Here is a 44747-nt window from a genome sequence, read left to right on the forward strand (position 1 = left end):
GTAGGGATTTACAGTCGATTAAGCTGGCATTTAGTACTTCCTACAGTAACGGAGTTGTGGAAGGCCATGTTCACCGATTGAAGCTGATGAAACGAATCATGTATGGCCGGGCAAAGCTGGATTTACTCTGTTTTTGGCAATTAAAAAATGCATGAAATGGCAATTAAATTTATTCGATATCTTGAATAATTATTCGTATCTATAATCGCTTGACATGGAGCCTCTGCGGGCATGATTTCTTGCAAAGGGAGCAAGCCATAATTATATTTGGACTTTGCAAGGCAAAGTAGCCTATCATGCCCGCCACTCCATGTAAAGCGTCAAATATGCAAAAATTTATGCATAACCTTAATTGCCAAACACTACAAAAATTAATTACCATCAACATCCTTCATAGGTAAGATCAAAACTCACACGCTTTTTACTATCTCTTCTGACTTTTCGAAATTTCAATCCCTCATAGGTAAGATCAAAACCACTCATTTCAGTTTCATAATCTGTAACATTCCGGGATTTCAATCCCTCATAGGTAAGATCAAAACACCAACACCGCCGTCAGTTGTCACGTCCGGAACGAAATTTCAATCCCTCATAGGTAAGATCAAAACACCAACACCGCCGTCAGTTGTCACGTCCGGAACGAAATTTCAATCCCTCATAGGTAAGATCAAAACACAGCTTTTTTGTTTAGATATTTTAATGCATGTTCTTTATTTCAATCCCTCATAGGTAAGATCAAAACAATTTATTGTCATTTGTCAATCGTGCGATTTTACTCATATTTCAATCCCTCATAGGTAAGATCAAAACGTATCAAATCCCATGATAAGCAACGTACCATCAATAATTTCAATCCCTCATAGGTAAGATCAAAACGGCGTTGATGTTCTTCTCGATACCTTCTGCGAGCCCATTTCAATCCCTCATAGGTAAGATCAAAACACAGCTTACTGGAAAACGAATAGCGGAGTTATCCAATTTCAATCCCTCATAGGTAAGATCAAAACAACTTTTGGCAAATAAAAAGAACTATACATTTTAGAATTTCAATCCCTCATAGGTAAGATCAAAACAGAGATACTTTATCTAAATCGTAGCCTTCAAACTCTTATTTCAATCCCTCATAGGTAAGATCAAAACTGTGTGCCGAGGTTGACTATATTAACTTGATTTTAGTATTTCAATCCCTCATAGGTAAGATCAAAACGATAAGAGATTTGCCAATACAACAGCGCGCTATGGTATTTCAATCCCTCATAGGTAAGATCAAAACAAAGTCAATCCAGAATTTTTTCAGAAGAAAGTATCGGATTTCAATCCCTCATAGGTAAGATCAAAACTTTTAATTCCGGGAAATCATATCCTTCTAACTCGTATTTCAATCCCTCATAGGTAAGATCAAAACAAGGAAATCGCTGCGAGATTACTGGCGAAAGCCATATTTCAATCCCTCATAGGTAAGATCAAAACGAGCCGCGTAGTCATATGCTTCAAATTCATTTTCAAATTTCAATCCCTCATAGGTAAGATCAAAACAAAATTGTTCTCTGATATTTCGTTCATCCCGTCTTTAATTTCAATCCCTCATAGGTAAGATCAAAACTGTTGATTGCTAATTGCTCTAACTGCTTTTTACAGATTTCAATCCCTCATAGGTAAGATCAAAACCAAGTCACGTGTAATCGCTTCTTGGATTTCTTTAGAATTTCAATCCCTCATAGGTAAGATCAAAACATGCAATTATCAAAGGTGCCGACCATTTTGTTGGTCAATTTCAATCCCTCATAGGTAAGATCAAAACTCTGATAGCCCATCCGTTTGCCCGATTTCCACCAGAATTTCAATCCCTCATAGGTAAGATCAAAACCCCTCACCTAGGCCGGCAACATACGCCACATTTTTAATTTCAATCCCTCATAGGTAAGATCAAAACTTCAACCATCAAAAACACTCCTTTTATATATTTATATTTCAATCCCTCATAGGTAAGATCAAAACGGATGTGGCGTATTTGGAGCGCCGTCAATAACATCTGAATTTCAATCCCTCATAGGTAAGATCAAAACGATTTGTCCATTTTCTTTTTTTAGTTTTACATAATAATTTCAATCCCTCATAGGTAAGATCAAAACGCAAATGTTTTACGCTTTACAAACAGACTATTTTTATAATTTCAATCCCTCATAGGTAAGATCAAAACAATACCAGCATTGATAACATCCGTCTTATTGGTACCTGATTTCAATCCCTCATAGGTAAGATCAAAACAAATAGCATTGAAATAAAACAGTATTTCACAAAGGAATTTCAATCCCTCATAGGTAAGATCAAAACGAGATGGCTATGAATGTTTGAACTGCAAGCGGTACGGATTTCAATCCCTCATAGGTAAGATCAAAACTCGAACTGCAACAACAGTACATCATTGCCATCCGTATTTCAATCCCTCATAGGTAAGATCAAAACGCTCGATTTTCTTTTCGGTGTCATACAAGCCACGAATAATTTCAATCCCTCATAGGTAAGATCAAAACAAAAGGTACAAGGTAGAAAAACCTTTTCTGTCCTCTATTTCAATCCCTCATAGGTAAGATCAAAACGCTGGTTGGGATGAAACTGCGATTTTACAATTTGGATTTCAATCCCTCATAGGTAAGATCAAAACTTGTACTCATCATCTGTCAAATGCTTTGCGACTGGATTTCAATCCCTCATAGGTAAGATCAAAACTTCGTGATGGATACAACAATGAAGATGAAATTGAGAATTTCAATCCCTCATAGGTAAGATCAAAACTTCGTGATGGATACAACAATGAAGATGAAATTGAGAATTTCAATCCCTCATAGGTAAGATCAAAACGATGGTTCCGGTGTTTGTGGTGGTGTCGGGTCCGGATTTCAATCCCTCATAGGTAAGATCAAAACGCCGAATCAATAACGCCGCCATCGTCGTTCACTTCTATTTCAATCCCTCATAGGTAAGATCAAAACTAATATTGATATACCATTGAAAACGCTTGGATGGATATTTCAATCCCTCATAGGTAAGATCAAAACCCCTTTACTATTCTTAAAGATTACTTTTTCTGCTCTCATATTTCAATCCCTCATAGGTAAGATCAAAACATGTATTGCCGGTCAATACTTTTTTAATGTGCCTATCTGATTTCAATCCCTCATAGGTAAGATCAAAACGATTCTAAATTTTCAATCGCTTCTTTAATATCTCTATTTCAATCCCTCATAGGTAAGATCAAAACAAAGATGGTCAAAAATATTCTAGACAAAATACAGATTTCAATCCCTCATAGGTAAGATCAAAACAATCTCGTTCGAATGGAACAATTTCTTTCAAACGTTCATTTCAATCCCTCATAGGTAAGATCAAAACGTTTTGCTTCAAGGTATTTTAAACCTACACCGACAGCAAATTTCAATCCCTCATAGGTAAGATCAAAACTTTACCTTCTGTTTCCGCTGTTGCGTTATTTCAGTCAAATTTCAATCCCTCATAGGTAAGATCAAAACGCCACTATCTTCAATTATTTTATCACCAACATATTTAATTTCAATCCCTCATAGGTAAGATCAAAACTTGGAACGGGATAAACGTTTGGTTTAGCGGGAGGTATTTCAATCCCTCATAGGTAAGATCAAAACCTCGCCATCGTACACGTTTGTCAATGTGATTTCTTGATTTCAATCCCTCATAGGTAAGATCAAAACCTAAAACGTTTCGGTAATATCAACGATGCATCAGTATTTCAATCCCTCATAGGTAAGATCAAAACGAAAAGGCAGGTACAACAACAACAAAAACAGCAACAAAATTTCAATCCCTCATAGGTAAGATCAAAACTTATCAATCAATTTATCGAAGAGGTACAAGGCGAATATTTCAATCCCTCATAGGTAAGATCAAAACGAAGAAGCTGTAGATGAAGGAGTACCAGAAGAAACAATTTCAATCCCTCATAGGTAAGATCAAAACCATACACTTCCAAAAACAACTTGTACTCATCATCAGTATTTCAATCCCTCATAGGTAAGATCAAAACGTGGATACGAAGGAAATGAATATTTCCTTTATTCCAATTTCAATCCCTCATAGGTAAGATCAAAACCCCTTTTCACCACGGACAGGCTCGTTCGTTTCAGGGTATTTCAATCCCTCATAGGTAAGATCAAAACAAATATCGAACTGCCACGCTTTTTCTAGCTTCATCGGGATTTCAATCCCTCATAGGTAAGATCAAAACTGAACGGCAACGACTTCGTTTTTGGCATTGAGGCACAATTTCAATCCCTCATAGGTAAGATCAAAACAATTCGGCTTTCTTCATAACAGCTTCGTATTTGGTATTTCAATCCCTCATAGGTAAGATCAAAACTCTGCTTTGTAGTTGATGACTAGGTGATCGAGAACTTATTTCAATCCCTCATAGGTAAGATCAAAACGCAAAATTCATGGGTTTTTTCAAAGAAGTCACACTGATTTCAATCCCTCATAGGTAAGATCAAAACCTATATTCGATTCGTCAAAGAAGATCCTGCTGAAACAATTTCAATCCCTCATAGGTAAGATCAAAACGTTGAGTTATTTTTTCTTCTGTGATTCCGGAAGCGTATTTCAATCCCTCATAGGTAAGATCAAAACGCATCCCGAATCTTTGAAATGGCTGAGGATTATACGGATTTCAATCCCTCATAGGTAAGATCAAAACGAAAGCTTCATGGCGACAGATGGATTGAAATTCCAGATTTCAATCCCTCATAGGTAAGATCAAAACCCTAATAAAATCAACATTTGTTAGCTATATAGTAACTTTTTATTAAAAAATAGTCAATTTGAAATTTTCGTGAAAATAATGAAATTCATTGATTTTATTGGGATTTCTATAAATTATACAAAAATAATTTGTCGTCGATCCCTCGGGGTTGCTGTCGTGAGACCGATCGACGACAAATTATTTAATCCTTTATTTTAATTGCAATTCTTCTTATCATTTTTGTTTAGTCATTACTTTTTCTGTGACATCTTTTACTTCATTAAAAAAACCGTATCCAGATGAAGTTTTTGCTCCTAGTCCTAACTCTACTAAAGCACTTTTTGTCCAATCGGCGACGATTTTTCCGATTATTTCTTTCGGATATCTACTGTTTTTTCCACCTCTTACAATAAACAATATCTCGATTTCAGGTGCTTCAACTTCAACGGTATAAAAATAAATTGGCACAGGTCCTAATGTATCAGTTGCAGCTTTTTTACCATCATAGTAATCACTAAAATGTGGCGTCATAATATCATTAGAAATTTTTACATTATTAAACATGTAAATATCTAAAAACTGTAATACACCTTGTTGATCTTGAATCCCAAATATTTCTCTTCCAACTTCCGCCAATTGTCGATCGGATTTAACTAATTGAGATTCATCGCCTTCTAAAAAAGCCTCAATAAACCAGCGTCTAACTAATCCCTTAATGCTAGAACCAGGTATATATGGAAAACCATATATTGGATGAATAGATAAGGAAGTTTCTCTAACATGTTCATATCCTAGACCCTGAACAATTGATTTTGTTAATTTTCCCTTTAAAATTCTTAAATGTGCATTCGATAATTCCATTAAGGCAGATAAACGATTTTTGTTAACCCGCTCACCTAACTTTTGAATATCTTGGTGAAAGTAAATCCTTTTTATATCTTTTTTAATATCCTTTAAAATATATTTTTTTTCACCTAAATCAATCACATTTTTTTGTTTTTTTTCACCTTTTTTCAATTGTCTATATTGGTCATAATGTATTTGATACCATAGATGAGCAGCAGGATGTTTTTTGTTTTTGTATTCTTTGAAAATTTTTCTTGTATCAATTGGATGGAATTCCATTTTTATGATTCACCTTCTTTAACTTCAACCATACCATCGACAAACTTTCGCATCCAGTTTAACAATGCCATCACTTCTATTGTGAACATTCGGTAATCGCTGCTATCGAGATTAATCACAACTTCTACTAATGTTTGTTCTTTTGTAAAAAATTGAGGAAATTCTTTTTTCAACCAACTTGTTATTGTTTGATAAATTTCGTAATAAGCTTTTTTGTTCTTTTTTGAATAATAAAAAGCAAGTGTTTGGCCTAATCCATTCACTTGTATCATCGCTGGCATTTTTTTAACGTATGAACGATAGTCTTTTGCATGTTCTCGATGTGTTTCTACAAATTTTTTAACTTCGGAAAATGCAAAAGAAGCTCGTCCACCTTCAATTGTCGATATTGGGCGGTTACTCATCATTATCTCCCCTATCCAGCCAAATGGTTCTCATAATTCCTTTACCAATTGTATAATTTCCACCTAACTGAAACACAGAAGGCATATGATTTTTCATAAATTGCTGAACTTGTTCAGACGTGGATAAATCTTTTGTACCGTTTCCTCTAACATTGCCAATAAATAAGTAACTATAAAACATCGTTTCTGGCGGGACATTTTCTTCATACCATAACGCTCCGCTATCAACCGTGCCTGTTTCACCAATTTTTACTCTTGCATTTACCTCTGTGGAAAAAGTTACAAAATTAGCAAAGTCGTTATCGCTTAATACCACTATACGTGAAGCTAAATCAACTGTTAAAGCATCTCCAATCAGTTTTTCAAGTTGTTTAGCTAATTTTTGTGTTTTTTCATCAATCGTTACTGAAAATGTATACTCTTCCAATACAATTTTATTACCTCCAACCATCATCAGGTCTGAAGAAACCGTGTTTTCTTTTGGAACTTCTAATTTTTCTATCGATAAATCCTGTGTAAAAGCTGTTAAATCATCATTAAAACGATTTATTACCTGTGGACATGTTATCCAGACAAAAACTCCTTTCAATGAACGGATAGGAAACAGCAATAAACGCGCATCGCTAAAAGCAATTGCGCTCGCTTGAGTATTGTTTTCGTTATCAGTATTCTCTTTGTTTTTATCCGGTTTAGACCCGAAAACCAGTTCTAACTTGCTTTCGTCAACTTCAGGATCCATTTCAAAATGTGAACGCAACGCACCTTTTAATGAAGATGATTCAATTTTAGGGTAATTCGTATGTTTTTCTCTTTGAATTGGCAAATCAACGATTCCAATTTCACTTCCGCTTCCAGCATGAACAGATGTAATTGCATGTAGTAAAAAAGGTTTTGCAATTGAATACATTTTTATCCCCCTTTAACGACTCCAGAAATAATTGAAAATCCGAATCCTTCTTGTATTAAATCATCCGAAAAGTGAAACCCGTTCGCTAAATTCATTAATTTTGAAATTTTTTCTTCATCAATGCGTACATATACCACCGTCCCAGCTGGTACCATCCACTGCCTTTGTTTTGGACGATTGCGAACAATATCCCATCCACCAAATACTTCAGGACGGCCAACTGCCCAAGCAATCGGTTCCACTGTAATATCATTAGGAAGTACTAATTTGCCAGTCACTTCATCAAAACTTCCTGGTCTGCTTCCTTGTTTCCAAATCGAAGGCGTTAATAGAATAATTCGAGCTATACAGTTTTCTCGCAATTGATTTTCAATTTCCTGAAGTTCTTTACTGTTCCAAAAAAATGGATGCTCATATGAATTCTGTTTCACAATCCAAGGTCGGCTCTCGCCGCCAAGCCTCGCAAATCGTACATTTGTAAAATCAGGAGTGCGATCAATTAATACTTCAAGACTGCAATCCGGTTTCATCGATAGCATGTTCATTCGATACAGATATTCATTCTTTGCTTTTTTGTTTACATAGTCTACATGTATACCGACCTTTGCATATTCATCAACAAAATCATGTGTAATTAACAATCGATGAATAGGTGTTTGATTTAACACCGATTGTTTCCACTGATCAAAATAAGCAAATTTACCCTGAGCATTTTTTGATTTTTTATTTTTTACTGTTGCATACAATGCCCAATCTGTTGAATTTGACGACTGAAAAAAATCATTTTGTTTTATACGAAGCGGATATCCTGTCAAACTTTCATCATCTTCTACAACTTGATAATCGAGAGGTAACGGTAATACAAGTTGATTTTTCTTACTTATAAATAATCCCTTAATACGAAAATCTCCGTGAGTATCAGGACTTCCCATCCAGCGCTTTAGTTCTTCGTTTTCTTCTTTAGTAAAGCTTTCAAATGATGAATTTGTATAAATATAAGCACTTCTTAGTGCGTTATAAATCGTGTTTGGTCTAGGAGGAAAAAAGCCAGTCATCGTTGTATCGCTGCCAGCATCAGCGTAAGCATGGCCTCTGAAAAAAAAGGAATCGACCGGTTTAAGCGTTATCGTCTTCATGGTTATTACCGCCTTTATCTTGTTTTTCCATTCTTTTGAAAAAGGTTAGCATTCTTAATAACATAACAAACGATTTAACAGATTCCATGCTTTTATATAGTGCCATTAACTTTTCCAGTATATTAGTTAATTCTTTTTCTTCTTTTTTTACTTTCATTGAGCGTCTAAGCAGCCGACGTAGTTCAAATTCAACCATTAAATGTTTGTCTTTACTATCATAATCATTCAATGGTAAAAAAACTTCAGAAAATCGATAGATAAAAGTATCGGATAAATCATTGGTCAATAATTCAATGATTTCGTTTAATAGATCCGAAGTTTGCATTCCGTCGATTTGCCAAGGAACGACAGTTTCATGTTTTTCCGAGCGAGTATGTATACCGATTGCCAAAGCATTTTTTTGTTGATTTTGTTCTTGATGAACGTAACTTTTTGCGCGATTTTCTAATTTTTTTGCTTCTTGCAACAACAACTGCAACGGCGCTTTTTTATGACCTATTACCAATCCTACCGAAGCTGTTGCTCCTTGTAATCCGCTTCCTTTCATACCGAATTTTTGTCTTAGTTCATTCGCAACCTGTAATGCTTTATCTACAGGCAAAAAAGCTAGAACGTCATCGCCGCCTGCGTAAACCAAATACCCTTCTTCTTTCCGTACTACTTCGGGTACGACGCGTCTAGAAAAAGTTGCTAATGCGTCACTAACCTTACCTGCTTCTTCAGCAGTGTTGCTATTAAACCACGAACCCATATTGTCTCCGTCCATCGAAAGAATTGCAAAATACGTGTATTTTCCAGCTATCTCAATGACCGATGGATAAAACTTGAAAGAGGAGGCATTTCGATATACTTCTTTAAAATAATCCCGTGCAACCCGTTTTCCTAAACAAATGCTGCATAAATACTCGTTATCGCGGATTCTACCGTCATCTTTTCCTTCATCGGTTCCTTTAAACTTTTCATTTCTATGCTTCCAAGTATTTTTTACTTTATTTTTCAGTTCATAAATTGTTTCATATTGATCAAATGGCTCCATACATAAAGCATCGCGCTGGGCACAAACTGTGCAAGTAAATCCACTTTCTATGAGTTGATGATAAATTTTGTCATTTTTAACCGCACTTAATCGCGCTTCAAGTGTTGATTTTTCTTCACGATAATGGCCGTTATATGGTTGAACAACCCAATATACTTCTAGCAATTGCTCAATTTGATGATTGGCCTGTTTCAACAATTGATCAGTTTGGATATGTTTTGGAAATACTTCATTGATTGCATAATGGCAAATTTTGTTAAACTCCCGTCTAACAACTGAATCAACTTTTTTTAATACATTCGTCGTTTCATCCAAAGAACCATTTACAAATGCCGTGAATCGGTTAGGCCAAGAAGCAACATTTGCGTTGTACCCCGTTTTTTTCATTGGATTTAAATCATCTTCCGATGCTTTGGGATAGATAAACTCAACCTTCAAACCTTGACTGCATAGAGTTTCCATTGCTCTTTCAATTAAAAAAGAAAGAATAAAACTGCCGCTCCATAAATCTTCAGTTTTGCGAGCGGAAGCAATAAAACTTTGAACAGGCCCGATCGAAAAAACTACCATTTGTTTTTCACTCATATGCTCACTCCTAGTACTTCTAAAAACTCATTGCGTTCATTCTCGTATTTTTTCATATTTGTTATTGATTGCGATTGAAGTTCTGTTATAACAGGATAATATTTTCCACCTATTTCTTTTACTGAACCCCAGAGAGGAGAAGCAAATCTTTTTTTATTACGTTTTTTATCTGATACTTGTCCTAACATACCTGTCTGATTTTTACTGGATGCTTTAGCATAAGCTATAACAACATCCCAAGCCGATGTATATGGTCTCCCGAACCATATAGATGCAATCGTCGGATGAGATAACTTTTCATAGTTTCTAACCTTCAATGAATGGCTTGAATTAAACATTACATCAATCCCAAAATAGTTTAATGTCCTCATTAGTTCATTTATAAAATCATCAATATCTTCATATTCCGAAAGTTGAATCGAGCCAAATCCGCGTCTTGCTCTTTGTCCCATACTTCCTAACATTGAAAACAAATGAAATACATTTTCATAAAAAGCTACATCTTCATTACGTTTTACCAACATTTTTACAGGAATTTCTTTTTGTTCTGGCAAACATGTCATTGGAGAACTATTCTTATGAGGTAATACAAATTTTTTATAGTTTCTAACAATCCAAGGTTTTTCAACAACAAAAGCAACTGGAGATTTTTGCGCATTAACAGATGTTCCGCCAAATTTTTTTGTTTCAAGTTGTAAAAGTTCTTTTGGTTCATCCATGTGTTGAACAGCACGCCACCAATACCGAATTACGCCACGCAATGAAGGAATCCGAAATTCTGCTTCAAACTGACTTCCAGAGGCTCCATGTACTCCTAAAGGGGTTATCGTTTTCAATTGATACGTTTTTGATTGCAGTGCAGTTTTATTTAATGCCAGCTCTAGCAACTGGGAATGATTCATTTATGTCACCTCAGTTCGGCTATTTAATGATTTTGACATTTCTTCGAAAAACGGCCGCAAATTATCTAATGATTCTTTTAATGCTCCTTGAAAACTTTTTGCTTGAAATTGTCTTTCTTTGTTCATTTCAGCGTGGTTAATGTTGTTTCTATACTCTCTTAATTTTTGAAAAGGTTTTAGCATTTCTCTATAAGGTTTTATTTTTTTAACAACTTTTTTCATGAATTCAATGTCGCCTTGCCACTCTTCTTCAGGCTTTTTGTCTAAATATACATTCAATGAAGAGGAGACCACATCTCTCATATCTTTATTAAACTCATCTACTTTTACTAATTTACACAATACAGTTATTACCGATTCAACTAAAATAGTAAGCCCTTGTTGAATTAATCCATGATCATAACACCATTTTGACATGTAATAATAATTCATGATTTCATCATCAGAAAAATTTTCAACTTTCTTTTCAATTGTATCAATTAGTGGAATTAATTGACGGAAATGTTGGTTTTCAGAGTGTTTTATTTCTTCAGTTTTTTCCTTCCATTTATTTATTTCTGTTTGTAAGCTATTAGCTCTAGCTGTTTCAAAACATAAACCAACTGTATTTAACTGATTAATCAAGTACTTAACATTAATCAATTCACTTTTTTTATCATCTTTTTTATGTTTGAGTTCCTGATTTACAATCTCTAATAAAACAGAAGCATTTCCAGTACGAATAAATTGGTCAGCACCATTTGTCCAAGTTAGTAAATTAGTCATACCTGTCAAATCTACAATGGGAGCAATTCTTTCTTCTACATTTATTTTTTCTATTTCTGGAATTCTACCTAATTTTTCAATCCAGCCATACATTAGCCCACCAAATTTTGCGCCTTTCACAACTTTTGCATAATTGAGAACAATTAATGCGACGATTGGATTAGTACGAAAGCTATGAGTCACGTCAAAAAAAATTCTATCTCCATATTGAATTTCATCCATAATTTTCTCAAACAATGTCCAAGTTGCATCTTCATCTTGTTCACTTGGAATCGGAACATTTTTTACTTTTGCTTGAGGTGCTATTTCATTAAATGTTTCTTGTAAACCAGACCAATTAGCTTCTTCTGCTTCTTTTGTACAAAAAATAATAACTTCAAGGTTATCGACATAAGAACTAATGTGCTCATAAATAGCCGTTTGTATATAACGAGTTAATTTAGAACGTTTATCGTTATACTCATAGTAGCATGGTATGTATTTCCCCGTACCTAAAAAAGACATCAGTAGATTTCGGGTCATAATAACTCCCTCCGATCTATAAATATTTCCCCACAATTTCTTCCGTTACATCGCGAAAATCGGCTTCATCGTCATAAATCCCTATTCCTTTTGCAGCCTCTCTTTCGTAACAATCGTGATTTAACCATAAGTAATTGGCATATAACCGTTGATTTGATGAATCATACCGATAAGCCAACCGAAATACATGCCTTCCATTACTAGCACCTTTGTATAAATGATATTTCATTTTTGAACGGTCGAGCTTATCAAAATCTTTTTCATGCATCAATTCTAAATCAGGATGTTCGTGCAGTTTAATTTTTTTCACTAATTCCTGCATTTGTTGAGCAACAAAAATAGATTGATCCTGCTGATTTTTTATCAAATTTCGAACTTGATCAGACAAATAATACTGTGTATTGAAAATGTGGCTCCGGTCGCTTTGTTCTAGTAAAAATTGACCAAATGGAGTTAAGCCAACAAGACCTTCTTCAATCTCAAAAACATAGGGATGAGATGAGACGATTTCTTTTTCTTGATGATGCAGCTTTTCAAATTCAATAAAATCATTTAAACATTTGCGAAGAAGTGTTGCATTCCCCTCGATAAACTTTTCCACATCGATAGGAACCCACGGAATTTGAATCAGTTGTTGCGCATGTTCATTTACGTAAACCGTCGGATATTTCAAAATAGAGCCGACAATATAACCATAAGAAGTCATAAACTTATATCCACCCAATGGAACAAAGCAAGTAGTATTGGGTTCCCCTTGACGTAATGCATGCGTTAATTTAGACATATATTCTCCAATTTGTCGATTCAAGATACTGGCATTCGAAACATCAAATGTGACATAAGTAACCATTATATTCGCATTAAAATCTTGTCTAAATAAATAGCTTAATAATCGTTCAGCCATATAACCGCCAATACTGTTCGTCACAATAAGAACAACGGTTGGTTTTTTATGTAGCTTCCCTAATTTTTTTAAAGAATACATTGTTGAATATTCTGCGCTAACCTGATTTGGCTCTAGTTTGTTTTGCTTATGTTTCCTTATACATAAATGAAGCCACTTATTGATAACATTTTCAGTTTCTTCTGATATCTCTGTATCAAATAAATTAAGTGATTTTTCCTTAAATTTATCAAAATTATTAAAACAAAAAAAATTACTTGAATTATTAAAAGACGTTCCGCACGTAATAACTACAGTATGATACATTACAACAATTCCTCCAAAATTCTTACACAATTTCCACTTTATTGCTAATTATATAATAACTTTGACACATTTTTTCGGAATCCTTCATTAATTTAATAATTTTGTAAAAATTCAACAAAAATATGGGGAAAATTGAAATTTTACAAAAAAAGTGAGGAAAAAATGAGGGAAAAAAGCATAAAAAATTTAAAAGGTAAATGAATGGAATTTTATTTGGCCTTTTGTAAAGTTGACTAAGAAACAAAACAAAGAATCAAGCCTTTAGCCAACAATTCCTCATAGGTAAGATCTAAACATCGTACACGTCTATATGACGTGTAAACTCATTATGTTGTTTCAATCCCTCATAGGTAAGATCTGAACAACAGTTATTAGACAACCTGGATCGCATTGAGCGTGGTTTCAATCCCTCATAGGTAAGATCTGAACCCCGAATCACTTGTCTTTGTCATTCAATTTGCTCGGTTTCAATCCCTCATAGGTAAGATCAAAACCAGGAAATAACTGTAAATAAGCAGTTAGATACTGGAATCTAAATTTCAATCCCTCATAGGTAAGATCAAAACACAAAGGCGATTATGCAAAACAGGTAGCAGATGAAAAATTTCAATCCCTCATAGGTAAGATCAAAACGTGAGTATCTCGAAAGCGAAGCGATTGGCAAAGTGCTTCAATTTCAATCCCTCATAGGTAAGATCAAAACGAGAGGGGACACGTTAGGAGGTACGGCGGAGTTAGTCTAATTTCAATCCCTCATAGGTAAGATTAAAACAAACTTGAAGGGCTTGAAGGCGCTGCGGAGAGAAGCGAAATTTCAATCCCTCATAGGTAAGATCAAAACGATATGAAGAAAATTGTATTGTAATTTCATTTAGCTATTTCAATCCCTCATAGGTAAGATCAAAACAAGAGAACGCAAGGAATTATTAAGACTCAAAGCCTAATTTCAATCCCTCATAGGTAAGATCAAAACTCTAAAAATGGAAAAAGTTCAATTTGTAGTAGAAGCATTTCAATCCCTCATAGGTAAGATCAAAACCCGAAGAAATCATGAGAAAAGTGTACGGTGAGCCGAATTTCAATCCCTCATAGGTAAGATCAAAACGTTGATACTACATACACAGTATCTGTTTTTGGGGATGGATTTCAATCCCTCATAGGTAAGATCAAAACCCATACAATCGACCGTAGTATGCAGTGCGGAATACGGATTTCAATCCCTCATAGGTAAGATCAAAACAGTCAGGCGAAAAGTTTCTGATCGGTGAGCGTGGCTATTTCAATCCCTCATAGGTAAGATCAAAACCGGTTGATTGTCGAATTAGCGAGTGCTTTAATTCGGGTTTCAATCCCTCATAGGTAAGATCAAAACGATGGAATGAAGTGCCCTAAGTGTAACGGTCTTGTCAGTTTCAATCCCTCATAGGTAAGATCAAAACATTAATTAATTATGTTATTGCGAGGAGATGTTGTTTCAATCCCTCATAGGTAAGATCAAAACTCGACTTCACCATTTGAATGAAGCTGGACCACGGAAGTTTCAATCCCTCATAGGTAAGATCAAAACTGGGATGAGTTTTTGAAGATTGGGAAAGTGTTGGAGTTTCAATCCCTCATAGGTAAGATCAAAACCATAACCTGTCACAGCTTGACGTGAACTTGACACGAGTTTCAATCCCTCATAGGTAAGATCAAAACCCATTGGTAAAAATGATTTCTCGATTGTATTTTTCTTGTTTCAATCCCTCATAGGTAAGATCAAAACAACTGGTATTTTATTCATAAATTTTTCCTCCTTATTGGTTTCAATCCCTCATAGGTAAGATCAAAACAAATATTAGATGGTCATATCGCTCAATATTGAGCATGTTTCAATCCCTCATAGGTAAGATCAAAACACAAACACTTTCGAAAACATTGAATATCGATTTTGGAGTTTCAATCCCTCATAGGTAAGATCAAAACTGAACGCGAATGCTCCTGTTATTAATCCGACAGCGCGTTTCAATCCCTCATAGGTAAGATCAAAACAAACAAACGAATTGCCGAACTTGAATCACAACTCGGATGTTTCAATCCCTCATAGGTAAGATCAAAACATTGGACGGACGCTTTCAATGCCACCGTTCCTGCTAGTTTCAATCCCTCATAGGTAAGATCAAAACGAAGACGAAATTGATCGTTGGTTGAAATTAGATGTGTTTCAATCCCTCATAGGTAAGATCAAAACATCGCTCCAGCTTGACATAGACAAATGCTCGTGTTTAGTTTCAATCCCTCATAGGTAAGATCAAAACGTTAATAGAAATAAAAGAAGCGAGAAAAAGAATTTGTTTCAATCCCTCATAGGTAAGATCAAAACTAAAGCATTGCTCACGTAGTGGCTTCGCTACTCTCGGTTTCAATCCCTCATAGGTAAGATCAAAACTCTGGAAGTGTTATAGTTGGTATCATATTCATAAAGTTTCAATCCCTCATAGGTAAGATCAAAACCTATACAAGTGTAGCACAAAACGAGATAAAAGATAGTTTCAATCCCTCATAGGTAAGATCAAAACAATGCTACGATTACGACAGATTACTACGGTACCCGGGTTTCAATCCCTCATAGGTAAGATCAAAACGATTTAAATGAATGGAGAAACGAAGCTCTTCGATGGCTGTTTCAATCCCTCATAGGTAAGATCAAAACATTGTTTGAGCGCTTGCAAAGTATTTATTTGCAAAAGTTTCAATCCCTCATAGGTAAGATCAAAACTTTGAAGGCGAACCAAAACGCTTTGCACGACTTGTGTTTCAATCCCTCATAGGTAAGATCAAAACTATCACCGCCTGTCAAGATAACGGTGAGGTGAACGGGTTTCAATCCCTCATAGGTAAGATCAAAACCCCGCTCAATGCCAGCGTTGATAACATCCGTTTTGTGTTTCAATCCCTCATAGGTAAGATCAAAACAGTTTTTTGTTTTTCAATTTCTTCAATTTTACCTTGGTTTCAATCCCTCATAGGTAAGATCAAAACGCTTGCACTTCATCTTGTCGATTGGGTTGGAGTTAGAAAGTTTCAATCCCTCATAGGTAAGATCAAAACATGCACAATACTTTCGAACCGTGCTTTCTTGAACGCCGTTTCAATCCCTCATAGGTAAGATCAAAACAAAAAGCATACAAAATCGGTATCAGAGATGGCAAGCGATGTTTCAATCCCTCATAGGTAAGATCAAAACTTAAAACGCTTAATTACTGTAATAACTCTTTTAGAGTTTCAATCCCTCATAGGTAAGATCAAAACGAAGCGGAGTAAGTTGGAGATGAATCGCAAGAAAAGGTTTCAATCCCTCATAGGTAAGATCAAAACTATTTCATAACCATTTAAAGTATAACCAAGTTTTGCGTTTCAATCCCTCATAGGTAAGATCAAAACACGGTTATACAGTTTTGTTAGAAATTGAAGTTGACGAGTTTCAATCCCTCATAGGTAAGATCAAAACGTATGAGCATGAATGGAAACGTATTGAGCGATGTCAAGTTTCAATCCCTCATAGGTAAGATCAAAACTAGAAGTCATGTTATAATAGAAATAAAAAAGGTGAGTTTCAATCCCTCATAGGTAAGATCAAAACCCTAATAAAATCAACATTTGTTAGCTATATAGTAACTTTTTATTAAAAAATAGTCAATTTGAAATTTTAGTGAAAATAATGAAATTCATTGATTTTATTGGGATTTCTATAAATTATACAAAAATAATTTGTCGTCGATCCCTCGGGGTTGCTGTCGTGAGACCGATCGACGACAAAATTAAATCAAAAAATCTGTCGTTGCTTTTTCTTTTCCCATGATTTCTCTTCCGGTATATTTCTGCGAACGAAACGTATATAAAATAACGGAATCTTCATCATTATCAATTAACATTTCTAATTCTTTTTTTAATTTTACCAGGTTGGCTTTTGAAATTTCTCCTTCAAACACAGAATTTTGTACCCAATGTAAATATTTTCTACAAATTTTTAACGCTTTTCCTACTCTTTTTTCTCCAACGTCATATACAAGGATCACAAACAACGACCAACCCTCACTCTCTGAATCTCAAGCTAAAGATGATTCATATAAATATATTCATTTGCAAAAGATTTGTCTTACCACAACGAAGTATATGGCTCGTAGGGTTTTTCTCCTAAAATATGTTTTTGGATTTTGTATAATTCTAATCGGATTAACCGACGGTATGATACGTTTCTCCCTAAATGCCTATGATTGACTGTCGTTCTCATTCTTGTTTCGAGCTGTTCTATAAATGTTCGTCTTCCTTTCTCATTTAATAATATTCCGCCGGTATGTTCTTTTTCAAAATCTTTTTGTGTGATCATTTTTTTATTGATTAGTTGAAAAATAAGGCGATCGACCATGATTGGTTTAAAAATTTCAGCCACATCTAAATTCAAAGTAAATCTTCGAAAATTAGTGGAATGCAAGTATCCGATTCTTGGATCTAGATATGTTTTATAGATTTCACTAAGTACCATTGTGTAACACAAGGAATTGCCAAAACTGATAAGGGCATTCAATGGATTTAGGGGAGGACGTTTCGAACGTTTTTCAAATACAAAATCTTTATTGTTTATAATTTCATCAAAGCACGAATAGTATAACTCTCTGGTATTTCCTTCAAACGCCATCAATTCAGCTATTGTTTCAATTTCATTGATTTTTTCCATAAGAACATTAATTTTTTCAATCACTTCGATAAACTTTTGGTTGCTTTCTTTTCGACGATTCGCATAATAACGTAACACTTGCTTCATTTGATTCATTGAGCCTTTCACAAATCTTCTCGCCAAGTCGATTCGTAAATCTTCATTTAAGTAATGTTCGCTTTGTTTTAATATGACATGCCCTGAGTTTAAATGTTCACGAGGATAGAACGTTCCGCTGTAGTAACCATAGTAATTGAAAAAGTGAACGCAAATTCCTTTTTGGCTTAAAAAATCGAGTAATCTTGTATTTAGATCAACTTCTGAAAAAATAAAAATGTCGTTCGTATCTTCAATGGGTATAAATTTTCGATTGCCTTCAGCATCTTCAAAATATAATGTGTTGTCTTTTCGTCTGAACTTGCCGCTTCGTAAAATGTACAGCGTTTTCTTCATTCATCTTCACCTGCCCAACAATATTCCCGGTAAGCACATGAACGGCAATACTTGATTTTTTTCGGCGGTGGAGGAACAGGGTACTTTGCTATTTTTTGAATTTCGGAAATCGCTTCATGCAATTGCTTGCGGTTTTCATCTGTTAAAACAACGGATTCTTTCTTTTTTTCTTCAGAAAACAACAGCTCTCCTTTTGCTTGAATTCCCATTTTTTCAAGTTGATCTAAATAAAACAAAAGCTGAAAATAGCTGCTTTCTTTAAATTTTGAAGTTTTCTTAATTTCCTGAACAATTACTTCATTTCCGACTTTCTTTATCCGATCAATTTTGCCGCTGCCAATATCGACTTCTTCTTTCCCGCGCTTGCTGTAGTACTCGTGTATAAATCGGCCGATATCGATATTTTCGTCTTCTTTATCTGGAGCAATATTCCGTGTCATCAACCATACTTCACGTTTACAAATAAAATAATACCAAATATGAGTTGCGTTAATTGGAAATTGAGAATTTATTATCACCACCTCCAGAATATTAAATAATTGAATCTAGTACGTCATTATTTGCTATTAAACCTTTATCAAACTGATAACGCGAAGAATCTTCGAGCATCGGTACACGATACTGTAAAAAATCATCTTTCGGAACGATCTTTAATGCTAATTCAACTGGAACATTAACCACAAATTGATTAAATAAAATCATAAATCGCTTATTTTTTTCGTATGACCATGAATTTCTCATAGTTGTATTTAAGAAAATTTCATAAATATGCGTTGGATTTTCGATTTCAAACTCATTCAGCAACAGCTGAATTCCTTTTGGAAACAATTTGACTCTCTCTTCATTCCATTCAAATGGGATAAAAATTGGCAGGCGATAATAATCATCGCTTCTGAATACGTCGTGACGTGAAACATGTTTCCAATTTCCTAGATAAGCTGCATGAATATCTTGCAAAACTGCTTCATAACTGTTTTCCGTAAACATTTTTTCATAAAATAACCGTACTAAACCTTCCATCTCATGTTCATACCAAATTTCTTTTTGGAAAAGAAGCTCGTCTGATATTCGCTTTAGTGATGTACTGTATATAAATCGTGTATCTTTTTCGTTTCTTAAAAATTGACTAGTTTCTATTCGACCGATTGGAAGTTCTCGATGGCGATTCACTCTTCCAGCTGCTTGTACGAGCGAAGGAATGATCGGCAACGCCCGATACATATAATGAAAGCTTACATTCACCCCCGCTTCGATAATTTGTGTCGAAACGACACGCACTGTTTTTTTAGATCGTAAACTATTACGAACTCGATTTATTTGAATAGCTTTATGAATCGGTATCATCAATCCGTGCAACAAATATGTTTCGAACGTGTCATTGTTATTTATGTTTGATAGTTCATCATACACATCCATCGCATCGCGAATGGTATTTAAAATTGCAATTGCAGTTGGATCCTTTGCCATTGCTAATTTTTGAGCACACGATTGTTTCGTTAACTCTTCTATTCTTTGAATATAATAGCGATCATCTTCTTTTTTCGAAGCAATTGATAATCGTTTTGATTGTTCATTTAGTTCTTTATAAAAAGGTGGCATTGTAGCTGAACAAAATATGATTGTTAAATTGTACAGCTTAGTAAGTGACTCTAATCCCACTAAAAACAAATTCCAAACACTTGCATCAATAATTTGCGGTTCGTCAATAATGACAATGGCACCGTTTAAATAGCTTCGACGAATCGTCTCTTGTGCTCGTCTTGGAAAAATTGCCCTCATCCATTGCACAAAACTTGTACATACAATTTCATTTGCCCAAGCTTGCATATGCAAAGTTGAGTGAGAATCTGTTTCTTTGTTCTCTTCTAGCGTTTTATCATTCAAGATTGCCATTGAATGATGCTGTAATGACATTTTTTTTGTAATTTTTTCAATCTCTTCCGCATTTTGCTCCAAAATAGACAAATAAGGAGCAACGTAAACAATTTTTGAATGCCCTTTTTCTTTGCCTATTTCTGCAGCTAATTTCAATGCTGTGACTGTTTTCCCGTAACCGGTTGGCATTTCTAATACATAATAAGAACAGTCTTTCGCTGTCTTCCATTGCTGCAGAATATCTTCTTGCGCTTTCGAGCGTATAATTGCCAGCGACCCCTTTCGATTGCTTTTGCAAAAGTTTTCAATTTGCTGTTTGATTGCATTCCAATCATGTTTTTTTATTCGTTTATCTTGCACTGATTTAATTTCGAATCGATCAGATGAAATCAAAATCGACGTCATCATTCTCCATTTTTGCAGCATGTCTATTTTTTCAATAATGGTTTGATTTTCATTTCGCTTTTCCAAATGTATATCAAAAAGTAAATTTTCAACAAATTCATCAAAATCATCTGCCCAATCATTTAATGCAGCGCTTGAAATTTTCTGCTTATGTTCCTTAATTATCGGAAATAATGTATAAATCCACTTCTGAATTCCATCCACATCCATTTTTGAAAAATCTATCGAATCAACATTTTGATTTTCCACTAAATCTTTTAACTCGCCGTGATGATCCGCAATATCCCGCGTTAATTGAAGCCATAATATTTTGTAATCTTTCCATTTACCGAGAATTTTCAAGTAATGATAAGCTACATATGAAAAAAACATTGCACCGCACCAAGAATGATTTGGACCTCTTTTTTTCCTGCCGTTAATGTACGCTTGCCAATCGACATTAGCTTTTCCGATGTCATGGCTAATAGCAGCTATTTCTATCAATGCTTTTTCAACATTATCAAGTTTTACAATTTGAAAAAAAGAGCGCGTCCATTCACGCACTCCTTCTAAATGGGTTTTTAAATAATACCGGTGGCCATTTTCGTCCGGACGAGCGATGCAATCGTCAAAACTGATTAAACGAGACATAGCAAATCCCCTTCCAATACGCACACACTCATATCTAAATCATTTTCTTGCTTTGGAAGAATTTTTATTTTTTTTCCGTTCTGCTCATATAGAAAATCAATCGATTTTTGGAAAGCGCGGTTTCCAAGATACTCTCTCATAAATCCATTTGCACGTTGATAGTAATAACCGGCTTCGACTTTCAATTCTTCAATTAAATCAACTGGAACGACCGTTTTTGCATAACAAACTGAATCAGGAGGAACAATTTCTTGTAAACGCCATGTTCCAACATAACGTGGTTTTGTTAATGCAAATGCAGAACCCAAATAAGTTGTATACACGGCATGATGATTCATTAGTTTTTCTTCCAGCATATCAACATATTCTTCTCCGCCGTAATAAATTCGGTAAGCAGGCTGTACCAGTAATTGAATTGTTGTAGGACGGTTAAAAACTGTTCCGCTTCCTTTGCCCAATAAAGATAATTGCTGACTTATAATTTGAACTTTGGACAGCAACTGAATGCCTACACGGTCTTTTGTTACAAAATCTTCTATCCCTAAAATTGCACCAACAATTCCTTTTGCTACTGTTGGAGGGATAAATGGATATGTCAATTGAGTAGCTGTTGTGTCCGGACGTCGAAAATGTGCAATTGAACTTGCTACGTCAAATGCAACTACTTTCAATGCAGGATACTCCTCCTTTACCAGGCGATTTCTTGAAGATATGGGGCAACATCGCCTTCAACTTGCAGCAATGGATGTTTCCAAATTCGGCATCGATGAATTTTGTGTTCAAATTTCGAAAACATTTCTAATAATTCTGTCACATTCAAACGAATATCTTTAATTGATGAAGGGCGTCTAGAATCATTTCTCCACACATCCGCTTCAGGTATTAGTGCAACCATATCTTCGAGTGAACCTATTCTAAAAAATGGATCATTGTATTCGATATGAACAAGAAATAATGGCTCTTGTTGCCCTCTTCCACGAGCATGACGATTTTGAGTTCCCTGCCATAATCCACGTAATAATAACTCTTGATCGTCTACTGTCATTTGAGTATGTTTTGCGCTCTGTGTATTTATTACTCCCGGCATTGCAAAAACAGCAAACGGAACTGTGTAGCTTGTCCAAATGGTTCCTTGAGTTTTTTCTTCTCCGCCACTTGACGAATCACTGCTTGGCATCGTAACTGTTCCTTGAACGTAATGTGTATCGACCGGATGCATGGAATGAGCCCATCCAAATTGAACTGGACCTGTCAAATGAAACTTTGGATTTTCTGAATATACGATCCCAAAAGTTCTAACATCGAATGCGTGCTCTATTAATACCGATTTCATATCTTGTTTTGCTTCTTTTTCTTTTCCAACCATTTCAGCGATTTTCATAGCTAAAGATTTTCTACCTAATAACTTTCCTTTTTCATTCATAATTGCTTGAACAAATACATGATTCTTTTCTCCGCCATCTGGAAATAACGAAATTACAAAGTCACGAACATCTCTTTTTATGCTGACATCAGATAGTGAAATGCGCCCATCCTCTTCTGGAAAAATCCGGCGTGCATCACTGTCATTTAGTGGATCACGATTTGGTATGCCATCCTTTACAGATTTAATAAATAATAATTCACCATTATAAATTGACATTTTCAACTTCCTCCTTAATCATTTTTTGAAACATCAAATATCCAGACCAGAACATTGTCATAAATTCGTCTTTTTCTTTTGTTAATGCTTGCGAATCTTTTAAACTAATTATTCCTTGTAGAACGAGCGCAAGCGCATGATGAAAATTTTCTTTTATTCCTAAATCCCATTGTTTTTGAAGCTCTTGCACACGTAACAATCCGTTTTTCCAAATCATTTCAGGCGTTAACTTACTGCCAAACCGCATTACTCTAGTATCAACAAATCCCTTTCCGGTTTTTGCTCGATAAGAACGTTCAAACTGTCTTAATAAACACCCCGTGATAAAACCAATTTTCTCAGTTGTATTGAGATCTTTAGCTTTTAGTCTTCCCTCATAGTAACTTTCTAACAATTCCTCCCATTTTTCCATATTGTCAATTCCCTCCTTTTCATTTAAAACTCTAAAAAAATACTCTTTATAAAATTCTAAAAATATTAAATAAAACAATAATTCGTGCCTCATGCTCCAATAATCTTCTTTGTTAGCTAATTCATTTAATCTCCGGCTTGTTTGTTTTGTCACTCTTTTTAAAGAAATTGGCTTCCGATGAAAAACTGCTTGAAGTGTTGACCAAATATAACCAGGACCATAAGCATTGCTTAGCAATGTCGGTAAGTGGCTAACTTTAAATCTTGTTTGTTGTAATTGCTCTTCTGGAACACTTAAATTTTCCGCTATTTGTATAAAAGGTCTTTTTAAGAGCTTTTTGATAATTCGTTGAAGCTCATAAGCTACACTCGGAACAATGTCTTCAATTTGACCGCGAATATGAATATCACCTCGTTGCAATGAACCAGAATAATAAATTATCGTAAGACGATATTCATCGGTAAGTTCAGATATAATCTTTCCTTGAATTCCGCTTAATAATTCCAAATGTAAATCGCTATCTGAAATCTCTTCTGATTCTTTCATTTCTTTTAACACTTTGAATTTTTCATAAATTTCGACAGGCCGTCCCTTTGTTAAAGGAGTAAAATATGGTATGCCACAAATCGTTTCGAAACTTTCTAGTTTCATTTTCTTCTTCGCTTCAACATTTTGAACCGGTGCAAACATTTCTTTTAAAATCGTCGATTTTAATGGTGTTTGTATTTGCTTTAGAAATTGAGTCCCATAATAATATGCTTCATATTCACTTCGATTTAGGCGAATTCCTTTAATCCATTCATCTTTTTTCCAATAAATCGAACGTGGCATATCCCATGTTGGACTTAGCCACAACCATCCTTTGTTATAAGCAGAAACTAGTTCTTCCGAAAATTCATTTGAAATTGTCGAAATTTCGTTTTTTGCACTGCCTAACTCTGTTGCCTCAAGAAAACGGGCTTCAATGATATTTTCAATGATTTTATCCGAATAAATATAAATCGGCAGGTTTGTTAATTTGCTAACAGCTATTAAAAAAGTGTTTTCTTGTTTTTGATTCGTATATAGAGTCAGTGATTGATCAATAATAACTAAAATACCGAGTTGTTTATTTTCATCAACATATTTCACTGCTTCATTTTTAAGTACATTGACTACTTGATCAGTTAACCTATCGATTTTTTCTTTTTGATCCATGTATGGAATTGTTCGAATTAATCGATCATAAACATACTTTCTCGTTTTTTCTTCATCTAAAAATTCATTAATATGTCTATCATATAACGGATAAACAGGTATAGGATATATTCCTTGCGCATGTAAAGGATTTCCACCAGATGGAAGTGTAATTGGAATTCCCTGAGCTTTTTCTAGATTTACAGGACCATTTGGTTCATCTTGAAATTGTTTAAATTGAAACGCTGTTCGATTGTCATTAATTTCTACAATAAAAATGTTTCCGTAAAAATTTTTTACTTCTTCTTTTCCAAAATCAGTCAATAATTGGATGCGTTCTCTTGGTGACATATCACTTTCAATTAAGGGTTGACCGATTTTAATAATGTCTGACAAAAGCATTGATTCATTCCCTCCTTTCCAGTCTAATCCCTTTTAGGTAAGGTCGATTCTGGTCGAATCATGCCGAAACCTATCGAATTTTTGGAGCCCAGACCTGTATTAAGTAGAAAAGATAAATATTCCGGTTTGGCTTTCAACCGGTACATGCCTTTCCAGCCGGTAATCCAAGTCGATTTGTAATTCGTGACAACTTTGTCGCGACTGTCTACTTGAATGGGTTCGACAGAAAGGACCTGGCCTTCCTCTGCAAAGGGTTTATTGTAAAATGCTTCATATTTGCGAATAAAATTTTCCTCCAGTAAATGCTCAAACACTTTATCAAACGGTGAAAAGAAATGCGTAATTTTGCTTCCATCCCTACGTTCAAACGTTGAATATACAGTAATCGGCGATAAAGCGCGGACAACGATTTCACTATCTTGCACTTCCAGTTTGTCAAATTCCAATGATTCAACCTTTAAAGAAACGCCATTCATCTCTAAATCTGCAGATAATAATAAAAAATTTGCAGTTTTTTCCACAATATCTGGTATAATTGAACTAATAGACAGATATAATTTGTCATAAAATGTTAGTTTTTTAGTTTCTTTATCATAAGTTATATTTGACGACTGCAAGGTGCTGAATACAAACAGCTTGTACGTGCGGTTTTGATGCTGAAAACCATGTTCATGGAGAAACGTTGCTTCTTTTTGAGGCAAAATCTTGTAGACGAACGCTTGAAGCAAATGTTGGTAGTTCACTGGTACTGTCAGCGGTTTTTCCAATGAAAAAGTAATGTGGATTGCTGGAATGATAATCACCTCTTATATGCAATTGTTAACTAATCCAGATAATACCAAGAATAAAAAATGGAGTCAACGGTCGACTCCATTTTTTCTATTTTTGCAACTCATCATCTTGTAGCTTATTTCCTTCTAGGTAAGATTGAATATATGCAATTGTTGACATTTCAAACTCCTACACGGATTTGATTATAAAGTATCGAATTTCCTGGCATCTCGCAAATGCAAAAAATCGCAATTCGATTTCCTATTTTTGGGTTTACTCTCATTTCCAATATAGTTCAGCAACTATTCTTAACGAAAAATATAAATTCATCACAAATCGTGAAAATGAAGGGGCTGGGACAAAACTAGCTTCTAGATAGGAAAAAAGGGCTGAGCCCAAGGTCGATTCAATCGACTTTTCGGACAGCCCCTTCCTCTTCTTCGTCATCATTCAGCACTAAAAAAGCGCCCCATTTTTTTATAATGTTCATTAGTGAGGATTTTGTCGATTTCTGCTTCGCTATTTTCTTCCTCCGTTACAGGAAGCGTCATTCCTGCGTATCCCCAGCCATTTGACTCAAGCCATTCAACGAAATCATCTATAAATTCATCGTATCCTTTGTCGCAGTTTACAATGTATCCGTCTAATCGGATGTCAAATCGCATGAAGTATTCCCCTTTCAATAACTCTTATCAGTTCTTCATTTGGTACTGTAATATCTTAGCTAGATTTTCTTATTCTGCTATTTCCTTTTCGGCATTTCAAACACTTTTTTGAGAATTATTCATCATGCTAATTAGAAGAATGCTCACAGTTTTTCAATCAGCCAATTGCAAATAAAAATAACCGCGCATTCATCGATACAATGCGCGACTTGTCGTTGTGATTGGTTTTTAATCCTTTAAAATCATACCCTCAATTAAATCAGTTTCGTTAATATTTTCAAAAAAATGTTCCATCTGTTATGAGTGTTTTTAGCCTTTCAACATGGAAAACAGAAGGAATGTGATGTACTTATTTTTTATTGTTGGTTGAATAGAGATTCAATCAAATCAATACATATGTTGTTGTGATTATTCTATTGATTTGATTTATTTTTCTATAAAATTTCTACATACCAATTGATGAAAAAGATATTAAGTTCAAATTTCCACACTTATTACTTCTGTAATTGGTTAAGAAAAAAATAAAATACAGACAAAATTTAAATGATCGAAAGCTATAAAAAACAGAAGCCAAAATAGCTTCTGTAATAAATGAATTATGGACAACTTATTGCTCGTAACATAAATCGATCAACATCTTTCTCCGGTCCTATGAATTCGATATTTGTACCGATGGCTTCAAAGTGTTTGCGGGCAAAGTCGATTTTCGCTCTTTCTTCTGGACGTAAAAATTCTTCAATTTCTGTTCCTTTTGTTTCAAGAACGAAGTACAGTTTTTCTTCACCATCTTTGTCAATGACAAGCGCCCAGTCAGGGTTATAGGAACCGATTGGGGTGTCGATTTTAAACCAACTTGGCAGCTTGACGTATACTTTGACGTTCTCGTCGTTTTCAAAACGCTGGGCGAAGCTTGCTTCAATATCCGAATCATAAACAATATAGTCAAACGGTGATTTCTCACTTCGAATAGCATTGTCGTTTAAGTAGGCCAGCAGCTCTTCGTTTTGGAGCAATTCGACGGCATAATACGCATCGTCGCCGATTTTGTAATATTTGACACCGTCATTGAGCAATAATCTCATTTCCCGCTGGATGATTTTCGTCACTTCTTCAATAAACTTTTGCGGGTTGTTTTTAAAATCGTCAAGGCGCTTGCAGCCTGTTAAAATACGGACAAGCGTTTTGCGTGTTAAATTTGTGCGATTTTGCAATTCGGTGATTAAATCTGGTAAAGTATGATGAACAGTTGCATAATCTTCGACGCTTTCGCTCACAGTTTGCGCATGAATTCCTTCCACTTTGTCCATCGTCACTTGATCTTTTCGGCTTAAAATACGAATTTTATGAATCGGCGGCATTTTTTGAATGCTTGCAATGCTTTTCTTAATTAATTGTTCGCTATCGAATTCAACAGAATAGACAGTTTTATATTTTATTCTCTCCCACAACTGAATAAACTCTTCACTATCTAAAATCGCTTTATTCAATTGAACTTTTTTTCGATCGTTTGCATTTTTTATCGGCAAGCGTTGTAGATAATTTTTAATTTCTTTGATAATAGCCGGCTTCCAAGGTTGAAACTCATCACTGAAGTTTAATTCATGCTTGTCTAACGCTTCTTTTAACGATGGCTTTGCCTTTCCATTTTCGTCAATATAATCATGTTGTTTCAGTTCTTCATATAATTTTGCCGACAACTCATACCCCATTTGCACAGGTTCTTCTGTATCTGGATCGATATACACTAGCTTCGCAAACACATGCTTTTCGAATTTGCCAAATGTCACTCCTGTCTCCTCTTCCATTTCCTTTTGCAATGAGGCGACAAACTCTTCATATGATTCATTTGCCATAACCGTTAACGTGTTGACGTTATAGTCTTGGACACGTTCGCCATTTTGGTTCACTGCTAAACGTAAGCCGCGGCCAATCTCCTGCCGCCTTGATACATACGTCCCCGCTGAATCTTTTAACGTACAAATTTGAAACACATTCGGGTTATCCCATCCTTCGCGAAGTGCCGAGTGTGAGAAAATAAAGCGAAGCGGCTCGTCTAAGCTTAATAAGCGCTCTTTGTCTTTCATAATCAAATTGTAGACATCTGTATCCGCTTCTGTATTTCCCTTTGTATCTTTTAACCTTCCTTTTTTATCTTGCGCAAAATATCCGTTATGAACTTTCTCTACATCCATATCAACATCGATGTCATTAAATAATGTACGATATTTTGGCTTCTGAATTAATTTCTTGTATTCTTCTTCAAACATGATGGCATATTTTCCTTTAATTGGATTACCATCTTTATCATAATCACGATAGTTGGCCACTTTATCAATAAAGAAAAGACTTAACACTTTAATGCCGCGCGGTCTTAGACGCAGTTCTTTATCTAGATGCTCCTCAATCGTTTTGCGGATTTGATATCGTTTAATCGTATCGTCGTCAATATCGCCAATGACGTCACCTACTCGCAAATAATGACCGTTTACTTCAATGGACTCATTTCCTTCTGTCCAATCAATTTGTTCAACCATATAGCCGCGGTACAATTCCCGTTCTCCAGAAATATCGTATAAATCGTCCCCATACTTCACTGTTTTTGTTGTTCGTTTCACTTTGCCGCGCGTTTCAACATCAAGTTCAATTTTTGCTTTTCCTTCTTTTACTTCTACTAATTTTATATAAGGGACGTTAAATGATTCTTCAGAATGGACGGACATTACTTCAATTTTCTTTACAAGCTTTTGATTATAGGCATCCACTGCATCAAGACGGTACACCATGTTGTATTTATCGACATGGGTAGCCGAATAACGCAACGTACATAACGGATTGAGTGATGCGATCGCCTCTTTGGACTTCGGTGTCGTATCAACACTTTGTGGCTCATCGATGATGACAATCGGATTCGTTTGTTGAATGAACTCTATCGGACGATAACCGTTTAGTCGGTCGTTCGTCCGATGAATAACGTTTGCTTTATCTTCTTTTTCCGGGTCTTCAAAACTTTTACGGAAGGCATCGATATTAATAATCATCACTTGAATCGTTGTTGCCGTCGCAAAGTTACGCACTTTATCGAGCTTTTGCGAATCATAAATGAAGTACTCTAACGGCGTACGGTTGTACAACTCGTCAAAATGCTCTTTCGTAATTTGCAGTGACTTATACACACCTTCACGAATCGCCACAGACGGTACGACAATGACAAACTTTGTAAATCCGTAATGTTTATTTAATTCGTAAATCGTCCGTAAATACACATACGTTTTCCCGGTCCCCGTCTCCATTTCGACCGTAAAATTCATGCCATCGAGCGTTTCGCTACGCGGCAAACCGTTCTTCATTTGGATAGCTTGGACATTTTTTAAAATTTCTTGAGGCGTAAGGTCTAAACGGTTCCCTACGCCTAAAGCTGTTTGAATCATGCCGGCTTCTTCTTGCGTACCATAATATACAGTAAAGTTGGACTGTTTCATTTGTTGGCCTTTAAAAATTTGCACAACGGAATCAATCGCCTGCTTTTGGTAGTTTAAGTCAGAAATAAACTTTAACTTCATGGCTTATACACTCCTAACGTCCGTGATTCCGTTCTTTTTCAATGTTTGAATCGCATTTGTTTTCACTGAATCATTGATGAAACCAGACTCTTTGAAAATCACTTTTGGTGTCATATGCTCTGACTGATGTTTCATCATCTCATTAACAATGTCTAAATCAATCTCATCTTCTAGACATAATAAAACAGAACCAAATCCAACGCTGTAAATCGTTTTCCCGTTATAGTCAATCTCTTCGATTGGCGTTGTCAGCGGCAAGCCAATTTTTAGTAAAACTTCATACAATAAGTCTTCTTTTGAACGGTCTTCTTTGATGTTGTTCTGTAAATCGAAAAGGGTCTGCTCCAAGTTCTCGAGATCAGGATCCCACGTTTTGACATTGGAAGAATCAAGCTTAAACACTTTAAAACCAATATCCAAATCTGTTTTTCCTGTTTCTTGAACAATTTTTTCACCAGCACGGCGGATGCGTTCTTTCCCAATATCACAAATATTTTTATATCCCGCTTTATACGCCTCTGATTTTTCATCCGTTAACTCAGGCAATTGCACCATGATAAACTTACGATTACCGCCGTCTTCCGCATTTAACTGCATCACTGCATGGGCGGTTGTTGCTGAGCCGGAGAAGAAGTCTAATATTAAATCTTCATCATCCGTAACTAACTCAATTAGAAACTTTAGTAATAATACAGGTTTAGGGAAGTTGAAAGGATTATCAAATTCTAACAATTCTTCAACAGTTTGGGAACCTACTTTTGTGGAACCTTTTTCTCTTAAAACTGTTGGAGGGTTTACTACAGAACGTTCTTTTAAATACCTCAGTACTCCATTGCTATTAAAATAAAAACCTAAAACTTTTTGTCCTTTACTGTCATAAGTTTCTTCACCTTTAAACCAAGACTCCATTTGTTTTTTCATTGCCCATCCAGCTTCAAGAGTTACCGGCTCAGCTAATTTTCCATTTTTGGCAATCATTCTACCTTTTATAAGACGAATTTTCTCTGTGCCTCCCCATTCTCCTGTAAACTCCGTCCCATCAGGTGCTTCAAACTTAACTCCGGCTGGAAAATCAAACGTACTTGCTGGATTTTTAGCTGAAATCTTTTTAGTAGCTCGATCTTCAATTACTCCATCCCCACCTGAAAAGTTTGGGAGACTATCTTTACGTTTTGCGTAAGTTAAAATGTACTCGTGTGATCTAGTAAAATGTCCTGCTTGAGTCCCCGTTCCTAAATCCCACACTAATTCAGAAAGTAGATTTTCTTCTCCAAAAATCTCATCCATAATTTTTCTTAAATTAGCTTTTTCTCTATCATCTATAGAAACAAATATAACGCCATCTTCCCTCAACAAATTCCTCGCCAACTTTAATCTTGGATACATCATATTCAACCAATCGGTATGATATCTTCCATTCGTTTCTGTATTAGCCTTTGTTGTTTGCTCTGTCATTTCCTTGTAATTTTTAATATTATCACGGAAGTCATCTTTATACACAAAGTCCTTCCCCGTATTATATGGCGGATCGATATAAATCATTTTAATCTTGCCAAAATACGATTTTTGTAACAGCTTTAGTACTTCTAGGTTGTCTCCTTCAATATAAAGGTTTTCCGTTGTATCCCAGTTTTTGCTGGATGCTTTGTCTGGGCGGAGTGTTCCCGTTGATGGCGTTTGCGCGAGTTTCATTGCCTGCGTTTTGCCGTACCATGTGAATTCATATCGTTCATTGCGTTTTTCAATTTCTTCTCCAAGCACAAGTTTTAATTTTTCAAAGTCGATTTTTCCTTCGGTCACGACTTCCGGGAACAACTGCTTTAACGCTTCAATATTTGTTTTCACTAAATCCATCGATTTTCCGCCTAGTTTTTCCATGATGGTTCTCCTTTCATTGCAATTGTTGCTTTAACTGTTCCATTTGTTTTGTTAGCTGTTGAATTTTAATATTCATCTCTACTTTTCGATTAAACTGCGTTTCTTTTTTTAGTTTATTTTTCCATTTCGTTATTTCCGCTTCGTGTGCTTGGATTTGCGCAATGAGCTGCTGTGCTTCTTCATCTTCTGCAACGATAAACGCTCCGACAACCTTTGTATGTTGAAACGCTTGTACCGCTAAATGAATATCTTTATAAAACTGAAAAAAATGAGAAAATGATAGGTTCGTAATATGAATCGTTTTTATAAACTGATGGACCGTTTCATCATCCCCGTCCAATTGAAACCAAGGAGTGTAATACGATTCTTCCAGTACAACCTGCGACATATCTACTTTATTTAATCGTTTTAAGCATGTGCCGATTTGAAAGTTTCCTTGCTTTTCAAAGACAATCACCACAGGGTTCGGAAGCGCCCCTTGGATGATTTCACCGATGACCGGCAGATGATTGTCATTCGCTTCCTCCCTCAGTTGAATCGTAATAAACATAACCCCTTCATAATGGTATTCTTCGTTGATAAATGGCTGGATATTGATTGTGCTCGGGGTTAATAAATAACTTAATTCCATTCGTTCAATATATTTTGTAATGTAGTCTTTTTCTTTCTTGTTTAAATCGGCGAAATCATAGAACATCTTTTTATCTAATTTTTTATTGAGCGGACGAACTTTATCGTCCAGCCCAATCATACGGTAAAACGTTAATCCAGCCATCGTTCTCACCCTTTTATAATGAGATAAGAAATGATTTCAAAATCCTGCAAACTTGTATTCGCATTTGTCACAAGACTATCTAAGTTTCCTAAGCTAAAAATATTCAATGTCAATTGCTGATCGATTTTCCCAACGATATCTTCAACCGCTTTTTCTAACAGCGTTTTATATCGCCCCATGTCTTTACCGTGCTTTGTTTCTTCATAAAATGCCGCATACAGCTGTTGTTCTACTTCCTTTTGTCCATTACATAGCGAACGATAGATATCGAGAATTTTCTTGATATGGACATGGTTATATAACACTTCGCCGTCTTCTTTCACATAAATCAAATAATATGGATGAAGTGCGTTTTGTTCGCTAGAGGCTGTAAAGTTATTGATTTGTTTCAAGCAGAAAATGACTCCCGGCTTAATTTCTTCTCGAAGTTTTTCATTTTTATTCGTTGTAATACTAAATAGACCTAAAGGAGCCTTCTCGATTACATCTTTGTTTTTCTTCATGAAATTTAATAAATCCATTCGGAAATCATCCATCGTGAAATCCGTTAATGAAATATTCCCAGAAATATCTTCTAAATCAATGACTTCATTTTGTAATTTTTCGAGTTGTTTCCGGCGATACTCTAAATCTTTCATTTCGTTGCTGTTGTCGGCGATAACGTTTTCTTCCCCGGTGGAAGAGATATCAAGAATGGTCATTCGGTCTTTGACCCTGCCGACTAGATTAATATATTCGTCTAACTCCATCGACGGCCAAAAGTTCACTAACTGAATACGTTCATTTTTACTTCCAAGTCGGTCAATACGTCCAAATCGTTGAATGATACGCACTGGGTTCCAGTGGATATCATAATTGACAAGATAATCGCAATCTTGCAAGTTTTGCCCTTCAGAAATACAGTCGGTTGCAATGAGAATATCAATCTCTTCCGTCATATTCGGCATGACTTTCGCTCTCTCTTTAGAAATGGGTGAAAAGTTCGTTAACACACTATTGAAATCCACTTTTTTGAACTTCAATGTTGTCTTTGGATGATCAGAACCTGTGACAACGGCAGAGTGCAGCCCGAAATTTTGTAAAATCCACTGATGTAAGTTCTCATATAAATATTTTGCCGTATCAGCAAACGCGGTAAAAATTAATAGTTTTTTATTTTGGCCATTAATTGGATTTTCGATTTTATTTTTAATCACTTTTTTCAATGCCAATAATTTTTTATCACGCTCAGGTGTAACCTTTTTTGCCTGTACGAGCAGCTTTGCTAAAATCTCGCGGTCATACAGCAAATCTTGCTTCCAGCGAATGAGATCCATGTCTTTCATTAATATTTTTACTTTGGATCCAATGAGCGCATCTTCTAATTCTGGGTCTTCAATATCAATATCTGTAATGTCTCCGATCGTTTCATTTCCTGGATTATAGTTATCAATTTTATCAATTAGTGAATCAATATTATGAATAATATTTTGTAATGTTAGAGAAAACGAATGAATGCTGCTTTCTAAACGTTTTAATAAATTCGATTTCATCAAATGTACAAGGCTATTTTCGCGGTCTGTTTGTCTAAAAATTCTTCCATTGGCGACTTTCGTATCGTATTTTTCGCTATAGACGTCTTTCATGTGCGGCAAAATATATTGCATCGGCGAATACACCGCTAATCGTAAACGCAATATTTCGTTATTAATTTTTTCAAGTGCTGGAAACTCATCTTTTTCATCAATCGTTTCCTTTATATTGATTGGCTTTAAACGCATTGGAAATTGACCGATATCTTTCACATTATAATATTTTTCAATATGCCGACGAGAGCGAGCAATCGTTAGCGAATCAAGAAGTGTGAAATAATCCCAGCTTAACATTTCCAGCAATCGTTCGGTTGTCCGTTTTTCTTCAGGCAAGTTGCTCCATTTGTTAAACTGTGATTGCGCCAAACGAATCGTTTGGCTGATGCTTTTAATGTTTGCCATTTCCGCTAACGCTTTGTCATTTCCTTCTGTAATAAAAGCTATTTGGTTTTTTAAATCGTCGAGCTTATTGTTAACCGGAGTAGCGGAAAGCATCAACACTTTCGTTTTTACCCCCGCTTTAATAATATCGTTCATTAGTCTTGAATATCTTGTGACGCGGTCGTTGCGCGGATCGTTATTGCGGAAATTATGAGATTCGTCGATGACAACTAAATCGTAGTTCCCCCAGTTTACATGTTCGAGGTTAATGTCTCCGCTATAGCCACGTTCCCGAGATAAATCAGTATGGTTCAACAAATCATAAGAAAAACGGTCTTCGGCTACGATATTTCGTTTATCGTTTAAACGGTAAATCGCCCAGTTTTCTCTCAATTTTTTCGGTGCTAGTACAAGAACACGATGATTGCGCAATTCATAATATTTAATGACCGCTAACGCTTCAAACGTTTTTCCTAAACCGACGCTATCGGCAATAATGCAGCCGCCGTACGTTTCGATTTTGTTGATGGCACCAATCACACCATCGCGCTGAAAATCATAAAGTTTATTCCAAATCAGCGTATTTTCAAACCCTGTTCTCGTTTGTAACGCCTCGTAATCTTTCGTATCTTGTAAAAAATCTTTGAAAAGATTGTAGAGTGTAACAAAGTAAATAAACTCCGGCGAATTTTCTTTATATAACACTTCTAAACGCCGTAATATTTGTTCTTTCACATCTTGTAATGCATACTCATTTTGCCAAATCGCCTCGAAATTGCGAAGGAGTTGTGTATTTGATTCCGTATCATCTACAATATTGTTAATGTATATATTGGATGAGTTGCTGTAGCCTAATCCCGGACTTGAGAATGGTGCTCCACCGACAAGGCCGATTTGCGTTCCGTCTTTGTTTTCGACATGATATAGTCCGCCTTGAATTCGCTGATTAGTAACTGACTTGATTTGTGCTTTTTGTTTCAACCATTTTGCAAATTCTTTAGCGATATAGGCTTGGTTTAACTCTACTTTATATTTTTGTTCTTCTTCAACCCCATACAACAAAGCTTCTTTTTTTTCCATTTGTTCCTTTAATAAGTTGCCGCCTTGTACAAAAGCAGGCTCTGTGAAAATAAAGCGAAACTCCTCTAATTGAAAAAGCTCTTTCTTTAATTCGACAAAAGCATATAAAGTAAATTGTGCAGCAGCAACAGATAACTTACTGCCCTTTGCAATATATTCTTTTAATACATCCCCCACTAATCCACTTTGTTTATTATCAATAATTCCTCTCGACATCTTTCGATCTGAACTCCTTTATGAAAATGTCCAACAATTCAACATGTTGGGACATAATAAACTTCTTTTATATCAATATAGTCATATTATACTAAAATAAAAACCGAAAAATCTTGAGAATTATGTCGATAAAATAGTAATATCTCCTGTAAGATAAACAGAATCTTTCGACCTCAGTTTTTAGATAGTAACTATTGTCCCCTAGATCAATCCATCTTTCTATATTTGTCGGTATCGACAACAAAATTCACAAGACTGCTCCTTTAGGTAATTGTTCAATTAGCTTTTCTGTAGGAGAAGCAGGAGGAATGTCATCTCCATCATCTTCCATACAAGTTCGCATAAGTATCAATGCTTCCTCTACCATCTCTACCGCTTCAAGTAATGTGTCTCCATAAGTAAAGCAGCCTCAAGTGTATGGAAAATTAACGATATAACAGTTATCTTCTTTACTATTTTCAATGATAGAATAAAATTCATATACAGCCATTAAAACACATCCATTGTTGTTCGTGAAATACTTTCTATTTAATTTGAGGATCAATCTCTCTCCCCAAGATATTGTTTATATAACCTCTCCGCTTCCTTCTCCATCTCTTCCACCAGCCGCTTTGGATGCACCACTTTCGCATCGGCGCCCCACGAAAGTAGCCAGCGTACCAGTCCTTTGCTGATAATGGCTCTTGTGATTAATCTGAAATGCTCGTCATCCACCCTTTTGATGTCGGCATGGAGGCCAAAGCGGTCAATCACGGCGGGAGCCAAATTATTTTTAAAAATCACTTCAATGGATGACTCTTCCCCGCCAAACATGAAAAACAACAGATTGCGATACTTGTTGATATCAAAGCCCGGCTGCACGGCAAATTTCTGTTCCAGCATGCGGATATCCCTGATCCGGTCAATCCGATAATGGTGGATACCTTCCTTTATCGTGTTATATCCAATCAAATAATACATCTCCTCATTCCAAATAATCCCATATGGATGGATGAGGTAGGTTTTGGGATCCGGGCTTCCGGATAGCACAAATTCCTTCTCGGCGGAGTATCTTCCATATTGGAACTGAATGACCCGCTTTTCGGCAATGGCCTGGTGGATGCTTTGAACGGTATTGGCAAATTGCGGACTATCGATTTTCGCAAAGGTATGGACCAACTGGTTCTCCAATAAGACCGCTTCATTTTCGGAAACGAAGGCTTTCAACTTTTCGATGATTTGCTGTGTTTCCTTCACGGAAATGAAACGGGCCGAAGAAATGGCATCCATCATATAGCGCAGCTCATGGATTTCGAAAAATCGGTCCTCGATCCAGTAATCGATGTACTGGTTCCTTCCGCTTTGGGCAGCTTCTACCTTGATGAATGATTCCCCGGAAGTCAAAAACTTCAAATCATTTCGAACCGCTTTTAATCCGCCTTCTATTTGATGCATCTCCAAATATTGCAAAATATCTTCAATCGACTTCGGATGTTGTTTGGAAGAATATTTCCATAAATATTCAACAATCGTTAGAAGTCTTTTATACTTCATTAAACCACCGCTTTTCCATTCATTCTTAATTCCATTATAAACAATCATTGGTTTGTTTTATAAATGTTTCAATAAATTGACATCACAATTTCAGTACATTTTATTGTACGCAATATCATCCATTGTTGTCGAATCGGAAAGGCATAGTGATTGAATACATAGAAACGGAAAAAGGGAGTGAATTAGTTGTGACATTAGTAGAGATGTGGAGAGAAGAAGGATTGGAAACAGGGATGGAAATTGGAGAAGTACTGTTCGGAACTTGCACCCCGGAGATTACACCGGTGCCGGCCGTACATGAAAAAGTGCCAAAATCCGAATATTTATGATGTTGGCACTTAAATTATTGATGAAAGAATAGTTAACTGCAGATGTTTAGCCCGTCTTTTAAGAAATGGTTATACAGTACTGTTTAAACGAATATACTATTGTGAATTTACTAATATCGGGTTGATAAAAAAATGCTAACAAAAATATATATCTTTGATTTTGACACATAATCATCAATGCTATCCAACCAATAAATAAGAAATACCAATTGACAGACTAATTGGCATTCCAACTATACGAATCATTACAAGGTTGTTTTCCATCAATAAGGACTTGTTGTTCATCTCGAGCGGCTTACTTTTAAAATGTCACTTTGACCGGATGATTTTCTTGATAATCCATATTATCCCAAGAGAAAATATGCAAGGTCATTTCCAAGTTTTCTTTAAATTCCGGGAATTCATATCCATCCAGTTCCTCGATTTTCAACTTGGCAGTGGCCGATTTGCCCGGTGCCACCTCTTGGCTCATGACCAATAACGTCTCATCCACCATGCGTCCGTCCACAGAAACGCTCCGTGCCTGCACTTCAATGGATTCTTGCCGTTTGTTTTGAACATCGAAAACCACTTCTACCGATCTGCCCCAAATCGAATCTTCTTTCTTTACAATTTTCACAAGTGTCACTTTCACGTTATCATTATCGACAATCACTTGATTCATGTCGTTTTCATTTTCCGACGCCTCATCCGCTTGTGTTTCTTCCGCCGGTTGTTCGGTTTCCGTTTTCTCTACACCTCCGTCCAATTTTTCCTCCGTCGTTTCACCGCATGCCATCAATGAAAGGAATAACATGAAAATTGCAATAGGATAAAAGAATTTTTTCATCGTCATAACCTCCTATTTATTACTCTTCCATTTTCTCCAAATCTTTCGGATAATTCGCTTCGCCGATGATTTCTTTGGTCGCCTCATCTTTCACAACGAGTCTGACATTATAGTTTTCCGGATCGGCGCCGTCAAACAGCTGATACATTGCGCCCGATAGACCCAATCCAAAAACGGCGAATCCATCGAAACTGTTTTCATATTCATTTCTGTCCACCCATAACGTAAATTCAGAGAAATCCTTGTTGTATTCAACATCTTTGATCGATGCAAAATCTTCGCCATTTTTCAAATCCTCGATTGTTTCGAGCAAGGATGTTTTCATCTCGGACATCATTTCCTTATGCTTTGTTTTCGACATTTTGTAAGTAAGGGATCCGTCCTCATTCTTCGTCACTTCGATCCCTTCTTTTTCCGCTTCCGCAATAGACTGATCAATATCCCCGCCTTCAAAGAAGCTGGCCGGCAATGTCACTTCCACATTGAATAACCCTTTGTCGACATTGATGCCTTCGCTATCCGTTTCCTTTTCCTGCTGTTGAGCCTCGTTTGCCTTGCCCTCCTCATCTGCATTGCACGCTGTAAGAAGGGCGATCAATAATAATAATGCTGCGAATATAAGTTTCTTCATGTTGTACCTCCATTTTTTAGATAATTACATTTTTATCATTTTTTTCCATTTTTGATAAGATTGAATCCAATTGAAATGAGGATGGAACATCTCACCTCCCAAAAGCCCTCAACGTATTGGATTTTTGGACCTCAACCATTTACGTTCAATCAAGAACGATTTCTAATGAAATAATAACTGAATCCGCCATTCCTGAAAGGCCCTTTGCGTCACTTCGGGAGTTTTTTTTGATTGGAATTTTTATCACTAGCGTCGCATTAAAATAATTTAACACCTTCAAATAAACCGAATTTTCTGAAATATAATCTAAACACAAAAAAATCCTTTATAATGGTTGGGTGGTAGTAAACCATCCAAATCCAATACAAAGGACAAAACCATAGATAAGTTTACACGAAAAACATCATTTGAACAATGGTTTTCACCGATTCATCGTCCATTATTTGACGACCTAGTGAAAACACATCAATTAAATCACTATACCAAGAAGCTTTATATGGCTTCATTTATGAAACTGCTTTTGTATGCCCAACTCCATGAAACCGAGAATTTACGGGCGTTGAGTGACGCTGTCTTTTTAGAAGAATTACAACGAGCAACGGGATTGGAATCGATTAGTTTTTCACAGTTAGGGAGACGAATCAATACCATCCCAACTGAGTTCTTTCAAACGATTTTTCTCGATTTAGTGGCACAAATTCATCGGAAAACCAATTTCCAAACAAGAAGAAAAGTGACAACGCCTTTGAAAATCATTGATTCGAGTACATTACCGCTTAATTTGACCAATCATAAGTGGGCAGAGTTTCGAAAAACAAAATCAGGAGTAAAGCTTCACTTACGACTTGTTTTTATGGAAAAAGGACTCTCCTATCCAGATAAAGCCGTACTCACGAATGCCAACGAACATGATCGTGGTCAACTAGAAGTATTCGTGGATGACAAAGAATGCATGTACGTGTTTGATCGTGGTTACTTGGATTATAGGCGCTTTGATCAAATGACGGAAGATGGCTATTTCTTTGTGACCCGTTTGCGTAAAAACGCTGTTGTCCGAGTGTTAGAATCCTTTTCGTTACCAGAAGATTCACCCGTATTCTCTGATGAAATGGTTGTCATTGGAACACCACAAAATCGTTCTGAAAACGTGTTTCGCTTACTCAAATTGCAAGATACAAAAGGAAATGAGCTTCATTTACTGACAAATCGGTTTGACATTGACGCAGATGAAATTGCAGAAATCTACCAATCACGTTGGGCAATCGAACTTTTTTTCAAATGGATGAAACAACATCTGAACATTAAAAAGTTTTTTGGTCACAGTGAACAAGCTGTACATCATCAAGTGTACGTAGCCATGATAGTGTACTGTCTGAATGTTTTAGCTCAGTTGAACACGAATAGCGAACGCAGTTACTTACAAATTAGTCGCTATTTGAAGGCTTCTTTGTGGAAATCCGCTCACATTTGGTTACGAAAAATCGAAGGAAACGGCGTCCCATAAAGGTTTGTCAGTCGTTGTTACACAAGTCATAGGTTATAGTAAAAAAATGGATGTTTACTACCCTCGCTTAGGTGTTTTCGTTTTATCTCTAAAGTCCAGAAAAAAATAAAACTGAAAATTCAGACATCCTTTATGCGACGGTAGTGGGGTACTCTATACTTCAGAAATACTATGATTTATGAAATTGATTCAAGTAAAAGTGTTATGACTTTTCCCCCCTTACCCCCACTTTTAATGGGGTGATTGTTCTTTATAATCTGCAATCTGCTTTACATTTGGTTCTGCTTCAATTTAAGAATAAGCCTATCAAAATGTCCTTCATATTTTACAAGTTGATAAAAACTGAAAATACCCCATTATTGCCATGATAATATATTTGCTTTTCTAAGCCACTTGAACAATTACTTACTCGACTAGAACAAAGGGGCATCAAAGGCCACTTCATTCATTACCTATGTACACCACATTGCTATGTAGTATTTGTCACGGTTTTATATACAATCTTCTCTCGGCATACTCAACACATAATGGGCAAACTTTGATTGTCTGATTATACTCATCTTTGTAAGTTCTCATATCATTGGTTTGACGTTTACAAAAATAACATACCTTTTTCGTTGGTTTCCTTTTTTGATTTTTATTTTAAGCAGACGTTATAAAATGTAATTTCCATTTAATCCTAATATATGGTAATATATACAAAAAAGGAGGTGTGGATATGATAGATTTAATTATTGTTAAGTTCTTGGTCTATTACTAACTGGTTAATCAACAATTCTTATGTTATAGGAATTACTATTAATTATTTCAATAGTATTGAAACTAAAAGGGGGAATTACCTTGAGACTAAAAAGCTTCCTGTTTTTCTTTTCCATTTTCTTATTTTCTAATGCTTTAATGGCAAACGCTAATGAAAGTAAAACTATTGATTTACTAAAAGATGAGGAAATTACGATTTTGATGTAGGTCTTACTGATAGTGAAATTAACGAATTTCCTGTAGAAGTTCTACATCAATTAATAAATAATAATGCAAAAAAAATCTATTTTAATCAAGAACATTTAGTTTTAGATCAAAATAATGAATTAAATAAGATTTCGCCATTAGTCAAAAAAGATACAGACATTACTGTAGGCGCAGCTGCATTTGAAGTCAAAAGTGACAGAGCTGGTCAAAAGAAACTGTATGTGTACGGTAATTTTAATTGGCTTAAAAGTCCTCCAAGTAGATGGACTGATGCACTTTCTATTGGTTGGCCGGAGTCTGCAGAGCTATCGTTTCCAATAAGTAGTAGAGGGGATATTGCACAATATGAAGCCAAATATTTATATAGGGATGGTCCATACAGTGCATTCGGATGGCAAACTGGTAAATCAGCTACACAACCTGATAAAGTTGCATCTTTATCAGGAGTAGGGTTTAGATTTAATTTAAAGAGTGGAATTGGTTTTACAGAGCACAAGGGATATGTTGGGCAATACCTTTATACTAAGAAATCACAAGGTTTATTTAATGTACTTGTGAGATATGGTCATTACACAATCTCATTATCACCATCTTTTACAGTTTACCCGTCAGTAGGTCTAGCTGTTACTCCTGTGCTTAGAAATACAACTTTAAACTCCTACGCTGTATTAAGTTGGTGATTAAAATTAATTATAATGATAAAGGTGTAATATGGGACTATTAGTTTGGTTAATCATATCTATATTATTTATATTAAGTTATTACTTCAAAATTAAATACATTGAATCAATACTAGCAGAAAGTAAACCTAATAGTAATAATTATAAAATTTTAACTATTACCCTATTCTCAGTAGGGATATTAATTATTTCTTTTTTGCTAGTAGAGCTTTTATTCTTAAATCAGTTTAGATTCTAACCTAGATTATTCACCATCAACACAAAATCCCACAGTAAAGCGGATTGAACTGCACCCCAATTATTAGTCACTATCTAACATTGGAGGTGCAGTTTTTCTATGGGGAAAATGACCGTGTCTAACTATTAGCGATCACTTCAATACAAGGAGGAACCGGTATGACTTTATTTCAAACCTACATTTCGAACACAAATGAAACTTTCCCATCGGTAATCGTTAATTTTGCATCAAACGACTTTCCTGCTTTTGATGTAAACCCTTTAATCATGGATGTAGTTCCTTTTTCCAATAAATCTGTGACCTGCTTGTCTGTTAACTTTTTCCCTAAAATCGTTCGATTGATCGTAAACTTACAACCGTTACGATAATTGCTACAACCGATAAATGTCTTTCGATCTATCATCGTTCCTTTTCGACAAGACGGACAGCTACCAAAGTGATCAGTCTGTTGTTCTTGAGCAAATGATACCGTTTCGATTTCTTGCATTGCAGCTGGTGCGGTTTCTAACAAATCCGATATAAACCTTTTCGTCTGTGCAACGAAGACCTCTTTTGTACCGCTTCCTTCACCAATCTTTTTCAAGTAACTTTCCCACTTTGCTGTCATTGCAGGACTTGCAAGCATGGTGTTATGGATGGCTTCACAAAGAAGCTCACCCTTTTTCGTAATCGAAACTATGTTCTTGTTGATATCAATATAGCCATTCTTTTTAACTGTTTCGATAATGCTTGCACGAGTAGCTTCTGTTCCAATTCCTTCAATTTCTTTCAAAATTGCAGAATCTTCTTCATCTTCTACCATTTTCCCCGAGGTTTTCATTAAATTAATTAAGCCCCCTTCTGTATATGGTTTAGGTGGGCTGGTACAAGCTTCCTTTGAATGTAACAAACTTGTTACCTTTTCATCAACAACTACAACAGGAAGTACGGGATCGTCTTCTTTTTTCTCGATACCTTCCACTGATTTTGTAAATAACAGTTTCCACCCTTTATCAATTTCAACTTTCCCAATACTTTCAAATTCAATATCATTTACAGAAGTAAGTATTTTCGTTTCTTCATAAACATAATCTCGATGAAACATCGCAAGTGTTGTAAGTACGATTTCTTCATAAATCGATTTTTCTTCTGTTGTCAGACCGTTCAGATTCGTATCAGACGGTATAGTTTTCGTTGGAATAATTGCATAATGCTCCTGTACTTTCGAATTATCGACATAGCGTTTATTAACTTTTAAATTTACTTCAAACGTAACGTTTAACAACTCTTTATATCGTTCGAGATTCTCAACTAAATACAAAAATTCATTTTCCGTAATATAATTGGAGTCGGTACGTGGATAAGTAACTAATTTCTTCTCATATAAAGATTGCATCACTTCTAATACTTTTGCAGGACTATACTTCCACTTTTTATTGGCAACCGTTTGTAACGTTGATAACGAATGCAATTTAGGAGATTTTACACGTTTTTCTTTCTTCTCAACAGAGACAACCATACCACTTATTTCTGAATCAAGTAAACAACCGTTGTCCTCAACAAATGATTGTAATGGTTCAATCGTATCCGTTCGAATGTTTTTAGCTTTCCCCATATACATACCGTTTGCTGTTTTAAACTCACCAACTAGTTCAAAAAATGGTTTCGAAACAAACTGTTCGATTTCCTTTTGGCGCTGATAAATGAGATAACATAAAGGGCTCTGAACACGCCCAACCGACAACGTCATATTCACACCTTTTTCATGCATTAACAAGCTATATAATTGACTGGCGTTCATCCCAACGAGCCAATCACTGATTTGACGAGCCTTTGCTTCTTCATACATCAATAAGTCTTTTGAATTATCCAATAAGCTATTAAAACCTTTTCTTACTTCTTCTACTTCTAGCGAATTAATCCATAAACGTTTAATCTTCTTATTTTTCACGTCCGTCTTATTCAAAATAGAATAAAAAATAGGGTAATCGGATTAGTGAGTTGAAAGAGGGTTAAAACTCTCCCTCTTCCATCGCTCTCACTAAAGTTGAAATGTCTGCTCCAAGTGTAACTGGTGGCCACTGTGCAATGTCATCCCAAAAGTTTC

General features: G+C 35.6%; 28 protein-coding genes, 1 pseudogene and 2 CRISPR repeat arrays. Of the genes and pseudogenes, 3 read left to right on the forward strand and 26 right to left on the reverse strand.

Annotated elements, in window-relative coordinates; genetic code table 11:
* Nucleotides 1–380 precede the first annotated feature (380 nt).
* Nucleotides 381–4792: a CRISPR direct-repeat array (repeat unit 30 nt; unit sequence ATTTCAATCCCTCATAGGTAAGATCAAAAC).
* A gap of 213 nt (nt 4793–5005) precedes the next feature.
* From cmr6 to ACFPOH_RS01750, 23 genes and pseudogenes are all read right to left on the reverse strand, one after another.
* Nucleotides 5006–5896: a type III-B CRISPR module RAMP protein Cmr6 gene (gene cmr6 / locus ACFPOH_RS01640; RefSeq protein ID WP_141603295.1), complete on the reverse strand. Its 891-nt coding sequence runs from the start codon at nt 5894–5896 to the stop codon at nt 5006–5008.
* A gap of 2 nt (nt 5897–5898) precedes the next feature.
* Nucleotides 5899–6300, reverse strand: coding sequence for a type III-B CRISPR module-associated protein Cmr5 (cmr5, locus tag ACFPOH_RS01645; protein ID WP_246045899.1), 402 nt, complete (start codon nt 6298–6300; stop codon nt 5899–5901).
* On the reverse strand, nt 6293–7207 hold the full coding sequence (gene cmr4 / locus ACFPOH_RS01650; RefSeq protein ID WP_141603297.1) for a type III-B CRISPR module RAMP protein Cmr4: 915 nt from the start codon (nt 7205–7207) through the stop codon (nt 6293–6295). The genes cmr5 and cmr4 overlap by 8 nt, the downstream gene beginning before the upstream one ends.
* Before the next feature lie 2 nt (nt 7208–7209).
* A complete protein-coding gene (locus ACFPOH_RS01655; protein ID WP_141603298.1) occupies nt 7210–8343 on the reverse strand; it encodes a type III-B CRISPR module-associated Cmr3 family protein in 1134 nt (377 codons plus the stop codon).
* Nucleotides 8324–9964: a type III-B CRISPR-associated protein Cas10/Cmr2 gene (gene cas10, locus ACFPOH_RS01660; protein ID WP_342581483.1), complete on the reverse strand. Its 1641-nt coding sequence runs from the start codon at nt 9962–9964 to the stop codon at nt 8324–8326. The genes ACFPOH_RS01655 and cas10 overlap by 20 nt, the downstream gene beginning before the upstream one ends.
* Entirely contained in the window at nt 9961–10866 is a 906-nt protein-coding gene (cmr1, locus tag ACFPOH_RS01665; protein ID WP_141603300.1) for a type III-B CRISPR module RAMP protein Cmr1, read from the reverse strand. The genes cas10 and cmr1 overlap by 4 nt, the downstream gene beginning before the upstream one ends.
* Entirely contained in the window at nt 10867–12153 is a 1287-nt protein-coding gene (csx2, locus tag ACFPOH_RS01670) for a TIGR02221 family CRISPR-associated protein (protein ID WP_141603301.1), read from the reverse strand.
* Between the two features lie 16 nt (nt 12154–12169).
* A complete protein-coding gene (locus ACFPOH_RS01675; RefSeq protein ID WP_390308696.1) occupies nt 12170–13363 on the reverse strand; it encodes a CRISPR-associated protein in 1194 nt (397 codons plus the stop codon).
* A 265-nt stretch (nt 13364–13628) separates the two neighbouring features.
* Nucleotides 13629–16985: a CRISPR direct-repeat array (repeat unit 30 nt; unit sequence ATTTCAATCCCTCATAGGTAAGATCAAAAC).
* 178 nt (nt 16986–17163) lie between these two features.
* Entirely contained in the window at nt 17164–17427 is a 264-nt protein-coding gene (gene cas2 / locus ACFPOH_RS01680) for a CRISPR-associated endonuclease Cas2 (protein ID WP_141601270.1), read from the reverse strand.
* Nucleotides 17428–17501: 74 nt separating this feature from the next.
* The gene (gene cas1b / locus ACFPOH_RS01685; RefSeq protein ID WP_141601271.1) at nt 17502–18512 is read right to left on the reverse strand and encodes a type I-B CRISPR-associated endonuclease Cas1b; all 1011 of its coding nucleotides are present in this window, start codon (nt 18510–18512) and stop codon (nt 17502–17504) included.
* Nucleotides 18509–19024: a CRISPR-associated protein Cas4 gene (gene cas4 / locus ACFPOH_RS01690; RefSeq protein ID WP_390308709.1), complete on the reverse strand. Its 516-nt coding sequence runs from the start codon at nt 19022–19024 to the stop codon at nt 18509–18511. The genes cas1b and cas4 overlap by 4 nt, the downstream gene beginning before the upstream one ends.
* A gap of 19 nt (nt 19025–19043) precedes the next feature.
* Nucleotides 19044–21422: a CRISPR-associated helicase Cas3' gene (gene cas3, locus ACFPOH_RS01695; protein WP_390308698.1), complete on the reverse strand. Its 2379-nt coding sequence runs from the start codon at nt 21420–21422 to the stop codon at nt 19044–19046.
* Complete coding sequence (gene cas5 / locus ACFPOH_RS01700) at nt 21410–22093, reverse strand: CRISPR-associated protein Cas5 (protein WP_390308699.1); 684 nt, start codon at nt 22091–22093, stop codon at nt 21410–21412. Before cas5 ends, cas3 begins: the two co-directional genes overlap by 13 nt.
* Before the next feature lie 17 nt (nt 22094–22110).
* Complete coding sequence (locus tag ACFPOH_RS01705) at nt 22111–23064, reverse strand: CRISPR-associated protein (RefSeq protein WP_390308700.1); 954 nt, start codon at nt 23062–23064, stop codon at nt 22111–22113.
* Entirely contained in the window at nt 23051–25054 is a 2004-nt protein-coding gene (locus ACFPOH_RS01710; protein ID WP_390308701.1) for a hypothetical protein, read from the reverse strand. Before ACFPOH_RS01710 ends, ACFPOH_RS01705 begins: the two co-directional genes overlap by 14 nt.
* A gap of 23 nt (nt 25055–25077) precedes the next feature.
* Nucleotides 25078–25857: a CRISPR-associated endoribonuclease Cas6 gene (gene cas6 / locus ACFPOH_RS01715; RefSeq protein ID WP_342581489.1), complete on the reverse strand. Its 780-nt coding sequence runs from the start codon at nt 25855–25857 to the stop codon at nt 25078–25080.
* A gap of 414 nt (nt 25858–26271) precedes the next feature.
* The gene (locus ACFPOH_RS01720; RefSeq protein ID WP_328215948.1) at nt 26272–26490 is read right to left on the reverse strand and encodes a hypothetical protein; all 219 of its coding nucleotides are present in this window, start codon (nt 26488–26490) and stop codon (nt 26272–26274) included.
* A gap of 596 nt (nt 26491–27086) precedes the next feature.
* A complete protein-coding gene (locus ACFPOH_RS01725; RefSeq protein WP_390308702.1) occupies nt 27087–30050 on the reverse strand; it encodes a type III restriction-modification system endonuclease in 2964 nt (987 codons plus the stop codon).
* Between the two features lie 3 nt (nt 30051–30053).
* Entirely contained in the window at nt 30054–31928 is a 1875-nt protein-coding gene (locus ACFPOH_RS01730; protein WP_390308703.1) for a site-specific DNA-methyltransferase, read from the reverse strand.
* A gap of 13 nt (nt 31929–31941) precedes the next feature.
* Nucleotides 31942–32703: a DUF4391 domain-containing protein gene (locus ACFPOH_RS01735; protein WP_390308704.1), complete on the reverse strand. Its 762-nt coding sequence runs from the start codon at nt 32701–32703 to the stop codon at nt 31942–31944.
* A 5-nt stretch (nt 32704–32708) separates the two neighbouring features.
* The gene (locus ACFPOH_RS01740) at nt 32709–35951 is read right to left on the reverse strand and encodes a helicase-related protein (RefSeq protein WP_390308705.1); all 3243 of its coding nucleotides are present in this window, start codon (nt 35949–35951) and stop codon (nt 32709–32711) included.
* Nucleotides 35952–36198: 247 nt separating this feature from the next.
* Nucleotides 36199–36348: pseudogene (locus ACFPOH_RS01745) on the reverse strand (type II toxin-antitoxin system HicB family antitoxin); the annotation flags it as partial.
* A gap of 143 nt (nt 36349–36491) precedes the next feature.
* On the reverse strand, nt 36492–37484 hold the full coding sequence (locus tag ACFPOH_RS01750) for a helix-turn-helix transcriptional regulator (protein ID WP_390308706.1): 993 nt from the start codon (nt 37482–37484) through the stop codon (nt 36492–36494).
* A gap of 146 nt (nt 37485–37630) precedes the next feature.
* Here ACFPOH_RS01750 and ACFPOH_RS01755 point away from each other — a divergent pair, with 146 nt between their 5' ends.
* Complete coding sequence (locus ACFPOH_RS01755; RefSeq protein ID WP_390308707.1) at nt 37631–37813, forward strand: hypothetical protein; 183 nt, start codon at nt 37631–37633, stop codon at nt 37811–37813.
* 301 nt (nt 37814–38114) lie between these two features.
* Here the strand turns inward: ACFPOH_RS01755 and ACFPOH_RS01760 are convergent, their stop codons facing one another.
* A complete protein-coding gene (locus tag ACFPOH_RS01760) occupies nt 38115–38642 on the reverse strand; it encodes a hypothetical protein (RefSeq protein WP_390308708.1) in 528 nt (175 codons plus the stop codon).
* A gap of 19 nt (nt 38643–38661) precedes the next feature.
* The gene (locus tag ACFPOH_RS01765) at nt 38662–39273 is read right to left on the reverse strand and encodes a hypothetical protein (protein ID WP_342581500.1); all 612 of its coding nucleotides are present in this window, start codon (nt 39271–39273) and stop codon (nt 38662–38664) included.
* A 379-nt stretch (nt 39274–39652) separates the two neighbouring features.
* On the opposite strand from ACFPOH_RS01765, the gene ACFPOH_RS01770 reads away from it, so the two are divergent.
* Nucleotides 39653–40777 (forward strand): IS4 family transposase, encoded by a 1125-nt coding sequence (locus tag ACFPOH_RS01770; protein ID WP_390308710.1) that lies wholly within the window; start codon nt 39653–39655, stop codon nt 40775–40777.
* A 1187-nt stretch (nt 40778–41964) separates the two neighbouring features.
* Nucleotides 41965–42423 carry a hypothetical protein gene (locus ACFPOH_RS01775; protein WP_342469269.1) on the forward strand — a complete coding sequence of 153 codons (459 nt, stop codon included), beginning with the start codon at nt 41965–41967 and terminating at the stop codon, nt 42421–42423.
* A 413-nt stretch (nt 42424–42836) separates the two neighbouring features.
* Here the strand turns inward: ACFPOH_RS01775 and ACFPOH_RS01780 are convergent, their stop codons facing one another.
* Complete coding sequence (locus ACFPOH_RS01780) at nt 42837–44591, reverse strand: type IA DNA topoisomerase (protein ID WP_342469268.1); 1755 nt, start codon at nt 44589–44591, stop codon at nt 42837–42839.
* Between the last annotated feature and the right edge of the window lie 156 nt (nt 44592–44747).

This window comes from Ureibacillus suwonensis (genome assembly GCF_042655065.1).
In the GTDB taxonomy this organism is placed as follows: Bacteria; Bacillota; Bacilli; order Bacillales_A; family Planococcaceae; genus Ureibacillus; species Ureibacillus suwonensis.

Bases quoted from the DNA above. Each gene is read 5' to 3' on its own strand.
- ACFPOH_RS01720 (WP_328215948.1), bottom strand. From the start codon at position 26,490: ATGCGATTTGACATCCGATTAGACGGATACATTGTAAACTGCGACAAA.
- ACFPOH_RS01765 (WP_342581500.1), bottom strand. From the start codon at position 39,273: ATGAAGAAACTTATATTCGCAGCATTATTATTATTGATCGCCCTTCTT.
- ACFPOH_RS01725 (WP_390308702.1), bottom strand. From the start codon at position 30,050: ATGAAGTTAAAGTTTATTTCTGACTTAAACTACCAAAAGCAGGCGATT.
- ACFPOH_RS01740 (WP_390308705.1), bottom strand. From the start codon at position 35,951: ATGTCGAGAGGAATTATTGATAATAAACAAAGTGGATTAGTGGGGGAT.
- ACFPOH_RS01710 (WP_390308701.1), bottom strand. From the start codon at position 25,054: ATGCTTTTGTCAGACATTATTAAAATCGGTCAACCCTTAATTGAAAGT.
- ACFPOH_RS01675 (WP_390308696.1), bottom strand. From the start codon at position 13,363: ATGTATCATACTGTAGTTATTACGTGCGGAACGTCTTTTAATAATTCA.
- cmr6 (WP_141603295.1), bottom strand. From the start codon at position 5,896: ATGGAATTCCATCCAATTGATACAAGAAAAATTTTCAAAGAATACAAA.
- cmr4 (WP_141603297.1), bottom strand. From the start codon at position 7,207: ATGTATTCAATTGCAAAACCTTTTTTACTACATGCAATTACATCTGTT.
- ACFPOH_RS01730 (WP_390308703.1), bottom strand. From the start codon at position 31,928: ATGGAAAAACTAGGCGGAAAATCGATGGATTTAGTGAAAACAAATATT.
- ACFPOH_RS01735 (WP_390308704.1), bottom strand. From the start codon at position 32,703: ATGGCTGGATTAACGTTTTACCGTATGATTGGGCTGGACGATAAAGTT.
- cmr1 (WP_141603300.1), bottom strand. From the start codon at position 10,866: ATGAATCATTCCCAGTTGCTAGAGCTGGCATTAAATAAAACTGCACTG.
- cas1b (WP_141601271.1), bottom strand. From the start codon at position 18,512: ATGAAGAAAACGCTGTACATTTTACGAAGCGGCAAGTTCAGACGAAAA.
- ACFPOH_RS01655 (WP_141603298.1), bottom strand. From the start codon at position 8,343: ATGAAGACGATAACGCTTAAACCGGTCGATTCCTTTTTTTTCAGAGGC.
- cas10 (WP_342581483.1), bottom strand. From the start codon at position 9,964: ATGAGTGAAAAACAAATGGTAGTTTTTTCGATCGGGCCTGTTCAAAGT.
- cas3 (WP_390308698.1), bottom strand. From the start codon at position 21,422: ATGTCTCGTTTAATCAGTTTTGACGATTGCATCGCTCGTCCGGACGAA.
- csx2 (WP_141603301.1), bottom strand. From the start codon at position 12,153: ATGACCCGAAATCTACTGATGTCTTTTTTAGGTACGGGGAAATACATA.
- ACFPOH_RS01705 (WP_390308700.1), bottom strand. From the start codon at position 23,064: ATGTCAATTTATAATGGTGAATTATTATTTATTAAATCTGTAAAGGAT.
- ACFPOH_RS01760 (WP_390308708.1), bottom strand. From the start codon at position 38,642: ATGAAAAAATTCTTTTATCCTATTGCAATTTTCATGTTATTCCTTTCA.
- cmr5 (WP_246045899.1), bottom strand. From the start codon at position 6,300: ATGAGTAACCGCCCAATATCGACAATTGAAGGTGGACGAGCTTCTTTT.
- ACFPOH_RS01750 (WP_390308706.1), bottom strand. From the start codon at position 37,484: ATGAAGTATAAAAGACTTCTAACGATTGTTGAATATTTATGGAAATAT.